Annotated in this window: 53 protein-coding genes and 1 pseudogene (2 of these 54 only partly in view); 21 read left to right on the forward strand and 33 right to left on the reverse strand. The window is 44.9% G+C overall.

Features of this window, described 5'->3' with window-relative positions:
• From WJM94_RS05020 to WJM94_RS05045, 6 genes are all read left to right on the forward strand, one after another.
• Nucleotides 1-403: the 3' portion of an isovaleryl-CoA dehydrogenase gene (locus WJM94_RS05020; RefSeq protein WP_444493136.1), read on the forward strand. It extends 767 nt beyond the left edge of the window; only the last 403 of its 1170 coding nucleotides appear in the window; its start codon lies off the left edge, out of view; its stop codon occupies nucleotides 401-403.
• A 99-nt stretch (nucleotides 404-502) separates the two neighbouring features.
• Nucleotides 503-2110: a carboxyl transferase domain-containing protein gene (locus tag WJM94_RS05025; RefSeq protein WP_444493137.1), complete on the forward strand. Its 1608-nt coding sequence runs from the start codon at nucleotides 503-505 to the stop codon at nucleotides 2108-2110.
• Nucleotides 2111-2200: 90 nt separating this feature from the next.
• Nucleotides 2201-2983: an enoyl-CoA hydratase-related protein gene (locus WJM94_RS05030; protein WP_444493138.1), complete on the forward strand. Its 783-nt coding sequence runs from the start codon at nucleotides 2201-2203 to the stop codon at nucleotides 2981-2983.
• Nucleotides 2976-5054, forward strand: coding sequence for an acetyl/propionyl/methylcrotonyl-CoA carboxylase subunit alpha (locus WJM94_RS05035; RefSeq protein ID WP_444493139.1), 2079 nt, complete (start codon nucleotides 2976-2978; stop codon nucleotides 5052-5054). The genes WJM94_RS05030 and WJM94_RS05035 overlap by 8 nt, the downstream gene beginning before the upstream one ends.
• The gene (locus WJM94_RS05040) at nucleotides 5035-5937 is read left to right on the forward strand and encodes a hydroxymethylglutaryl-CoA lyase (RefSeq protein ID WP_444493140.1); all 903 of its coding nucleotides are present in this window, start codon (nucleotides 5035-5037) and stop codon (nucleotides 5935-5937) included. Before WJM94_RS05035 ends, WJM94_RS05040 begins: the two co-directional genes overlap by 20 nt.
• Before the next feature lie 476 nt (nucleotides 5938-6413).
• Nucleotides 6414-7055 (forward strand): hypothetical protein, encoded by a 642-nt coding sequence (locus WJM94_RS05045; protein WP_444493141.1) that lies wholly within the window; start codon nucleotides 6414-6416, stop codon nucleotides 7053-7055.
• 243 nt (nucleotides 7056-7298) lie between these two features.
• Here the strand turns inward: WJM94_RS05045 and dgcA are convergent, their stop codons facing one another.
• The 5 genes from dgcA to WJM94_RS05070 all read right to left on the reverse strand — a co-directional run bounded on the left by dgcA (nucleotide 7299) and on the right by WJM94_RS05070 (nucleotide 11671).
• The gene (gene dgcA / locus WJM94_RS05050) at nucleotides 7299-8285 is read right to left on the reverse strand and encodes an N-acetyl-D-Glu racemase DgcA (protein ID WP_444493142.1); all 987 of its coding nucleotides are present in this window, start codon (nucleotides 8283-8285) and stop codon (nucleotides 7299-7301) included.
• Nucleotides 8278-9300 carry an N-acetyltransferase DgcN gene (gene dgcN / locus WJM94_RS05055; protein ID WP_444493143.1) on the reverse strand — a complete coding sequence of 341 codons (1023 nt, stop codon included), beginning with the start codon at nucleotides 9298-9300 and terminating at the stop codon, nucleotides 8278-8280. Before dgcN ends, dgcA begins: the two co-directional genes overlap by 8 nt.
• Nucleotides 9301-9382: 82 nt before the next feature.
• On the reverse strand, nucleotides 9383-10102 hold the full coding sequence (locus tag WJM94_RS05060; protein ID WP_444493144.1) for an ABC transporter permease: 720 nt from the start codon (nucleotides 10100-10102) through the stop codon (nucleotides 9383-9385).
• Nucleotides 10103-10112: 10 nt separating this feature from the next.
• Nucleotides 10113-10829 (reverse strand): ABC transporter permease, encoded by a 717-nt coding sequence (locus WJM94_RS05065; protein ID WP_444493145.1) that lies wholly within the window; start codon nucleotides 10827-10829, stop codon nucleotides 10113-10115.
• Between the two features lie 62 nt (nucleotides 10830-10891).
• Nucleotides 10892-11671, reverse strand: coding sequence for a transporter substrate-binding domain-containing protein (locus WJM94_RS05070; protein ID WP_444493146.1), 780 nt, complete (start codon nucleotides 11669-11671; stop codon nucleotides 10892-10894).
• Nucleotides 11672-11882: 211 nt separating this feature from the next.
• Here WJM94_RS05070 and WJM94_RS05075 point away from each other — a divergent pair, with 211 nt between their 5' ends.
• A complete protein-coding gene (locus tag WJM94_RS05075; RefSeq protein WP_444493147.1) occupies nucleotides 11883-12866 on the forward strand; it encodes a LysR family transcriptional regulator in 984 nt (327 codons plus the stop codon).
• Between the two features lie 105 nt (nucleotides 12867-12971).
• On the opposite strand, the gene WJM94_RS05080 is transcribed toward WJM94_RS05075, so the two are convergent.
• From WJM94_RS05080 to WJM94_RS05100, 5 genes are all read right to left on the reverse strand, one after another.
• The gene (locus WJM94_RS05080; RefSeq protein WP_444493148.1) at nucleotides 12972-13235 is read right to left on the reverse strand and encodes a hypothetical protein; all 264 of its coding nucleotides are present in this window, start codon (nucleotides 13233-13235) and stop codon (nucleotides 12972-12974) included.
• A 106-nt stretch (nucleotides 13236-13341) separates the two neighbouring features.
• Nucleotides 13342-14385: an NAD(P)H-dependent flavin oxidoreductase gene (locus tag WJM94_RS05085; protein WP_444493149.1), complete on the reverse strand. Its 1044-nt coding sequence runs from the start codon at nucleotides 14383-14385 to the stop codon at nucleotides 13342-13344.
• Nucleotides 14386-14459: 74 nt separating this feature from the next.
• Nucleotides 14460-14984, reverse strand: coding sequence for a hypothetical protein (locus tag WJM94_RS05090; protein WP_444493150.1), 525 nt, complete (start codon nucleotides 14982-14984; stop codon nucleotides 14460-14462).
• Nucleotides 14985-15170: 186 nt separating this feature from the next.
• The gene (locus WJM94_RS05095) at nucleotides 15171-16763 is read right to left on the reverse strand and encodes an EAL domain-containing protein (protein ID WP_444493151.1); all 1593 of its coding nucleotides are present in this window, start codon (nucleotides 16761-16763) and stop codon (nucleotides 15171-15173) included.
• A gap of 213 nt (nucleotides 16764-16976) precedes the next feature.
• The gene (locus WJM94_RS05100) at nucleotides 16977-17837 is read right to left on the reverse strand and encodes a mechanosensitive ion channel family protein (RefSeq protein ID WP_444493152.1); all 861 of its coding nucleotides are present in this window, start codon (nucleotides 17835-17837) and stop codon (nucleotides 16977-16979) included.
• 315 nt (nucleotides 17838-18152) lie between these two features.
• On the opposite strand from WJM94_RS05100, the gene WJM94_RS05105 reads away from it, so the two are divergent.
• From WJM94_RS05105 to WJM94_RS05115, 3 genes are all read left to right on the forward strand, one after another.
• Entirely contained in the window at nucleotides 18153-19466 is a 1314-nt protein-coding gene (locus WJM94_RS05105) for a molybdopterin-dependent oxidoreductase (RefSeq protein WP_444493153.1), read from the forward strand.
• A gap of 5 nt (nucleotides 19467-19471) precedes the next feature.
• Nucleotides 19472-20131 (forward strand): c-type cytochrome, encoded by a 660-nt coding sequence (locus tag WJM94_RS05110; RefSeq protein ID WP_444493154.1) that lies wholly within the window; start codon nucleotides 19472-19474, stop codon nucleotides 20129-20131.
• 620 nt (nucleotides 20132-20751) lie between these two features.
• On the forward strand, nucleotides 20752-21573 hold the full coding sequence (locus WJM94_RS05115) for a hypothetical protein (protein ID WP_444493155.1): 822 nt from the start codon (nucleotides 20752-20754) through the stop codon (nucleotides 21571-21573).
• 121 nt (nucleotides 21574-21694) lie between these two features.
• Here the strand turns inward: WJM94_RS05115 and WJM94_RS05120 are convergent, their stop codons facing one another.
• From WJM94_RS05120 to WJM94_RS05160, 9 genes are all read right to left on the reverse strand, one after another.
• A complete protein-coding gene (locus WJM94_RS05120) occupies nucleotides 21695-22297 on the reverse strand; it encodes a methyltransferase domain-containing protein (protein ID WP_444493156.1) in 603 nt (200 codons plus the stop codon).
• A 107-nt stretch (nucleotides 22298-22404) separates the two neighbouring features.
• Nucleotides 22405-23634: a phenylacetate--CoA ligase family protein gene (locus tag WJM94_RS05125; protein WP_444493157.1), complete on the reverse strand. Its 1230-nt coding sequence runs from the start codon at nucleotides 23632-23634 to the stop codon at nucleotides 22405-22407.
• A gap of 9 nt (nucleotides 23635-23643) precedes the next feature.
• The gene (locus WJM94_RS05130) at nucleotides 23644-24465 is read right to left on the reverse strand and encodes an ABC transporter ATP-binding protein (RefSeq protein WP_176292865.1); all 822 of its coding nucleotides are present in this window, start codon (nucleotides 24463-24465) and stop codon (nucleotides 23644-23646) included.
• Nucleotides 24466-24518: 53 nt separating this feature from the next.
• Nucleotides 24519-25763 carry an ABC transporter substrate-binding protein gene (locus tag WJM94_RS05135; protein WP_444493158.1) on the reverse strand — a complete coding sequence of 415 codons (1245 nt, stop codon included), beginning with the start codon at nucleotides 25761-25763 and terminating at the stop codon, nucleotides 24519-24521.
• Nucleotides 25764-25817: 54 nt separating this feature from the next.
• Nucleotides 25818-26885, reverse strand: coding sequence for a branched-chain amino acid ABC transporter permease (locus tag WJM94_RS05140; protein WP_444493159.1), 1068 nt, complete (start codon nucleotides 26883-26885; stop codon nucleotides 25818-25820).
• An 11-nt stretch (nucleotides 26886-26896) separates the two neighbouring features.
• Nucleotides 26897-27790 (reverse strand): branched-chain amino acid ABC transporter permease, encoded by an 894-nt coding sequence (locus WJM94_RS05145; protein ID WP_444493160.1) that lies wholly within the window; start codon nucleotides 27788-27790, stop codon nucleotides 26897-26899.
• Entirely contained in the window at nucleotides 27790-29742 is a 1953-nt protein-coding gene (locus tag WJM94_RS05150) for a long-chain fatty acid--CoA ligase (protein WP_444493161.1), read from the reverse strand. The genes WJM94_RS05145 and WJM94_RS05150 overlap by 1 nt, the downstream gene beginning before the upstream one ends.
• A complete protein-coding gene (locus tag WJM94_RS05155; protein WP_444493162.1) occupies nucleotides 29742-30542 on the reverse strand; it encodes an ABC transporter ATP-binding protein in 801 nt (266 codons plus the stop codon). Before WJM94_RS05155 ends, WJM94_RS05150 begins: the two co-directional genes overlap by 1 nt.
• Nucleotides 30543-30783: 241 nt before the next feature.
• Nucleotides 30784-32421: an electron transfer flavoprotein-ubiquinone oxidoreductase gene (locus WJM94_RS05160; protein ID WP_444493163.1), complete on the reverse strand. Its 1638-nt coding sequence runs from the start codon at nucleotides 32419-32421 to the stop codon at nucleotides 30784-30786.
• Nucleotides 32422-32559: 138 nt separating this feature from the next.
• Here WJM94_RS05160 and WJM94_RS05165 point away from each other — a divergent pair, with 138 nt between their 5' ends.
• The 3 genes from WJM94_RS05165 (at nucleotide 32560) to WJM94_RS05175 (ending at nucleotide 36350) form a co-directional block, all read left to right on the forward strand.
• Entirely contained in the window at nucleotides 32560-33312 is a 753-nt protein-coding gene (locus WJM94_RS05165; protein WP_444493164.1) for an electron transfer flavoprotein subunit beta/FixA family protein, read from the forward strand.
• Nucleotides 33309-34235, forward strand: a complete 927-nt coding sequence (locus tag WJM94_RS05170) for an electron transfer flavoprotein subunit alpha/FixB family protein (RefSeq protein ID WP_444493165.1) — start codon at nucleotides 33309-33311, stop codon at nucleotides 34233-34235. Before WJM94_RS05165 ends, WJM94_RS05170 begins: the two co-directional genes overlap by 4 nt.
• Before the next feature lie 81 nt (nucleotides 34236-34316).
• On the forward strand, nucleotides 34317-36350 hold the full coding sequence (locus tag WJM94_RS05175) for an acetoacetate--CoA ligase (RefSeq protein ID WP_444493166.1): 2034 nt from the start codon (nucleotides 34317-34319) through the stop codon (nucleotides 36348-36350).
• Between the two features lie 82 nt (nucleotides 36351-36432).
• On the opposite strand, the gene WJM94_RS05180 is transcribed toward WJM94_RS05175, so the two are convergent.
• From WJM94_RS05180 to WJM94_RS05195, 4 genes are all read right to left on the reverse strand, one after another.
• Nucleotides 36433-39582 (reverse strand): HD domain-containing phosphohydrolase, encoded by a 3150-nt coding sequence (locus WJM94_RS05180; protein WP_444493167.1) that lies wholly within the window; start codon nucleotides 39580-39582, stop codon nucleotides 36433-36435.
• Between the two features lie 200 nt (nucleotides 39583-39782).
• Complete coding sequence (locus tag WJM94_RS05185; RefSeq protein ID WP_444493168.1) at nucleotides 39783-40145, reverse strand: DOPA 4,5-dioxygenase family protein; 363 nt, start codon at nucleotides 40143-40145, stop codon at nucleotides 39783-39785.
• Between the two features lie 158 nt (nucleotides 40146-40303).
• A complete protein-coding gene (locus WJM94_RS05190; RefSeq protein WP_444493169.1) occupies nucleotides 40304-41218 on the reverse strand; it encodes an EamA family transporter in 915 nt (304 codons plus the stop codon).
• 211 nt (nucleotides 41219-41429) lie between these two features.
• Entirely contained in the window at nucleotides 41430-42632 is a 1203-nt protein-coding gene (locus WJM94_RS05195) for an MFS transporter (protein WP_444493170.1), read from the reverse strand.
• Nucleotides 42633-42794: 162 nt separating this feature from the next.
• Between WJM94_RS05195 and WJM94_RS05200 the strand changes: the two genes are divergently transcribed.
• The 3 genes from WJM94_RS05200 (at nucleotide 42795) to WJM94_RS05210 (ending at nucleotide 45267) form a co-directional block, all read left to right on the forward strand.
• Nucleotides 42795-43673, forward strand: coding sequence for a LysR family transcriptional regulator (locus WJM94_RS05200; RefSeq protein ID WP_444493171.1), 879 nt, complete (start codon nucleotides 42795-42797; stop codon nucleotides 43671-43673).
• Nucleotides 43674-43771: 98 nt separating this feature from the next.
• The gene (locus WJM94_RS05205) at nucleotides 43772-44530 is read left to right on the forward strand and encodes a metallophosphoesterase (RefSeq protein ID WP_444493172.1); all 759 of its coding nucleotides are present in this window, start codon (nucleotides 43772-43774) and stop codon (nucleotides 44528-44530) included.
• Nucleotides 44531-44679: 149 nt separating this feature from the next.
• On the forward strand, nucleotides 44680-45267 hold the full coding sequence (locus tag WJM94_RS05210) for an AAA family ATPase (protein WP_444493173.1): 588 nt from the start codon (nucleotides 44680-44682) through the stop codon (nucleotides 45265-45267).
• A gap of 39 nt (nucleotides 45268-45306) precedes the next feature.
• On the opposite strand, the gene amrA is transcribed toward WJM94_RS05210, so the two are convergent.
• On the reverse strand, nucleotides 45307-45885 hold the full coding sequence (gene amrA, locus WJM94_RS05215) for an AmmeMemoRadiSam system protein A (protein WP_444493174.1): 579 nt from the start codon (nucleotides 45883-45885) through the stop codon (nucleotides 45307-45309).
• Nucleotides 45863-46666: an AmmeMemoRadiSam system protein B gene (amrB, locus tag WJM94_RS05220; RefSeq protein ID WP_444493175.1), complete on the reverse strand. Its 804-nt coding sequence runs from the start codon at nucleotides 46664-46666 to the stop codon at nucleotides 45863-45865. The genes amrA and amrB overlap by 23 nt, the downstream gene beginning before the upstream one ends.
• 64 nt (nucleotides 46667-46730) lie before the next feature.
• Here amrB and amrS point away from each other — a divergent pair, with 64 nt between their 5' ends.
• From amrS to WJM94_RS05240, 4 genes are all read left to right on the forward strand, one after another.
• Entirely contained in the window at nucleotides 46731-47819 is a 1089-nt protein-coding gene (amrS, locus tag WJM94_RS05225; protein ID WP_444493176.1) for an AmmeMemoRadiSam system radical SAM enzyme, read from the forward strand.
• A 134-nt stretch (nucleotides 47820-47953) separates the two neighbouring features.
• Entirely contained in the window at nucleotides 47954-48394 is a 441-nt protein-coding gene (locus tag WJM94_RS05230) for an Rrf2 family transcriptional regulator (RefSeq protein ID WP_444493177.1), read from the forward strand.
• Between the two features lie 101 nt (nucleotides 48395-48495).
• A complete protein-coding gene (locus WJM94_RS05235) occupies nucleotides 48496-48879 on the forward strand; it encodes a DUF1360 domain-containing protein (protein ID WP_444493178.1) in 384 nt (127 codons plus the stop codon).
• A gap of 322 nt (nucleotides 48880-49201) precedes the next feature.
• Nucleotides 49202-49384, forward strand: coding sequence for a hypothetical protein (locus WJM94_RS05240; RefSeq protein ID WP_444493179.1), 183 nt, complete (start codon nucleotides 49202-49204; stop codon nucleotides 49382-49384).
• Nucleotides 49385-49483: 99 nt separating this feature from the next.
• Here the strand turns inward: WJM94_RS05240 and nadE are convergent, their stop codons facing one another.
• Together nadE and WJM94_RS05250 are read right to left on the reverse strand one after the other, a co-directional pair.
• Complete coding sequence (gene nadE, locus WJM94_RS05245; protein WP_444493180.1) at nucleotides 49484-51517, reverse strand: NAD(+) synthase; 2034 nt, start codon at nucleotides 51515-51517, stop codon at nucleotides 49484-49486.
• Between the two features lie 149 nt (nucleotides 51518-51666).
• Nucleotides 51667-52506: an aldo/keto reductase gene (locus WJM94_RS05250; protein ID WP_444493181.1), complete on the reverse strand. Its 840-nt coding sequence runs from the start codon at nucleotides 52504-52506 to the stop codon at nucleotides 51667-51669.
• Between the two features lie 481 nt (nucleotides 52507-52987).
• Here WJM94_RS05250 and guaD point away from each other — a divergent pair, with 481 nt between their 5' ends.
• Nucleotides 52988-54313, forward strand: coding sequence for a guanine deaminase (gene guaD / locus WJM94_RS05255; RefSeq protein ID WP_444493526.1), 1326 nt, complete (start codon nucleotides 52988-52990; stop codon nucleotides 54311-54313).
• A 44-nt stretch (nucleotides 54314-54357) separates the two neighbouring features.
• Here the strand turns inward: guaD and WJM94_RS05260 are convergent, their stop codons facing one another.
• The 6 genes and pseudogenes from WJM94_RS05260 to WJM94_RS05285 all read right to left on the reverse strand — a co-directional run.
• Nucleotides 54358-54633, reverse strand: a complete 276-nt coding sequence (locus WJM94_RS05260) for a putative quinol monooxygenase (protein WP_444493182.1) — start codon at nucleotides 54631-54633, stop codon at nucleotides 54358-54360.
• A gap of 16 nt (nucleotides 54634-54649) precedes the next feature.
• Complete coding sequence (locus tag WJM94_RS05265) at nucleotides 54650-55156, reverse strand: GNAT family N-acetyltransferase (RefSeq protein ID WP_444493183.1); 507 nt, start codon at nucleotides 55154-55156, stop codon at nucleotides 54650-54652.
• A gap of 63 nt (nucleotides 55157-55219) precedes the next feature.
• Nucleotides 55220-55450, reverse strand: a complete 231-nt coding sequence (locus WJM94_RS05270) for a cysteine-rich CWC family protein (RefSeq protein ID WP_444493184.1) — start codon at nucleotides 55448-55450, stop codon at nucleotides 55220-55222.
• An 85-nt stretch (nucleotides 55451-55535) separates the two neighbouring features.
• A complete protein-coding gene (locus tag WJM94_RS05275) occupies nucleotides 55536-56288 on the reverse strand; it encodes an SDR family oxidoreductase (RefSeq protein WP_444493185.1) in 753 nt (250 codons plus the stop codon).
• Between the two features lie 180 nt (nucleotides 56289-56468).
• A pseudogene (catB, locus tag WJM94_RS05280) lies at nucleotides 56469-57097 on the reverse strand (type B chloramphenicol O-acetyltransferase).
• A 230-nt stretch (nucleotides 57098-57327) separates the two neighbouring features.
• A protein-coding gene (locus WJM94_RS05285; RefSeq protein WP_444493186.1) for a c-type cytochrome crosses the window boundary here: on the reverse strand, nucleotides 57328-57671 show its 3' portion. The gene runs 136 nt beyond the window's last position; 344 of the gene's 480 nt are visible here — the last part of the coding sequence; the start codon falls outside the window, past its right edge; the stop codon is at nucleotides 57328-57330.

Consider the following 57671-nt stretch of genomic DNA (forward strand, 5'->3'; position numbering starts at 1 on the left):
CCCGCTTGGCATCATGCAGGCATGTATGGATATCGTTGTACCTTATATCCACGATCGTAAACAGTTTGGTAAATCAATCGGTGAATTCCAGCTTGTTCAGGCAAAAATCGCTGATATGTACACGCAAATGAATGCCGCTAAAGCGTATGTATACGCAGTTGCCGCCGCTTGTGATCGCGGTGAAACCACACGTAAAGATTCTGCTGGCGCAATTCTATACAGTGCTGAACTGGCAACTAAGATGGCTTTAGATTCTATTCAGCTGCTAGGCGGAAATGGCTACATCAACGAGTTTGACACCGGCCGTTTGCTTCGTGATGCCAAGCTGTATGAAATCGGTGCGGGCACCTCAGAAATTCGACGCATGCTTATCGGTCGCGAATTGTTTAACGAAAGCGCCTAGTCATCACCCCAGGCGTTCTTACTCAAAATAATTTCATAATCAACCTAAATTGGCGACAGGCACTCTATGCCCGTCGCCCCGAATGGAGATCGGCTATTTATGGCTTGTTTAACGACCAATATTAATACCCATTCAGAGCAGTATCAGGAAAAATACCGCTCTATGGCATCGCTCGTGGATCAGCTTTATACCGTAACCGCCCAAATAGAAGATGGCGGAGGTGAAAAAGCGCGAGAACATCAACAGAAGAAAGGAAAGCTTCCGGTTCGAGAACGTATTCTTGCTCTACTTGATCCAGGATCATCCTTTCTAGAAATCGGTCAGTTTGCTGGCTGGGATGTTTATCCTGATTACGTTCCATGCGCAGGGGTGGTTGCAGGGGTGGGCGTGATTGACGGCACCGAGTGTATGATCGTGGCCAACGACGTGACGGTAAAAGGCGGCAGTTACTACCCTCTTACGGTTAAAAAGCATTTACGCGCGCAGGAAATTGCTGAGAAATGCCAGTTACCTTGTGTTTATCTGGTCGACTCTGGTGGTGCTAACCTGCCTCGCCAAGACGAAGTCTTCCCGGACAGAGACCACTTCGGTCGTATATTCTATAACCAAGCGCGTATGTCGGCCAAAGGTATTCCACAAATTGCTGTAGTTATGGGGCTGTGTACCGCAGGTGGTGCGTATGTTCCTGCTATGTGTGACGTATCCATCATCGTAAAAGAACAAGGCACTATTTTCTTAGCTGGCCCACCTCTTGTAAAAGCGGCGACAGGTGAAGAAGTCAGCGCTGAAGATCTTGGTGGTGCAGACGTTCACTGCCGCACTTCTGGTGTAGCCGATTATTATGCAGAAAACGATCACCATGCATTAGAACTGGCAAGACAGGCTGTATCCCAAATCAACCACTTAAAGCCGATTCAGCTCAAGCAAAAAACGCCACAAGAACCACGTTTCCCAGCACAAGAGCTATACGGCATCGTCGGTACCGATCTTAAAAAACCGTTTGATGTAAAAGAAGTGATTGCTCGACTTGTCGATGATTCGCAATTTGATGAATTTAAAGCGCTGTTTGGTGAAACCTTGGTATGTGGATTTGCCCATATTCACGGAATGCCAATTGGCATCGTCGCTAACAACGGCATTCTGTTTTCAGAATCCGCACAAAAAGGTGCGCATTTTATTGAGCTATGTGCCCAACGCAAAATTCCACTGCTGTTTTTGCAGAACATCACTGGCTTTATGGTCGGCCAAAAGTATGAAGCAGAAGGCATCGCCAAACATGGCGCAAAAATGGTAACCGCCGTTGCGTGTGCAGACGTGCCGAAATTTACCGTCGTCATAGGTGGCTCTTATGGCGCGGGTAACTACGGTATGTGCGGTCGTGCTTATGACCCAACCATGATGTGGATGTGGCCAAACGCGCGTATCTCCGTAATGGGCGGTGAGCAAGCGGCTGGAGTTATGGCGCAGGTTACCCGCGATATCAAATCCCGTAAAGGTGAAAGTTGGAGAACAGAGGAAGAGGAAGCGTTCAAACGCCCAATCGCAGATCAATACCAGACCCAAAGTCATGCTTACTATGCCAGTGCTCGTCTGTGGGATGATGGGATTATTGACCCAGCGAAGACCCGCGATGTTGTGGGTATTGCTCTGTCTGCTGCACTCAATGCCCCAATACCAGACAGCAAATTTGGCATCTTCCGCATGTAGTCAGATGCAAGGCAAACCTTAACTCCTCGCTATCACTAGGGTTAACAAGTATTGGAAAATCAGACTGAAATGTCAGACAAAGGAAGTCAAATGACCGGACTACTGCTTGAAAAAGACAGCAATGGCGTTGCCTGGTTGAGCTTAAATCGACCAGAAAAACACAACGCGTTTAATGACGAGTTGATTGCATCACTAATAGAAACGCTGGATCAACTCGAAAAGGACGATTCTCTCCGTGCATTGGTATTAACCGCACAAGGGAAACACTTTTCTGCAGGTGCAGATCTTGTCTGGATGCAGTCAATGGCAACAAAGAGCGCAAGTGAAAATCTACAAGATGCGCAACAATTGGCAATGCTCCTGCATAAACTGGATACCTTCAGCAAACCAACGATTGCCATGGTGCATGGCGCGGCATTTGGTGGTGCGCTTGGGCTTATCTGTTGCTGCGATATCGCCATCGGCACACCTGAAAGCCGCTTCTGTTTGAGTGAAGTGAAACTCGGTTTGCTCCCAGCAACTATTGGCCCCTACGTTATTCGAGCGATTGGACAACGACAAAGTAGACGCTATTTTTTAACCGCGGAACTGATTGATGCCGAGGCAGCGCTGTCTATGAACATTCTTCATCTAATCGATACTCAACCACAAGAAGCAGTCGACCGTATCGTGGATCACCTGCTTCATAATGGTCCACAAGCCATGCGGGCAGCCAAAGCACTCTGCTTACGTTGTGACAACCAACCAATCGATCGCTCGTTGATCGACTATACCAGCCAAGCCATTGCAACCGCCCGAGTGTCCACTGAAGGGCAAGAAGGACTGACTGCGTTTTTTGAAAAGCGCGCCGCCAATTGGAGGAATCATGTTTAAAAGAATACTGATCGCAAACCGCGGTGAAATTGCATGCCGAATCATTAAAACCGCCAAAAGCATGGCTATCGAAACCGTTGCCGTTTATTCCGAAGCAGATCGCAGCAGTTTACATGTTAAACAAGCTGATTTTGTCGAATATATCGGCCCCGCTCCGGCGAGTGAGTCCTATCTGGATATCGATACGATTATCCGCGCTGCAATAAAATGGCAGGCCGATGCAATCCACCCTGGTTATGGTTTTCTTTCTGAGAACCCGAAACTTGCAAAAGCGTGTAGTGAAAACGGTATTGTGTTTATTGGTCCTTCCACCAGCGCTATTGAGGCCATGGGCTCGAAATCTCAAGCCAAAGCAATCATGTCTGACGCCAACGTGCCTCTTGTTCCTGGTTATCACGGTACGAACAACAGCGTTGAACATTTATTGGCTGAAGCGGAAAAAATCGGTTACCCAGTGATGCTCAAAGCAACACAAGGTGGTGGCGGTAAGGGCATGCGTGTAGTCAACAGTGCTGCAGAAATGCCGTTAGCCATTGATGGCGCGCAGCGCGAAGCGCTTTCTAGCTTCGGTGATAAACAGCTTCTAATTGAAAAATGCATTTTGCAGCCTCGTCACGTTGAAGTTCAGGTATTCGCCGATCACCATGGTCACTGCGTCTATCTTTCTGATCGTGACTGCTCAATTCAGCGTCGTCATCAAAAGGTTGTCGAAGAAGCGCCCGCTCCCGGCCTGAGTGATGAACTGCGTAAACAGATGGGTGAAGCTGCGGTTCAGGCGGCTCAGGCAATCGATTATGTTGGCGCAGGGACGGTTGAATTCTTGCTGGATAGCCGAGGCCAGTTCTACTTCATGGAGATGAATACCCGTCTGCAAGTTGAACACCCGGTTACTGAACTGATTACTGGCGTTGATCTTGTTGAATGGCAGTTCAAAGTTGCGGCTGGCGAGCATTTACCTATCTCGCAATCTGAAATCGCACATAGCGGCCATTCAATCGAGCTACGAATTTACGCAGAAGACGCAGAAAATGACTTTATGCCGTCAACTGGTCAAATTGATTACTTGCAAGAACCCGTCTCAGACAGCAATGTCCGTTTAGCATGTGTGCGCGTTGATAGTGGCGTTACACAAGGTGACACCATCAGTGAATACTACGATCCGATGATCAGTAAACTGATTGTCTGGGGCCAAACTCGCGATATCGCACTGAAGCAGCTTAAACAGGCTTTAACTCACTACCATGTGCGTGGCGTAACGACAAACATTGGTTATCTGCACAGCATTATTTCTCAGCCAGCCTTTGCCGAGATTGAGCTTGATACGGGGTTCCTCATCAAACATCAGCAAGGGATTATCGAGCAACAAAACGTATCAGATTCTATCTGGCTAACCTTGGCGGCCATCGCTCGCTGGAACGCTCTTACGTCGAAAACTGTGAATGCATCAAAAGCTAACGATACAGCACTACCAACTCCTGCCATGCAAGGGTTTAGGCTGTCGGTTGATGATGTCTATCGCTTTAACTTCACAGATGTGAATGCTAATCATCAGGTGCGATTACTACGTTCATCTCTTCACGTGGAAGCTCAACATCCTGACAACTTCATTGTCCAATACAGTGACCAAAAGCATCAGGTTTGCCTGCTTGAAAAAGATGGCCAGTTCATCGTTGATATTGATGAAGTGCGTTACATCTTTAATGCTATCAACGATGATCAGAAAACGACGGTATTCTATCTTGGTCAGCAACGTACATTTGCGCACCAACCAAGTTTTGAACCCGCAAAAGGAAAAGAGGATGAGCTTAGCCCAACCGCACCATTGAACGGTGTAATATCGGCTGTAATGGTGACTAAGGGCGACGAAGTGGCTGCTGGCGATCCACTGATCGTTCTCGAAGCGATGAAGATGGAATACACCATCACTGCTCCGGTAGCAGCAACTGTCGACGAAGTATTTTATCAGCACGGTGATCAAGTACAGCATGGTTCCATACTTCTGCATTTGGCTTCGGCGTCAGAGAGCGTCTTCGAAGATAAGGAGCGAGAGTATGCTGCCAGCGAAGGTTAATATCGTCGAAGTCGGTGCACGCGACGGACTGCAAAATGAAACGGCGGTGACACTGGTCGATAAAATTCGTTTGATCAATCAGTTAAGCAACAGTGGTTTAAAGCACATTGAAGCGGGTTCTTTCGTCTCCCCGAAATGGGTACCACAGATGGCTGATTCCGATCAGGTATTTGCGGGGATCACTCAGAAGCCGGACGTGGTGTACAGCGCACTCACACCGAATCTGGCAGGGCTAGAACGAGCATTAGAAAGCGGCGTCAAACAAATTGCGGTATTTGGTTCGGCTTCTGAAGCTTTCAGCCAGAAGAACATCAACTGCAGTATTGCAGAAAGCCTAGCCCGATTTGAGCCCGTTATTGCATTGGCGAAACAGCACCATATTCCTGTTCGCGGGTACTTATCCTGTACTATGGTTTGCCCATATGAGGGAGAAATCAAGCCAGAGCAAACCACCGCAGTGGCAAATACACTGTTTGATATGGGATGCTATGAGATTTCACTCGGTGACACCGTCGGTAAAGCGACACCAAATCGCGTTATTGCCATGCTTGACTCATTACTGACGCAACTGCCAACCGATGCCCTCGCAGTACACTTTCATGATACTTACGGGCAGGCGTTGGCAAACATCTACCAAGCCTTGCTGATGGGAATCAATACCATTGATAGTGCCGTTGCAGGTTTGGGTGGTTGCCCTTACGCAAAAGGTGCAAGTGGTAATGTCGCAACGGAAGACGTGCTTTATCTGTGCGAGCAGCTTGGTATAGAAACGGGGGTCGATCTCGACATCATCAATGAAGCGGGTTGGCAAATTTGCCGCGCATTAGGCAAGCCACCCGCCTCAAAAGTAGCGCTTGCGCTTGGAGATCCTAATAGCCTGTAACGAGACCATGCAGTAACTCATCAATAACGGGCTTTAAAGCCAGTTAGCGTGACTTACTGCATTATTACCATTCTAAAAATCACCCTACCCATCGATTCCAAAGTGGCTTGGTATGCTCCAGTTCTTCGGCCACACTCAAAGCTTGAGCACTAAACTGTGGTGCTTGATGTTACTCCATCTCGGCGTAGCGATGTAATACCGCCATTGTTTCTTGTGGTGACTGACGTAATGCCTGTTGCATACGTCTACACCAGACCTTATGACGCTAGAAACTCTCACTTGTGTGTGTTGCGCTGGAGCACGATTAATTTTGCTTAACGTTGTAAACGGTAGTAACAATCAGACGGACTATAAAAGTTATTGAGCTACTATTACACATAGATATAGTCAGTGTTCAGACTAGACTGTGGCAGGGTTCTACAGATAAGTGAGAACGCTAACAACGTCCACATATGAAAATTAATAGGATTTGAGATATGTATACTCAGGTAAAAAAACCAAATAAAAGTCACAATATTTTCAATCCAAATTATCAGAATAAAAACCATGATAAACAACGCATTGCGTTGATTGACAATCGACCTGAGAAAGCCAAAAAGAACTCTCTACCAGTTGTACAGCGGGCAGTTGATGTGGAATTAGTAAATGACTCACCGAACAAAAAGACATTAAGGGCAATCGGAACCCCAGATCAATTTGAGGGAGGTAGTAGTGCCGGGAAAGTGGGTTGGATAGGAGTATCAAAATACAGGTCTGAATACTACCGATTTACTGAACAAGGCGGTGATTTTGATATAAAACTTGCTAGTGAAAACTTTCAAAATCCTTTTACAACACCAGAAGCTGGTCATGTACTAGGACAGCAAAACGGTGGAAACGGGAGAGATCCAAATAACATTTTCGCGCAATGTGGAGGAACAAATAATGGTCCATATAAAACGTTTGAAAACGCAATGAATAAAGACCTGAGAGAAAAAGCAAGTTTTTATGATCATGTATGGTTCATAAGCTATTTAGTAGGCAATGATGCGCAGGGGATTAAACAAGGCAATATTAAGGATGCAGCTATAGAAGAAGCTAGCAGTATTTCTGAAGATGATTGGGGAACTTGGAGTTAGTTAATGATTTTACTCTAAAAATACAGAGTAAAGCTTCAACCGTAAGGAGAATCACATATTCTGTATATCTGAATATGTAATCTATTAATAGTGTCTTTGAACTCCCAACATAGTCCAATTACTCACAACTAACAGTACAGTAGTGAAAACATATCAAAATATATGGTGTTATTTCGAGGAATCGACTTAAAAAGCCATGGATATACCATGGCTTTGAGTTAGATAGATTTCAGGTGGAGGTAGCTAACCCCATACGCCTTCTGTTGGCTCAACCACACTCTCGCGATAATTGAGTGCTGGAGATCTGTCTTCAGATAATAGCAGTGGCCCATCGATATCGACCCAACGAGCTTGTTGAGAGAGCAGCAATGCCGGAGCCATTGCGAGAGAGGTTCCAATCATGCAACCTACCATCACTTCAAAGCCCATATCCTGTGCCTCTTTAAGCAGAGCCAGTGCTTCGGTCATGCCACCGGTTTTGTCCAGCTTGATATTCACCGCCTGATAACGCCCTTTCAAAGCGGCTAACGAGGTGCGGTCAATACAGGATTCATCGGCGGTAATCGGCAATGCAGGAGTGATGGTTTCCAATAAGTGCTCTTCTTCGAACGACAGTGGTTGTTCGACCATTTCTACGCCAAGCTCAGCTAATACCGGTAAGTAATCACACAGTTGAGCGAAACTCCAACCCGTGTTGGCATCAATGACTAATCGCGTATCAGGTGCAGCGTCACGGACAGCACGAACACGATCCAAGTCGCCATCACGACCCAGCTTGAGCTTCAGGATAGGACGATGTTTTTGCGCGGCCGCTGCTTTCCCCATGTTCTCTGCACTGTCGAGCGATAACGTGAATACCGTCGTCACTGGCTGAGGTGCTTCACTAAAGCCAGCCATTTGCCATGCTGGTTGCTGTTTTAGTTTGGCTTCCAATTCAAATAAAGCGCAGTCGATAGCGTTGCGTGGCGCTGCAGATGGCAACAGTTCACGCAACTCATCGCGGCTAATACCCGACTCCACCGCTTTAACAGCCGACTGAACATCCGCCAGCACATCAAAAGGGTAATCTGGTTCGAAGATGTCCATTCTTTCGCATTCCCCGCGCCCAACGCAACCATCTTGCTCAATCTCAACCACAACTACTTCGCCGTGAAGCATCGGTGCCATGCGAGAAATGACGAACGGCTCATGCAAAGGCCATTTCTCGACGCGCACACTCATCTTACGCATAGCAGACCTCGGTAATGCCATCGACAATTTTCGCCACACCAGTACGTACTGGATCAACAACCGGTACGCCAAATTTCTTCTCGATACGCGCAATTTCAGCCAACGCTTCTTCTTCGCTCAAGTTCACGGTATTCAACGCAATACCGCCCAGACGAATATTCGGGTTCGTCACACGGCCCATGGTAAGGTTAATATCGATCACCGTTTGCAGATCCGGCACGCTAAAACCTTCCATTTCATCCATTTGAGTACGTCCAGCCTCATGACAAACGATGATCACATCCGCTTGAGCACCGTGCAATAGACCCAGACTCACACCCGCATAGGCTGGATGCAGCAATGACCCCTGACCTTCGATGATATCCCAGTGCTCCGGAGCATTGTCCGGAGATAATGTCTCAACCATCCCAGAGATAAAATCTGATACCACAGCATCCACTGGAACGCCGCTACCTTCAATGAGAATCCCGGTTTGGCCAGTTGCGCGGAACGTTGCCGGAATGCCACGTTGCTCCATCTCACGGTGGATCGCCAACGTCGTAAACATTTTGCCAACGCAACAGTCTGTGCCAACACTTAGCAAACGTTTGCCACTACGAGGCAGACCTGTACCACAGACCATTGGACCTTGTGGCACTCGGACATCCAGTAGCTTTTGACCAGTACGTTCAGCAGCAGCAACAAGCTCAGGGATGTCATTCAGGCGCATGTGCAAACCACTTGCTATGTCCATTCCCGATTCCATAGCGTCGATTAAAATTTCGATCCAATCCATCGGCAGCGTGCCACCTACCGGAGCAAGACCAAGAATAAAAGTTTTTGCCCCGCATGCAGCCGCTTCACGTGGTGACATTTCAGCCAATCCAAGGTCGGCTTTCGCGCCTGGCAATCGATATTGCGCCAGACATTTCTCTGGTCGCCAGTGAGCCACACCTTTGGCTACTTTCGCCATCAGAAGATCATTTGCATCGCCCAGAAAAACCAAATATGGTGTTTTCAATTCAATCTTGTTCATAAGGTTGATCCTTTTTTAAAGTCAAACGAGCCCACAAGAGTCATTGCTCCTGTTGCCATCAGGTTGTGGTTGGGTTGAAAAATCAGGTCGTCGCGACAGTGGCGGGTTTCGCACCCGGTGTTCGCTGGATCTGATGACGATAGAGGTAACGTTCGGCCTGTCGCCAAGCCATCACAAATAGCGTTGCGATAACCAAATACATCGCTGCCGCCAGAAAATACGTCGAGATATCGAAAGTCTGAGAAAATGCGCGTCGGGTTTGCCCCATCAAATCCATCACGGTAATCACACTTGCCACCGCACCGCCTTTTAGCATTAAAATGCACTCATTACCCAATGCTGGGAAAGCAATACGATACGCAAGAGGTAAAATAATGTGTCGGTACAACAGGCTATTGTTCATACCCATCGATTTGGCCGCTTCTATCTCTCCCGCATCTACGGATTGAATCGCACCGCGTAAAATCTCGGTCTGATACGCCAGCGAGTTAAGGGTAAACACCAATAGCGCGCAGTTAACCGGGTCGCGGAAGAATTGCCACATCCCCATTTCCATAAGCCAAGGGCGAAACTGACCAGAGCCGTAATACAACAAAAATAACTGGGCAATCAGTGGCGTTCCACGAAAGAAAGAGATAAAGAGCTGCGCTGGCCAACGGTAGATACGTGCAGACTGAATACGCAATAACGACATAGGTAGCGCCAACAGCGCTGCCAATGATACCGATATAAAGGTAATTTTAAGCGTCATCCATGCACCGTCGAGCAACATCGGAGCCACCTTAGCGATAAAATCTGTCATAGCTTTCTCCTTACCGACTTACGCGAATGCCGCGCTTCGAATGTTGTTCCATGACGGCTAATAACCTTTCACAGCATACGCATACTGCCCAGTAGGCAAGACAAACCGTCAGATAGAACAAAAATGGCTTTTTGGTCGCGCCCACAGCAATGTTCGCTGCACGCATCAAATCATCGAGTGCAATGACCGAAACCAAAGCAGTATCTTTAAGCAAATTAATCCAAAGATTCCCTAATCCCGGCAGAGCCAAACGCAAAAGTTGCGGGCGCTCGATAAGCCAGAAGATTTGTAATCTGGACATGGCAAGTGCATAGCCTGCTTCGCGTTGACCCTTGTTCATCGCTTTCCAGGCTCCACGCAAGACTTCCGCCGCGTAGCCACTAAACACTAAACCTAGCGCGATCACACCAGCACCAAATGGGTTCAATTCGAAGAAGCCATTGCTCGGGTCGATCCATTTCAGCATTTTGTTAATCAGAAGACCAACGCCATGGTAGATGATAAACAGAGTTAGCAGTTCCGGAAGACCGCGCAGTACGGTGGTATAAACATTGGCAAACCAACGATGGCTTTTACGCGAACTTATCGACAGTGCCGCCACGCCAGTTCCCAAAAATAAGCCAACCGGTAGCGCACATATCGCTAGACCAAGGGTCACGACTAAACCTTTAAGCAGCTCGTCCCCCCAGCCCGTATCACCCAGACTCAAATACATCAGATAATCCATCGCGTCGCTCTCTTTAACATTTACAACTCAGTGGCAACCGAAGCTGCCACGTATCATATGACTTATTTCAGAGTCAGTAGGTTAATTGAGAAGAACTCATCGTTGATTTTCTGGTACGTACCATTTTTAATGATGCTTGCCAGCGCCTGATCTAAACGCAGACGAAGATCCTGATCCTCTTTACGGAATGCGATACCCACACCATCACCAACGTACTTGCGATCGGTGATCAGATCGCCGACTTTCTGGCAACACGCACCGTCTTCGGAGTTAAGCCAATCCGTCATGGGCATAATGTCACCGGCTTGAGCATCAATACGGCCGCTGATCAAGTCTAGGTTCACCGCATCCTGCGTTGGGTATAAGCGCACTTCAGAATCTGGGTATTTCGCTAGCAGATACTCAGCCTGTGTCGTTGAGCCTTGCGCACCAATGATCATGCCTTTCATCGCCTCTGGAGACACATCTTTGATACCAGACTGTTTATCGACAACAAACGTCATCGCTGACGCCTGATACGGCGCACTGAATGCCACTTGCTGTTTACGTTCATCGGTAATGAACATGGAAGCCAGAATCATGTCGTATTTACCCGCCAAAAGCGCCGGAATAATGCCATCCCAATCCTGAGCAACAAACTCACATTCGACCTTCATCTCCGTGCACAGTGCTTTGCCGATTTCGATATCAAACCCAGCTAACTGACCATCAGCGGTGTAGTAGTTAAACGGAGGGTACGCGCCTTCTGTACCAATTTTGATTGTTTCTGCATTAACAATCGCTGACGCAGCGACAGCGACTGAGGTAGCAAGCAAAGCACCTAAAAATTTCCCTTTTGACATCATGGATTCCCTTCTACTTTTGTTATCGTTTCATTCCAGATCCTCGCTTGCTAAGAAGACAGTTCCCTTCCACTTCAGCAAACGGTCACAAAGACAATATTGAGTATGTGAAAAAAGTGGTTAAAAGCCATAATGATGAATTAGTATGATATACATAGCCTGTCGCTATGGGTGTTTATTCAAAGAAATAGTAATAAAAGGAAAGAAGCAAATGCTCAACCCGAAAGACCGCCTGCTGCGTAATCTCGACTGGAACTTACTGTATACGTTTTTAACCATCGTTAATGAAGGCGGTATCAGTGCTGCTGCGCGTAAATTGTCTCTCAGCCAGCCCAGCGTAAGTAATGCATTGAAGCGACTCGAAGAACACGTAGATAAGAGGCTCATACTACGTAAAAAAGGGGTGTTTTCTCTTACTCTGCACGGAATGCGAGTCTATGAATATGCCTCTTCAGTGAGCCGCATTATCGGCAATATGGCAGACCAATTCGTCGACCAGGCAGATAATATTCAGGGCGAACTGACGATTGAGATTGCCAGTCACCTGCAATGTCCTGCGTTCGATGCAACACTGGCAAACTATCATGCCCTGTATCCAAACGTCATTTTTAACGTGAATACCCATCCAAGCGCTGACATCGTTAGCCACGTTGCGGACGGTTTATTACGTATAGGATTGAGTAACAAGAAAATTGCCAAAACTGGAATTCGCTGTGACTTTCTCGGCTACGAGCAAATGGGTTTTTATTGCGGGCGAATGCACCCCTGTTTCGGACGCGAGGACCTGACGCTCGAAGAAATCAAAGGCCTGTCATACATTTCATTTGAAAGTGATCAGCCCGGAGAAGGATTGGATGCGATTGCTCACTTTCGTGAACAACAGCAGTTTTGGGGTAAGTTGGTCGCCGTTTCGTCCAATGTTGAGGAAGTTCGCCGCATGATCATGGCAGGTATTGGCTTCGGCGCACTTACCGTCGAAAGTGCCAAACCGTACGTTGCACAAGGTCTACTTTGGCCCCTCCCACCTTACGAATCATTACCCGTGACTGAGATGTATCTCGTCACACCAGAAACCGTCGCACTGAGCGATATTGAAGTGCAGTTTGTTAAATTACTCAAACAACAAACTCAGGAACTGGTGCGCGATACGCTCAATGCGATTCAGAGTGCTCATCACCAGCCCAATGGGGAATAAGCGGCGCTTGCATTGCGGATTTCGTTGAGGCTCACTTACGCCAAACTGCCGCGCATATTGAATCAATCCTAAATGCTTGGTTGCTGGTTGTGTAAACAGAACGGGCTAGAACTCAATTTTAATTTCATGGCGAACAAACGTAGGAATGGATAATTTCTCATCCAGATCTCTGAATTGCGCCTTTGGATTAGATTCTATTATTTCATTAAGCTCATCATAACTGATGCCTACGACTCTCGATGCGGTCATCAACCCTTTGATAAAGAGCTTTTTATCCCGCTTTTGTTGATGTTCTCGCTCTGGGATCAAACAATAATCCTGATACTCTTGTTTCAGTAAAGTCAGTAACTCTATTTTTTGCGCTTCCATAATTCCTTCCGTTGTTTCGAAATTAGTCTTATTGTCGAACTGCTATACGTGATTACCAGAATTCGTTCAAACTATAGCGATGTTACCCGCAGGTTTTGAGCGCTTTTTAGCACAGTCCAGCTAACTGGAGTGTCATCTCTTTTGCGGATATTTCTCGGCACCCTTGCGTATTTTGACCACACCACAAAGGCGAGAAGTCATCCATTCCAAGACTCTCAGCTTGCTTACGTAGTTCCGTCATTTCGATAGAAGCAAATGGAAACTCTGGCACGGACGAACTCATATAACCCAGTTCCCTCATCGCTCGATTTACGATACCTCGTGCTGGTTTACCAGAAAAAATATTGGTTAATGCGGTATGTTGCGATTTCTCTTGTTTTAGCGCCTGCCTATGAAGCGCCGATGTTTGAGCTTCTTTGCACAATAAATAAGCAGTCCCTATTTGTGCTGCCGTCGCACCTAACTGCAAACAAGATTGTACTGAGCGACTGTCCGCGATGCCACCTGCAGCAATTACGGGAACATTGACTCGATTTACAATTTGAGGCAGAAGTGCAACCAAACCCATTTGCGTCGAGATATCTTTGGATAAGAACATCCCTCGGTGACCACCAGCCTCTATTCCTTGCGCAATTATGCCATCCACTCCGCGAGATTCTAACCAAAGCGCTTCTTCCACAGTCGTCGCAGATGACACAACCTTTGCACCCCAACCTTTAACTCGCTGCAGTAATTCATTGTCTGGTAATCCAAAATGAAAGCTAATAAATTGCGGAGAAAATGGTTCAATCGCATCAGCTATTTCATGGCTGAATGGCACTCTTTTAGCACTACCTGATAAACAATCCATGTCTAAACCGAGTTCATCAAAAAACGGCTTCAGCTCATTTTGCCAAATGCTCTGGCGCTGTTCATCGAAAGGGTGAGCCTCATGACAGAAGAAGTTAAGGTTAAATGGCTTACTGGTAGCTGTTTTGATCAACTCAATTTCACTGACAATTTGTTCAATGCTCAACATGCCGCAAGGTAAAGATCCTAGCCCACCAGCTTCACTCACAGCAATCGCCAGATTGCTTCCTTGGACACCAGCCATCGGCGACTGAATGATGCAATGTTCTGTGCCTAATAAATCCTTGTAGCTTCTGTTCATTGTTTTCCTAACTTATTCATTGTAAAGAAAATGCTCATACAATACCTTGTAAATAAAAGTCCATTTATAAGGCACTAAGAATCTTTCTTGAATGTATCACTAAACCACTTATTCAAAGGGGTGTTCGGCGGATTTAAAGCATCAAAATAGCCTACTGTTTCATTATTTATCACTTCATTAGTTGCCGTCATAAATCGCATTGTCGACTCTATTGCAATGTTTAATGCTTTATCTTCATCCTCTGGTTCTATCAGTCGTGCCCTAAGTAAAGCCTCATCATAGATATCTTTCAAAGCTATTAAGTTTTGCTCCGCTAAATAATAACCAGACCAAGAGCGTTTAAAAGAAAATAGTGAGGACATTGAAGCAATAAAGAGAAGCAATGTAGATATACTCTTTCCAAACTCTGGTGTACTAGCACCACTATATGTTACGAGCAAAGCAAACATAGACACGAAACCGGAAATGTAAAAATATCTACGATGCTTGGGATGACGAATCGCATACCAATGTAAGTGATATTTAAAACTTCCTTTTGTTTCGACATTTTGGAAAAGCACAAGATCATTTAAAGATTGCAGATAGTCGTTCAAAGTCATTTACCTTCTCCCTATCTATAAGCTCAACCTCACCACCACGACAATATCTTTCCCAAACATAGCCGCGCCAACCAGCATGTCTTGCAACCTATTGTATAGACATAAAATCAACGGACCGCCACGACGTTCAATAGTTGAGAGATCAAAAGGTGTTAAGTCATTTAATCCGGGCTTATCAGTCATGATTTACACAGAGACAGGCGTTATTTCCTGAGAAATGGGTATTTTCCTCTTGATACGAGACTCTATGAAATCATGTAGCGGCTCTGGTTTGACGAAGTAGTATCCTTGGAAGTTGGTTATCCCCCTAGCGCTTAAAAAGTCTACTTGAACCTTTTCTTCTACCCCTTCCGCCACCGACTCAATGCCCAATCGATGTACTAAATCAATAAGGTTCTCAATAACCGGAAGCTCGGTTTCTTTTTTAAGGATCAAATCAGTGAACTGTTTATCTATCTTTAGATAATCAAATTGAAGCATCCGTAGGTATGACAACGTGGAATGCTCGGTACCAAAGTCATCGGCGGCTATTTTTATTCCCATCGATTTCAATGAATCTATCGCTTCTAAGGTTAGGAGATCTAAGGGTATTTTTTGACGCTCAGTTAATTCAACGACCAACACTAAATTCTCACCAAATTCATTTAAGAACAGTTGGCAGTCTTCAAAAAAGTCTCGCCTTGTGATTTGTGCTGCACAAGCATTAATTCCGACGTGAAAACCATTATCAAGCCATTGACGGCAATCATGAAGCTCACGTCTTACCTTATCCATCAGCACATGGGTAATTTCTGAAATTTGTCCGCTGCGTTCTGCAGATTCAATAAAGTAGGCTGGTGATATGAGCCCTAACTTTGGGTGCAACCAACGAGCTAAAATCTCTATACCGAGGATATCTCCATATTGGTTTACGATAGGTTGTGCGTAAGGGACAAACTGTCGCTTTATAATCCCTTCCTTAATAGCCATCGTTTTCCAATCAAAACGCAAAGATGCATAATAAGTGACGCCAGCGACAGCATTAGAGACAAAAGTAAAGATCAAATAGACCGACAGCCATCTGTCCAAAATATATGCCCAATAATCGCTTGGCGTTATGTCGTAATATATGTCTAGAAACTGGTTAGACAGTTTGCTCTCTTCCTTGAGTTCAACTAAAGAACTGTCCGTCATAAGCATTGGAGGGGCATCAGCGCTAAAAAGGTAATCATCAATCACCGCAAGAAGACGATAATGGTCATGATTTAGATCGGTATACAGAAAATTGCTAAAGTGTTCCGGCAAGATCCCGTACAGCATCTGTACTCCTTTCTCATGGACATTAACAATCACATCACCACTGTGAATAGACGGTTTTAATAACGGGCTTTGAGGAAAATAAGACAGTCGATTGTGTGTCCAGGTGTCCGTAATATCAAGCCCGACTCGTTTGTCCTTAGTTATGGTACTGCAGTCTACATGACCATTTCTAGCCCTACTGATGGAGCGAATGTAAGGATTAATCAGTACCAATTCTTGCCCATGCTCTATCAAGTGTTGACAATCATCCCGCCACAACAAGACGTTAGATTCGTTAATGCTTTGGACGCTATTAAGCAAAGATAAAACGCGCAAAGAGATCATCTCACTATCATATCTAGCATTGCTATCTAAGGAACTTATCGCTGCACTGCTAATTACAGAGTAACCCACTAAATGCACCGCTATCATTACTATCGTTATAATGACTAAAGTGACTTGTCGGTTACTTAATTTAGTGCCGATAAAGCGTATCAACATTAACATTCACCATTTCAATTACTTACTACTTATAATCGTAGTTCATATGCTTTTTTATTGAAGCACTAAAGAATAATAAACTGAATCCAGGAGGTTTTTTAGTTCAGAACCGTGACATGTATCAGGGAGCCTAAATCAAGTTACTGAGCAAATAAATCATAGGGCCTTTAACATTTGGATACAGTCGATTTCTTATCTCAAATACACAGTATGCTAAGTACTGCGAGAGACCTTAATTTCACCATCAATATGCACGTCACGCTGAGGAAATGCGATTTCGATACCGTGCTGCGCAAACACCTCATAAATTTCAAAACGTATCGCACTTGAAACCACTCTGATCCCTCCTTCTACCGTTGAGTGTATCCAAAAATATGATTCGAAGATCAATGCGTTATCACCGAAATCTTGAAAGAACACATCTGGCGCGGGATTATCCAGTACTTGTTCTTGTCTTGAGGTAGCTTCTTTCATCAAAGAGGCGACCAGTTTGACGTCACTACCATACGCGACACCTACGACAACGGTTCCTCTCACCAATCTGTCGCATAATGTCCAGTTAATCACTGCATTTTCAATAAGTTGACTGTTCGGTATTAACATGTGCACGCCATCAGTACGTCGGATACGTGTGGAACGGGTGTTAATCTGTTCTACCGTCCCTTTAGCACCTTCTACTTCTAAAAAGTCACCGATTCTAATTGGCTTCTCACCAATCAAGATCCAACCACTAATAAAGTTGTTAATGATGTTCTGCGCCCCAAAACCGAAACCAATGGCGATAGCGCCAGATAAGAAAGCAAATGCGGTAATAGGCACATTAATCATCGAAAGCGTAGTTAAAAAGATAATCCCAAGAGCCATGACAAAGAGTATTCGTTTTACCAGATGAATCACATTGGGGTCTTTGCCGGCAGACGACATTCTGGATGTTACCGTTGTGATTAATATTTTTGCCACCCACAGGCTTACCACTATCCAAGTAGGTACCATCAATATCGCCCACAAAGTGATGGGTTGCTCGTTAAAGGTAAATAATGTTGTTTCCAAAACTGAAATTACTTTTTCGAACATAACAACTCACTTTTATTTCATTGATTCAGGTGAATACATAATGCGTTAACTAAATTGTAATCCACATAGTGATGAGTGAATGTTTTAAACGCCTCCTCTTACATTGCATTAGAACGATTGAGTTCAGAGAAGATATCTGAGTCTTCTCCTCGAGGTGCTTATTTCTTTTAAATATTGTTAAGGCTATTAATAGTCGACTACTGTTAGTGATGTAAAACTTATTTCGGACGTTATTTTGTAGAGCTCGGTGATACGACCTACAGAACTAAAAGTGAAAGAGAAGTTCTTGGGCGTCAGCCGATAAAGGAACACATCATGAGTGAGAACGAGAAAAACAAGCCGCAAGGGATTTATAAATATTACGAAAAAAACCCTGAGTCTGCGGATGAGAAAGTCTTTGGCCGAGTCAGTTTCCCTGACAGGCGAGGCTTTTTAAAAGGTGCAGGATTGGCCACCATGGCTGCGGTACTAGGAGGAGCAATTCCCTTCCACCGAAATATGCCTGCCGGGATTATTCCAGCCGCTTTTGCGGAAGGTCTTGATGACGTAGTGATTGAAGGTAAAGATGGCCTTACCGTGCTTAACGACAGGCCAATGAACGCCGAAACACCACCACATCTTCTTAATGATGATATCACCCCTACCCGCCACCATTTCATACGTAATAACGGGCTACCCCCAACAGAGGTAGATCCTGAGACTTGGTCGCTAACCATTGACGGCTTAGTGGATAAACCCATGACGCTTACGATTGCCGATTTGAAGAAAAACTTCGAAGTGATTGAACAACAACTGGTTGTGGAATGTGGCGGTAATGGCCGTGCTTTCTTCGATCCTAAAGCGTCTGGTAATCAATGGACCTACGGCGCGGTTGCTTGCTCTAGCTGGACAGGAGTCCGACTGGCAGATGTGCTAAAAGCTGCCGGAGTAAAAGACGGTGCTGTTTATACTGCGCATTACGGTGCCGATAAACATCTGTCCGGTCAAGAGGGTAAGAGCCCGATTTCCCGTGGTGTACCGATTGCCAAAGCCATGGGAGCAGAAAACCTTATCGCTTTCGCGCAAAATGGCGAGCCCTTGCACCCGATGAATGGTGCCCCTTTACGATTAGTCGTTCCCGGCTGGCCTGGGTCCTGTTCGCAAAAGTGGCTGACACGTATTCAAATCCGAGATCAGGTACATGACGGCGCTAAAATGACGGGAACATCGTATAAAGTTCCGAATCGACCTGTCGCTCCAGGTGAAGAGGTTCCGGATGAAGATTTCGTGATTATAGAAAGAATGCCAGTGAAATCGCTGATTACTTCTCCGCAGACTAACTCGCAAGTGGATGGAAATGAAGTCGCAGTTCGGGGACATGCCTGGTCTGGCGATCGTAATATCACCAAAGTACAGGTCTCAATTGATTTTGGCGCAACATGGATGGATGCCGAGCTTGCCAAACCTGCCAATGAAGGCGCATGGCAAACCTTTAATGCCAAAGTGAAGTTTCCTCAACCGGGTTACTACGAAGTTTGGGCAAAAGCGACTGACGATCAAAATGTTAGCCAACCTTTTGCCATCGCTTGGAACCCAAAAGGATACCTCAACAACACCTTCCATCGTATTGCTTTGGTTGTTAAAGGGTAGATGCCGTGAATCGTAATAAAATAAGAGGGCGGGTCTTCCCGCTCTCAGTAACACTAGTCAGTCTTTTTAGTGGGCTTGCAGCAGCAAACGAAGAATTAATTGCTGCTGGTGAACAACAAGCGATGGTGTGTAAAGCTTGTCACCAATTCGAACCTAATGGTGTTACGGTTGTTGGTCCACCATTATGGGGATTAGCAGAACGTGATATTGCGAGCTTTGAGGGCTTCAATTACAGCGAAGGCCTCAAACAGCATCGAGGAAAATGGGATGCTGAAAAGCTTGATACTTTTCTATCTTCACCCACAGATTTTGCCACAGGAACTAATATGGTGTTCCCAGGGGTAAAAGATCCGGGTGCCCGCGCCGCAATCATCGCATGGCTTGCAACAAATAACCCTACTCCACCTAACTGGGTTACCTCTTCCTCTGGCATGGAGATCAAGTCTCCAGGTGATGGGATATTAACGCCAGGGGAGAACATGGAACTTGTGGCAGCCATATGCTCCGCCTGTCACTCTTTACATATGGTATCTCAGCAGGGCTTAAGCCGATCGCGATGGGATAAAATGCTTGACTGGATGATTGAGGAGCAAGGGATGGAAGAGCTAGCTGGCGACGACCGGGAAGCTGTTCTTGATTATTTATCAATGTACTACGGAGAATAACAATAATAATTAGTACAATATTAACGTGGTACAACATATCCTCAATTATTTCAAATTTCTATTATCAATCGATTCTCTATTAGACCTTTAAAATAGAGTTAAAACTCTATTGTTGATTGCAATACTCCTGTAAGAATGTAACTATCTAAATTTAATAGTTAATTATTTAATGACATTTATAAACTTATAATTAAATTTTAAATACTGGATCAAACCATATGAAATCACGCACTTATGATTATATTTGAATTTATTTTAATTAGTTAAGGTTGAAATATATTTTCTTTAAATTCAATCACTAAAATACATGATACTTAATTATCTTCGTTCAGATATGATTGTACAGGCCCTCACCAAACAACATTTCTTGCAACAAACAACATGATATACACAACAAAGATATAAATATCCTACTAATAAGCAAAATGTTCCTGTGCAATATATTTTATTTCTACTAGTATCTTATTCAATGGTTTTTATATTCAGGACTAATTTAAAGACCATCCTAGCCATAACTTTAATTTAAACGTGGCTAGTCATTTTATTGTCATATACCCATTTCGTTATTGATTGTATTAAGAATCTGGGGAACTTATTGTTTCAATAATCAGGAGTTAGACATGCGTTTTAAAAATCTATTGTTATTAACAGCTATTGCAGGTGTCATTGGTTCAACTTCGGCACTGGCAGGTCCATCTGCAAAATTCGCGGCAGCGTGGGACGTAAAATCACCAAAGTACGTATCCGTTGCGGTAATTGAAAATGCTACGACAGATACACCAGTAGTACTGGATAGAAGTAAAGGCTACCTACTTACTACTATGAAAGTTCCGCAAGACAAAGAACTGCTGGTCGGTGTTTCTGCCGAAATTGGCATCGTGACTGACACTTCGGTTAAAGGGAAAGACGGAGGTTCAGCAAGAGCCATTGCCGGTGGCGTTGCTAAAGTTCTAGTGACCGCGACACCTGTAGGTGGTGGAGAGTCAGTGATTGCCGCTCCGGGAACAATAACTCTTTCTAAAAGAATTCAAGAGCTGAGTGCCACACTTGGTGGGGACGACGTCTGTACAGACACTACCGGCGGTACCGACTTAAATGACTTGAACCCAGGCGATGAAGGCTATACCGATACGCCAGATGGTACAATAGATGTGTTACTAGAATGTACAGTGACAGATGAAGAGATCGGCTTGATGCAAAAGACCCTCGCGTCGCAGCATTTCAACTTTGTTTTACCTAATATGGACGCTGGTGAGTACGAGATTAGAGCCCACTTTGTAACCAAAGCAACAGCGGAAGTTGATATAGATGAAATTTCAGTACAGGAAGGTGGAACCGTTTCAGGCAGTGCTTATGCAAAAGCCTTCGTAGGTAAAAATATGATAACAGTGCAGCAAGTGCGTGCGGCCCAATCCTTGTCTGACTTCGATATAGTTGAATAAAAATTTAACATGACAAAATAAGCCATCGTAATCCTCTTATTTTCCCAGTAGTAAAGATATGAACGATGGCTTTTCTTGTCTAGCCACCCAGCTAAGTCTCAAGTCTCTAAAATGATTACCGCTATTTTTTCTGCCACACCATCCAATGCTCTTTGCCTTTAAACACGTCAACGCTATCTGTGACAGGTGACGATTCGATCAAATTGAAAGATGGTTCTAACCATTCTGCTAACTCTCCACTACGCAAACAAAATGGAGGAAAGCGCGAACTGTACTCATCATCTACGACAAAATAACCAATCAACAAACCACCACGAGTTAATAGCCTGTCAATCATTGCAAAGTAGTCTTCCCACTTCTCTCTCGGTAAGGCGGCTAAAAAAGCACGTTCATAAATCACATCGAACGGCTGGGGTAATTCAGCACTAAACACATTCCCTAGCATGACTCTATCTGCATCTTTACCAAGCTTCGACTTTGCAAGGATTACCGCTTCTGCACTGTAATCCATTGCGACAACATCATGTCCATGTTCAAGAAAGTTCGATACCTCATGCGCTGCGCCGCATCCAGGAATAAACACTGATTGTACTTCACCAAAAGTGCGATTTAGATAATGTTTCAGCTCTTCAGGCGCTTGATTACAGTCCCAAGGCATGGTGCCTTTGACAAAAAGATCATCCCAAAACTGAACGTCTATATTTGGTGAATCTGTTGTCTTCATTGCATTTCCTCTAAAGCTTTGCCTTTTGATCTAAAAAAGGGATACACGACTTATCTCGGTATCCCTTATTACCTAGCTTTTATAGTTTAGTTTTATATTTAACGTTGCTAATTACGTAAATCATTAATCAAAGGTTGATCTGCGCTGTTTGTGACAAACGAAACATTACCTTTGAGCTTAGTGACAGACTGCAACGTCGCTTGAATCTCTTCAGCGGAGGCATGATTCCCTTGAGAAAGACTGTCTTGACAGCAAAACGTAATGGTATCGTTGAAACCATGACGCTCGATCTTCAGTGAACCTTTGATTTCATGGCGTCGACACACTTCCTGTATCTGATGTGGGTAGACAAACAAACCTTTAACTTTGACTGCAGAATCCGCACGCCCCAGCCAGCCTTTTATTCGCGAATTAGTACGCCTATTAGTACGTGGTGAGTCTGACTCTATTTCGAGGTAAGCAGATAAATCACCAGTCGCGTAACGAATCAGCGGGAACTTCTCATCAAGCGACGTCACCACCACTTCACCGACTTCACCAAGTTGGACTGCAATGCCATTTGGATCAACGATTTCGACAATGATATCTTCCGCAATCACTAAGCCTTGCTCACCGGGTACTTGGTAAGCTATCAGACCAAGTTCTGCGCTCGCATACGCTTGAGACACTGCAATACCTTTGTCTAAAAACGCCTTTTGCATGTCTGCGGTGACGGCTTCTCCAGAAACCAGAGCTTTCGTAATACTAGGCGGCTTACCGTATTGCTCTTCGTACTTCGCCAACAAAGTCAGCAGGTAAGATGGTGTCCCTGTGTAGCCCGTAGGTTGAAGCTGTTTGATCGCTTCTATCTGCGCTTCGGTATTCCCTACCCCAGCCGGAAATACCGCACAACCACAGGCTCTTGCACCGCCATCCATAATAAATCCACCCGGGGAGAAGTGATACGAGAGCGTATTGTGGACTAAATCGCCAGCTCGAAATCCTGCTGCATGGAATGCTCGCCCCATTCGCCAGAAGTCAGATTCATCCGTTTGCGCCTCATAAAGAGGCCCCGGTGATTGAAACACACGCGCCATTTGGCCGATAACTACGCTGTTTAAGCCACCAAACGGCGGATTTATTTTCTGCTGATTTGGGACGTTAAACTTACGTGTAATCGGAAACTGAGTGAGCCCTTCACGATTGCTTGCCACTGAAGAATCAATATCCGAAAAAATTTTAGCGTAATGCTCAGTGTGCGCTTTCGCGTTTTCAATCAGTGTTGGCAAACGCTGAAACAGGGCCTCTTCTCTGTCTGACGGAGACAGGGACTCTTTTGCATCGAATAATTCGTTCATCACTGCTCCTTACAACCAACGCTTACGACGTTTGTAAGACTTTAAGTTCTTAAAGCTCTTACGCTCTTCATCACCGCCACCAAGGTAGAACTCTTTCACGTCTTCGTTGTTGAGTAACTCATGCTTAGTACCATCGAGTACAATCTTGCCTGATTCCATGATGTAGCCATAATCGGCGGCATGAAGTGCAAAGTTCGCATTTTGTTCAACTAAAAGCATGGTGATACCCTGATCTTTATTGATCTTCTCAATGATGCTGAACACCTCTTTCACCAGCAGTGGCGACAGCCCCATTGAAGGCTCATCAAGCAAGATCATTTTCGGGCGAGCCATAAGTGCCCGGCCAATCGCTAACATCTGCTGCTCACCACCCGACAAATAGCCGGCAAGACCTGTGCGCTCTTTAAGTCGAGGGAAATAGTCAAACACCATCTCGATGTCTTTCTCGACCTCGTTGTCGTTGCGGGTAAACGCACCTAAACGAAGGTTCTCGATAACCGTCATATCTTCGACAATCCGACGTCCTTCCATAACCTGGAATATCCCTGAGCGGACAATTTCTTCCGGGCTCTTGTTGTCGATTCGCTCACCCATGAAGTTAATTTCACCACGGGTCACTTCGCCATCTTCGGTTTTCAACAAACCAGAAATCGCTTTTAGTGTGGTCGATTTACCTGCACCGTTCGCACCTAATAGCGTTACGATTTGGCCTTTTGGTACTTCAAGGCTCACGCCACGCAGTACCAGGATTACTTCGTCGTAGACCACTTCGATATTGTTAACCGAAAGCAGGATTTCTGCTGGTTCGATATTCGTTGCTAATTCACTCATCAAGCCACTCCTTGTGCAGGTGAGAGTTTCCTCTCACCTGTTCTCGTTTGAAATTAGTAACCTAGCCAATCATCACGACGTGACAATGTAACCTGAGACACTTTCTTGATGTCTACTGCACCACCCTGGTTGTTACCCATAAACACGTTTACGGTTGTTGTGCCACGGTGATCTTCTGGCTGCCAGTTAGCAGGAATACATACACCCTCCAGACCTTTTGGTACCCAATTTTTGTGTACGTACATGCCTTTCTTGATGTTTTCACCGGTAATACCGCCGTTTTCCTTCGCCCACTCCATCGCTTCTTTCATGTAGAACGCAGAGCATACGCCGCGGATGTAGTGGTGAGTTCGGAACTCGCCCGGTTCCGTTTCTGACAGTTTGGAAATTTCCTGAACCAGTTTCATGCCTTCAGTATCGTCGCCCCAGAATGCAGTCATGCCTGGGAAAACGTAGTCTTTCAGGCCGTCACCAGCAGCTTCAATTACCGGCTTGTCGCCACCCCAGATGTTTGCCATGTACTGGAATTCAGTGCCAACCGTATTACATGATTTCACTAGCGAGATGACAGAGCCACCGAGGTTCGCGATATAACCATAGTTCGTACCGGATTCTTTAAGTGACAGACATTGCGCTTTGAAATCACCCGGCTTGAGTGAAACGACCACTGGGTTTTGTACTTCAAATCCCAGCTCTTTGGCGTACTCTGCACACGCTTCTTTCGGAGCATTTGGGAACGGATGGTTGTCACCAATGTGAGTAAATTTAGGTGCAGTTGTATTACCCTTCGATTCCCAATCTTCCTTCGCCCACTTCACCAATGCACGACAAGCATCTGAGTAAGAAGCACCATAGAAGAAGTTATAAGGCGCAGGTTTGGCCGTTTTCGGGTTTTTCCCCATCGGGTCAGTTAAATGGCCTGAGTAAGAGGCTGAGAAAACAGGCACTTTGTCTTTGGTTACGAAAGAGATCAAAGCTTCAGTATCCGCCGTGCCCCAACCTTGCATTGCCACCATATGCTTACGCGCAACCCAACGTTTGTAGTTAGAAATCGCAACAGGTACTTTGTATGCCATATCAACCGTTTCAAACTCCAGCTCGGTGCCGTTGATACCACCGTTTTGGTTAATCCACTGCAGTGCGTCTCGAACGCCAGAGCCGTAAGGCTTACTCACATAGGCAGTTGGACCAGAGAAATCCACCAGATGTCCGACAAACACAGAATCTTTTGCCCAAGATGCGGTAGTAAACAGCGCTGAAGATAGCACCAACGTTGTCGCTAAATGTCCTTTGTTCATAACTCGTTGTCCTTGTTATTGATGTGTATTCCACTTAAGTACACGACGTACCGATTAGTATGAGAACGGATAATGTTTCCAATATGCTCGAATCTGTTGCCAGCGATGCGACAACCCTTGAGGTTCGAAAATCAGGAACAGCATGATGACCAGACCAATTGCCATTTCTTTGAAGTAAGCAAGACCATCAGTGAACGCGGTGGTATCACCAAACACTGACAAACCCGTCACTCCAAACTCTAAAACTTCAGGCAGCAATACGATGAATATCGTACCCATCAATGTGCCTTTCACCGAACCCAGACCACCGATGATGATCATCGCGAGGAACTGGATAGACATCATGATGGTGAAGCCCTCTGCTGAAACAAACCCTAAGTAATGCCCGTATAGTGCGCCACCGATGCCCGCGTAGAACGCACACACACCGAAAGAGAGCAGACGATACTTAGTCAGGTTAATACCCATGATTTCAGCCGACAGATAATGGTCTCGTACTGAGACAAACGCACGGCCATCACGCGAACGTATTAGGTTTGATGCCCAAAGATACATAAAGATCAGAGCAAAAAGAGCAATGTAGAAGAAACTTTCATCGGTTGAAAACTCGAACCCAAACAGATTAATCGGGCTTGCACTAGCACCGTATGAGCCACCACTGAACCACTCAGCGCGAGCAAAGAAATCTTCTAGAATGAACTGCGCCGCCAAGGTTGCGATGGCAAGGTACAACCCTTTAATTCGTGCGGCTGGCAGACCAAAAATCATCCCAACAATCATGGTCAGGTAACCTGCTAACGGAATAGCGAGCACCACGGGAATGTTGAATTGGTTATTCAGCCAGGCCGATGCAAATGCACCAAAGCCAAAGAACGCACCGTGACCTAACGAGATTTGCCCGGTAAAGCCGACCAGAATGTTCAAGCCAAGTGCTGCGATACCAAGATACGCAATCTGAATAAACAAGTTGAGGAAATAAATATCCAGTACCAACGGAGCAGCCAGCATGGCAATCACACCCGCTATCGCAAGGCTTCTTATGGTTTTGGTTTCAAAAATCGGCGTATCACTTTTGTATGTGGTTCGAAAATCCCCACATGGGCGCATGCTAAGTTGAGCCATGTTATTTCTCCTTAAATACGCTCAATATCTTTGGTACCAAACAGGCCGTATGGCTTGAAGGCAAGAATGATTAACAGCACATAGAAAGGTGCGATGTTGTAAAGGTTACCCACTTGCAGGTATTGGCTATCAAAGAACTCAGCCAGATTCTCTAGCACCCCGATGGTGATACCACCAACAATCGCGCCAACAACCGAATCCAAACCACCCAAAATAACCGCTGGGAAAACTTTAATACCGATGATGGATAACGCGTCAGATACGCCATTTACGATCCCGATAACAATCCCTGCTGTCGCGGATACCATCGCTGAAATGGCCCAACTAATAGCGAACACTTTCTTGATGGAAATGCCAAGACTCTGGGCTACTTGCTGGTTGAATGCCGTAGCTCGCATCGCCAAACCCATTTTGCTGAATTTGAAAAACCAGTAGAACGCACCCATGATCATGACAGAGAAAATCAAGCTAAGGATGTAAGCAAACTCAACGTTTAGCCCGCCAATGTTCACGACGTTGGTCTCAAACACTTGTGGGTAAGACACCGCTGATACGCCAAACATCCATTTCATCAGTGCCTGGAAGAACATCGACAAACCGATGGTTACCATGATCACCGATATAATCGGCTCTCCAATAAGCGGTCTCAAAACTATGGTTTGCACGGCAATGCCGAACACCATCATAAAGGCGAGTGTGAGTAAGAAACCGACGAAGAACGGCAGTTGCAGATGAACCAGTGCTGCCCAGCACACCCAAGCGCCGATCAGTAGAAACTCACCCTGAGCGAAGTTCACCACCTGAGTCGATTTGTAAATCAATACAAAGCACATGGCTACCACGCCATACAACATGCCAACGATCACGCCATTAATGACGAGTTGCAGTAATAAATCCGTATTCATTATGCGATCCTCCGTTGTTCGCTATCCACCAGTGAGAGCTCATGTTTGATAAGCGTTTCAATCACCAGCGACGTTTGAATGCGCGTCTTGGTTCCATCCTGATAAGTGATCACCGTATCGACGTCTACCTTCGGTGCCGCACTGTAGATGGTTTCGATGATGTCACCGTATTTCTCCGCCACCACACCACGACGAACTTTACGCGTGCGGGTTAGCTCGCCGTCATCAGCATCCAGCTCTTTATAAAGCAGAATGAACTTGCTGATTTTCTGTGCATCCGGAAGCGATTCATTCACTTTCAGTACTTCTTCGCGAATCGCTTTGTACACTTCAGGCTGTGCAGAAAGGTTGGTGTAGTTGGTGAACGCAATACCCTTTTGCTCCGCCCACTTGGCGACAATCGCATAACGGATACATATAATGGCAGATAGCCAAGGTCGGCCTTTGCCCACCACAACCGCTTCCGCAATAAATGGTGAGAACTTAAGTTTGTTTTCAATAAACTGCGGAGAATAACGGTCGCCGTGGCTGGTTTCCGACATATCTTTCAGACGGTCAATCACCACTAAGTGACCAGAGTCTTTAAAGTAGCCCGCATCGCCAGTGTGCATCCAACCATCCAGGACATCTTCATCGTAAGCCGCTTGGTTATTGAGATAACCGGTAAACATACCAGTGCTTTTGGCAATAATTTCACCCACACCATTGCTGTCTGGGTTGATGACTTTCACTTCCGCATTATCAAACGCGACCCCTACTGAGTCGTAGTCGACATCGCCCGCTTTATGTACGGTGTAAGCACCACACATTTCGGTTTGACCATAAAGCTGTTTAAGTGGCACACCGATCGCTTGCAAATAACGGAAGGTATCTGGCCCCATCGCCGCACCACCGGTAGCCGCAGAAGTCAGGTTTGAGAAACCTAAACGGTCACGAAGTGCACGCAGTAGAATCCAGTCAGCTAACTTAGAACGTTTGCCCTGATCTAACGCGTTGTTCGCCAACTTCATGCCTAGCTTGTACATCTTTTGCTTGAACGGCGTGGAATCCATCATTCGCGCAGAGACATCTGCCACAATGTTTTCCCATACTCTAGGTGCAAGTAAAACGAAGTTCGGACCAATCTCGCGCAAGTCAGACATCATGGTTTCTTGCTCTTCAACAAAATTGACAATTTGACGCGAAATCAACGCCTGACCAACCACATACACCTGCTCCATGATCCAAGGAAGAGGCAGTACCGAAACGTAGTTGTCTTCTGGCGAACGTGGGTCAGCACGTAAATATGCCGCACAGTGATCCAAGAAAGAGCCACTATGTAGCTGAGCCAGTTTCGGTTTTGAAGTCGTACCCGAAGTGGTACAAAGAATCGAAAGATCGCTGCCTTTGGTTGCCGCAACCATGTTCGGGTACTTGTTTGGATCGGCTTTGTCTATAAGCTGACCTTTTTTGTACACTTGCTCGACGTCAATCAGTCGCGGATCATCGTACTTACGCATCCCACGGGGGTCACAGTAAATGATGTATTCAACGCTTGGGATCTCATCACCGAGTTCAAGCAATTTGTCACATTGCTCTTCGTCTTCCGCAATTACCACTTTCGCTTTGGCGTAGTTGATTAAGTACGCCACTTCTTCGTGCATGGAATCCTGATAGATACCAAGTGAGTAACCTTTGATCGCATGGGCAGCTAATTCACCCCATACCCATTCAGGTCGGTTATCACCTAACAGGCCAACAACGTCTTGCTCACCTATGCCTAAATCTTGCAGTGCTAATGCCATCCACTTGACTCGGTTCTCATAATCCTGCCAAGTGAACTCTCGCCAAATACCGAACTCCTTCTCACGCATTGCGACTTGCTTTGGCCAGTGCTTTGCATTGTGCTGCAACACTTTTGGAAAGGTATCTAAGCTGGTTATATCTGCCCAATCATTATGTTGCTGTGCCATTATGCACTCTCCTCTAATGTCGGTAGCTCTTCACCTAAGTAAGCTTGTTTCACGTGTGGGTTAGCCATTATTTCTTCTGGCACTCCCGTGGCAATATGTTTACCAAAGTCCAAAACTAACACGCGGTTGGATATGTCCATGACCACGCCCATATCGTGTTCGATCATAATGATGGTGATGTCCAGTTCTTCATTTAGATCCATGATGTAACGTGCCATGTCTTCCTTTTCTTCAAGGTTCATACCGGCCATTGGTTCATCAAGCAGCAGTAACTTAGGCTTCAACGCAATAGCGCGGGCAAGTTCAACACGCTTACGTAATCCGTAAGAAAGTGTTCCTGCAGTGGCTTTGCGGATGTGTTGGATTTCCAAAAAGTCGATGACGTCTTCCACATACTTGCGGTGCGCCATCTCTTCTTTTTGAGCGTTAGAGAACCAGTAAAGCGGGCCTGTCACAAAGTTGTTTTTCAGCAGGTGATGACGACCAACCATGATGTTGTCGAGTACTGACATATGCGAAAAGAGTGCTAAGTTCTGGAAGGTTCTACCCAGACCTAATTCAGCTCGTTGACTAGGTGTACGTTTGGTGACGTCGTTGCCAGCAAACACCACAGATCCTTTATTCGGGGTGTATCGCCCGGAGATGCAGTTGAGCATCGAGGTTTTGCCAGCACCATTTGGTCCAATGATTGAAAAGATTTCCTTTTCGTTCACATGGAAGCTCACATCGGTTAAAGCTTTAACCCCACCAAAGGCCAATGAAATATCGTTTACCTGCAAAAGAGGTGTTTCCGATACCATAGTTGATCTCCCTTTTATTTTGAGTACGTTCCGTAGCGCACTATTTCGATATCAAACCTTACTTTGATACTGGCAACTGCTTATACACCTATGCATCAACTTTAATTCAGTTTACGTAAACGTCAATGTAAGGTCAGAATAGTGCTTCAAAGTTAAAGTTGCAATCCAGTTCATCGATAAAGATTTGAACCAACGCAAACTTTAAGTAAATAAATTGTTAACAAAAATTATTCTCAGACGGCTACATATTTGGGTAGTTAGGACCACCACCACCCTCTGGAGGTGTCCAGGTGACATTTTGACTTGGGTCCTTGATGTCGCAGGTTTTACAGTGAATACAGTTCGCTGCATTAATCTGTAATTGGGCTTGATCTTCACCCTGCACAACCTCATACACCCCGGCTGGACAGTAGCGCTGTGCGGGTTCTGCGTAGAGTGCTAAGTTCTGCTCTATTGGAATTCGCTGACTCGTAAGGTGCAAGTGACAAGGCTGATCTTCTTCATGAAAAATATTGGACAGATAAACAGAAGAAAGACGGTCAAAACTCAGCACACCATCTGGCTTTGGATAGGCAATCTCATGGCTCTTTTCTGCCAAAAGTAACGACTGATGGTCAGGGCTCTCACAACGCACATTCCATTTTGCTTTGCCTTTTAACACATTGTGTTCCAGCATGGCTAAACCGCCACCCAACCAGGAACCAAAGCGGTGAATACCACTCGAAAAGTTGCGCGCTTGATAAAGCTCTTCATACAGCCACGACTGTTCGAAATGCTTTTGGTAATCAGCCGTAACTGATTGATTCGAAATCGCTTCAAATACCGCCTCGGCAGCAAGCATCCCCGATTTCATTGCGGTGTGAGTGCCCTTAATTTTGGCACTGTTGAGTGTTCCTGCATCACAGCCAATCAGTAATCCACCCGCAAATTGTTGAGTCGGAAGAGAATGAAATCCGCCCTTGGAAATGGCTCTCGCACCATAACTGATACGTTTACCATTTTTTAAATATTGCTCAATCAATGGGTGATGTTTAAAACGTTGGAATTCATCAAACGGACTGAGATGAGGGTTTTCGTAATTGAGGTCGACAATCACGCCAACAGCAACTTGATTACCCTCCAGGTGGTAGAGGTAACTTCCGCCTGTCGCTTCGCCCGCGAGTGGCCAACCTAAACCATGGATGACTAAGCCTTGCTGATGTTGCTCTTGTGGAATTTCCCATAGCTCTTTAAAGCCAATAGCATAATGTTGAGGCGTTTTGTCTACAGCGAGATTAAATCTATTCATCAACTGCTTACCGATATGACCACGAGAACCTTCGGAAAACAGCGTAAACTTAGCACGCAGTTCGATACCGGGCTCGAAATTGGCTTTTTGCTCACCGTTTTTATCTAAACCCATGTCTCCGGTGAGCACACCACAAACTCGGTTTTGCGCATCAAAGATTGCCTGACTGGCGCTAAAGCCTGGATAGATTTCTACTCCTAAGCTTTCCGCTTGGGACGCCATCCAACGACACAAATTACCTAGACTTATGATGTAGTTACCATCGTTATGTAACGTATTGGGTACTGCCCATGCAGGCAGTTCATAACCATTGAGTTCGTTACTTAAATAGTAGGTTTTATCTTGGTTTACTTTGGTATTAAGCGGCGCACCTTTTGCTTCCCAATCCGGAAACAGCTCATCCAAACTGCGCGTTTCAAACACTGCTCCAGAGAGAATATGTGCTCCGACTTCTGAACCTTTCTCTACAACACAAACTGAGATTTCTTGGTCTTTTTCCATTGCCAACTGTTTAATTCGGCAGGCAGCAGACAAGCCCGCAGGTCCCGCGCCAACAATCAGAACATCAAACTCCATGCACTCTCTTTCCATGGTTGTATTCCCTTCTTCTATTTCTTGTTGCCAACTTGTTAAGCAACAATATATTTAAAGTTGACGCAAACGTAAAGGTAAATTAACATCATTTTAAAGACGTCATCACATAGTCTTCACTGTAAAAAGGAATCTAACGTGAAAATACTAGTGCCAATTAAAAGGGTCATCGATCCTTACATTAAGGTCCGTGTTAAACCGGACAACAGCGATGTTGAAACCAATAACGTCAAGATGACAATCAACCCTTTCTGTGAAATCGCCGTTGAAGAAGCAGTGCGACTTAAAGAGCAAGGGATTGCAGAAGAAGTTATCGTTGTAAGTGCTGGTGGCACACAATGTCAGGAACAACTGCGTACTGCCCTAGCGCTAGGCGCAGATCGAGCCATTCATATTGAAACTGCAGATAAAATTGAGCCGTTGGTGGTTTCAAAGCTGCTAAAAGCATTGGTAGAACAAGAGCAGGCTCACCTGGTGATCACGGGCAAACAGTCTATCGACACTGACAACAACCAGGTCGCGCAGATGCTGGCAGCCTTACTTGACTGGCCTCAGGCGACCTTCGCTTCCAATGTGAAAATTGAAGATCAAAAAGTTCAGGTAGTGAGAGAAGTTGACGGCGGTTTAATGACCGTAGCGATGAATTTACCAGTGGTGATCAGCACCGACTTGCGCTTGAATGAGCCTCGCTTTGCTTCACTGCCAAACATCATGAAAGCCAAACGTAAACCGTTAGACACCATCACACCTGAGAGTCTGGGTGTCGAAGTCGTGTTTAGCCAAACCATCACTGAAGTGACACCACCAGCGCAGAGAAAAGCAGGCATCAAAGTGGCGTCTGTCTCGGAACTGATCGATAAGCTACGTAACGAAGCGAAGGTGATTTCATGAAAAATCTAATTATTGCAGAACATGACAACCGCCAGTTGCATGCGGATACGTTAAAAGTGGTAAAAGCTGCAGCTCAGGCGAGCCAGGACAATACCTTGCTCGTGGTTGGCTATCAGTGTGAAAACGTAGCGCAACAAGCAAGCCGAGTAGACGGTATTTCGCAAGTCATTTGTATTGATGACGAGTCGTTAGTGCATCAATTCGCTGAAAATATCGCGCCTGTCGTGACAAGTCTTGCGGAAAATTTCGACGGTATCTGGGCAAACTCATCATCAAAAGGCAAAGATCTTGCGCCACGTATTGCAGCAAAATGCGGTGTGGGACAAATTTCAGATATCGTTCAAGTCGTTGATGAAAAGACGTTTATTCGCCCGATTTATGCTGGTAACGCCTTCGCCAAAGTAACTTCAAATGACAATTTGCGGGTAGTAACAGTACGCGCTTCTGCCTTTGATCCTGTTGGTTGTCATAACCAAGTCGACATTGAACATCAACAAGTCACGGCTCATTCGCCTGTGGTTGAATTGATCGCTATCGATAAGACCGTTTCTGAACGACCAGAATTGACTGCGGCAGAAATCGTAATTTCTGGTGGCCGTGGTGTGGGTAGCAAAGAGAATTTCGCACTGATTGAAAAAGTCGCGGACAAACTTGGTGCGGCTATTGGCGCTTCTCGTGCTGCGGTTGATGCTGGCTTTGTTGCGAACGACTTACAAGTTGGTCAAACCGGTAAAATCGTAGCTCCTAAGCTTTACATTGCGGTTGGGATCTCTGGCGCAATCCAGCACCTTGCAGGCATGAAAGAGTCAAAGGTGATCGTTGCAATCAACAAAGATCCGGACTCCCCTATCTTTGAAATTGCTGACTACGGATTAGTAGGCGATCTGTTCGAAATATTGCCTCAACTTGCTGAACAACTGTAAATAAACCCGACTCAGGGCGAGCATATTTAATAATTGTGCTCGCCCTTTTTTGATCAATTTAAGTTGAATATAGAGGGAACTATGCCAAGCCAAGCACCTATCTGGTCACCATCTGCGGAGCGAGTCAGAGACAGTAACCTGCTTCGATTTATCGAAACCATTAATGAGAAAAATATCGAAGGTGACCCGATTTATGATTACCCGTCACTTCACCACTGGTCCGTTGAACATAATGACATTTTTTGGCAATACACCTGGCAGTTTTGTAATGTGGTGGGCAATTTAGGCTCTCAAGTAAAAAGCGTTGGTGAAGCGAAATATCCCAATTCGGATTCCAATTCATCAAATATCAACAGGGATACCGTTTGGTTCAACGATACAACACTTAACTACGCTCAGAACTTACTCACCCACGCAGAGCAATCGCCAGAGCGACAATTTATCGTTTTTAGTAATGAAATTGGTGAACAAAAACATCTCACTGGTAAGCAAATTATCGAGCAAGTATCCGTTGTTCAGCAATGGTTGACTGTCAGTGGCGTAGGTAAAGGTGATGTGGTTGCCGGTTACCTGCCGTACCTTCCTGAAACTGTGATCGCGATGCTAGCCACCACCAGCCTCGGTGCTATTTGGACATCGACCTCGCCAGATTTTGGTATCGATAGTGTTCTGGAGCGTTTTGGTCAGGTTGAACCCAAAGTGCTGTTTTGCTGCAACGGCTACCGATTTGGTGGCAAGACTTTCGACATGACGGATAAAAACCGCTCTATTAGCAGCAAGCTAAGTAACACGATCAGCGTTTGCCAAATTAAGTACTTAACGGAAAGCACCGAACCATCAAACTCTGATTTCATTCCATGGAATGAGCTTTCTGAGCGCTTTTCACCGCAATCCATTCACTACCAACAAGTGCTGTTTAACGACCCATTATTCATCTTGTATTCGTCTGGTACAACGGGACAGCCAAAGTGTATCGTCCATTCAGTGGGCGGAACTTTACTCAATCACCTTAAAGAGCACCAACTGCATTGCGACATCAAGCCCGAAGATAACGTTTTCTACTACACCACTTGTGGGTGGATGATGTGGAACTGGCATGTGTCGACCCTCGCAAGTGGTGCCACGTTGGTGATATACGACGGTAGCCCGGTTTACCCAGATCTTTCGGTGTTGTGGCAACTGGCTGAACAACACTCGGTGTCACTATTTGGCACCTCTGCAAAGTATCTCGAGGCGCTTGAACAAGCCAATTATAATCCTCGGTCACTGCATAATTTAGACTCGCTTAAGACCTTATGCTCAACGGGATCAGTGCTTTATCCGGAACAATTCAGCTACGTTTACCAGCATATTAAACAGGATTTGCATTTAGCGTCCATCGCTGGCGGAACCGATATTTGTGGATGCTTTGTACTTGGTAATCCTATATCCCCCGTTTATAAGGGCGAGTGCCAAGGTGCCGGACTCGGAAACGACGTAAGGGTACTCAATGACGAAGGTAACGCAATAGCCTTGCAACGTGGAGAGCTAACCTGCAACAATTCACTGCCTAATTTTCCAATTGGCTTCTGGCAGGACGACGGCGAGCGTTATCACAACGCTTACTGGAGTAAGCTTGCAGACGTCTGGCATCACGGTGACGATGTGATGCAAACGGAGCACCGCGGTTTTATTTTTTATGGCCGGAGCGACGCAACACTGAATCCGGGCGGAGTGCGAATTGGCACAGCGGAGATCTACCAACAGGTAAATTCGCTGGATGGTATTGAGGATTCCATTGCTGTCGGTAAGTTGAACCAGCAATCCGAAGAGATCTGGCTAATGGTGAAGCTAAGCCGCAATATCGAATTAACTCAGCAACTTGCCGATTTGATTCGCCAAACGCTTAAAGCCAACTGCTCACCAAGACACGTTCCTCGTAAAATTTTTGCGATTAGCGATATTCCAAGAACTCGCTCAGGTAAATCGGTAGAGCTGGCCGTAAAACAGGTCGTTAACGGTCAACCAGTCAAAAATATCGGTGCAATAGCAAACCCAGAAGTGCTGGATGAAATCGCCTGGCTGTGTGATACCAATTCGCTAGAACAAAAAACGCCTACTCTTGCGGTAAAGTAACCTAAGCTCGGGGTAGTCAAAGCTGAACATCAACAGCTCGCTTATTCGCTCATTAACGACAAGCGAGCTTCTACCCTGATATTCATGCGCCAATGGCTTTGTCGTAAGCTGGCGTTTCTTCAACATCCAATTGCTCATCGGGCAAGAACGTTTTTGCGTACTCAATGTGCAGATTTTTACTTAACATCAACTCAAACAAATCCTTATCTAAGTGCCCGTCTTGAACCATAAAATTGAGTATTTTTATCGCTTCACTTAATGGCTTCGCTTTTTTATAAGGTCGGTCTGATGCGGTGAGCGCTTCAAAGACATCTGCTATGGCCAAAATGCGCGTCGCTGTCGGTAACTGTTCTGCGCTAAGTTGTTTCGGATATCCGTCACCTCTGAGTGTTTCATGGTGTCCACCCGCATATTCTGGTACCCGCTTTAACTCTTCCGGTAATGGTAAGGCTTCGAGCATCCGTATAGTAGAAACAATATGTTCATTAATTCTGTAACGATCTTCTGCCGTTAAAGTACCTCGGCCAATACTTAAGTTATACAGTTCCCCTAGATTCGCCTGATATTCCGGAGCTCGCATTTTAATATCATCGCCAACTTTGTTATTCGGATCCTGCGGCCATTTAATCAAATGTTCTGGCTTGTCAGACAACAAGTTTTCTTCACAAGGTAAGTTCTGAGGTGCGATATCTTCAATACGTCGGCTTTCTTCAGGAGATAAACCCAATCGATCATCTAAGTTTCGAACCCATGTTTGCGCAGCAATTTTTTTCAGACGTTCAATGTGTTCCTCGGAAATGAACTCGCCACCCACATTACATTGGGCAACAAAGTCAAAGTCATCCCTAATCTGCTCTTGGCGCCGGTAGAGTGTGCGCTTCATTTCGTCTGTGTCTTTGCCTGCCTCAACGCCTTTCCAGTATTCTATCTCCGCGTCTCTTAACAGAACTTCAAATCGCATTCGTACTAAGTGGATCCGATTACAAATTGCCTCCAGCTTGCTTCCCTTATCCACGATGTGCTCAGGTGTGGTGACTTTACCGCAATCATGTAACCAAGCTGCAATTTCAAATTCTCGCCACTGATCTTCCGTTCCCAGTTTGAAGTCTTTAAATGCAGGCAAGTCGCTGTCACTTGCCGACTTGGCTAATTCAATAGCAAGAATCGGAACTCTTTCACAGTGGCCCGCCGTATAAGGGGATTTGTCATCAATCGCCTGCGCAATCAGTTTTACGAACGAGTCCATTAATTCTTGCTGATTTTTTTGATACTGCTCGATAGAACGAGACATCGAAAACATCGAATCTGAAAGTGCTGCAAGTTCGGCTATCCAACTCGGCACATTTTGTACGCTTTTGAACTCGCGTTTCTTGATTTTCTCACTCTCACTATATAGCGCGCGAACAGGACGCACGATGATGTTCGAAAAGAACAAGAGCACTGGCAGAAGCAATAACATGGCGCCAAATGTAATCATCGTGGATTTATTGACTTTGTCCATATACGGCCCTTGGATTAACTCTGTAGGGACAACAAATCCAACGTATTCAGCCGCTCCAAAGCTCGCTTCAACACGTTGGACATACAGGGTGAACAATTGCCCCTGACTCTTGATCGTTTGCAATGTCGAATTTTGGGTATCACTTTGCTTTGCCATCTCCAGGAGCTGACGAAAAGGTACAATCCCTGCTTTTAGAGAGCGCACGATATTGTTGTTTTGGTTGCTTTTGTCTCTATAGTTTTCCGTCCACTTACGTTCTAGTGACTGCTTTTCAGCATCCGAAACAGAAGCCATTGCCTTATTGAGTAACGAGATAAGAGGTCGTTTGTCTTCGTTAACCATGATCGACAACGACTGATTAAGGCCTTTAAGTTCTTGTTGTACTTCTAACCCGTCAAAGGAATAGGCGCTAACTAAATAGTTGGCCACTCTTTTAGCCTCTAGCGCCGCGTCAGCCCTGCCGCTCATCACTGCTTGCAATGCGCTCAAGCTGTCTTTTGCTTTAAGCACATCGATACCCGGGTAGTCGCGCTCAATCACTTCAATCAGTCCTGAGCCTATCTGAATGGCTAAAGACTTTCCTTCTAACTGTTTTAAGGTGCTGATATTTTGTGTATCTTTTTTTGTTACTACGACACTGGATAATTCTAAATATGGTGTAGTGAGTAAGCCGTTATTTTGGTTAGACTCCGTAGTTGTTGCAGATTGAAAAATATCAACGCTTTCTGACTTGAACAGGGTACCAAGTTCTTCCGAACTGTAGCCATTGACATACTCAACCTCCATCCCCAGCTTTTTAGCCAGAAGGTGAACCAAATCTGTCGAATACCCTTGAGGGAATCCGCTATAAGAGAAATCAAAAGGTGGAAAGTTAGACTTGTTGGCTATCCGTACGACACCTATTGAATCGATGTAACGCTTCTCTTCTTCCGACAAGCTGAGCGGTACTATAGCCAGAGAGGACTTTTCCTCCTCTACATCAAACGAATGAGCGTGAATCTGACCATTAATATCAAATATCATCGCTTCGCCATCCGGATTATTCTTAGCGAGAAAATCGGACAAGGAAGTTAAGGAAATATCGGCAGCTACGACACTGTCTGTATTATTGATTCGCTTGGCGTAAGTTACGCCCGGAGTTTGCAAGTTGTGGAAGAGATAAGGAGCGGTTTTGATGACATCCGTTGTGTTGATGGCTTTTCGATACCAAGGGCGCTTATTCGCGTAGTAAGTCGTTGACTCTATTTTCTGATGGGTCAAATTAAAGTTGCCGTCATAATATTCAGACTCTCTTTTTCTCCCATCTGGCGTTTCACGAATCTTAACGATCAGCCAATTATCATCGGCTGTTGCACCGTGTTTAGCTTTGAAATCCTCACTACTGCCTAAATTGATTAGCTCATAAAAATCGCCATTACCGTAACCAATATATATCCCGTATAAATTTGGATTTTTCAACATTGCTTGAGCAATGACTTCTGTGGCTGGGTGTCGCGATTGGACACTAACCTCTTCTGCTATTTGGGGGAAATGAGAGAGTACATTGATTAGATTACTGGTCTGAGTGTTAAGCGAATCGATTTTTTCACTGAAGCTATTCGCTGTACGGTTAAATGCAATGGATGAGGAATCTTTGGCAAGTCCCTGACTAAAGTAATACTGTAATGAAAGGGCTAAAATAACGATTAACGAAGATAAAAATAAAAAAACGGTAACGACCGTTACTTTCATACTGAAAGTATTTTTCCTGACCACATTGCCCATGCACTCTGGCCTCCCGGGATAACAGATCCTTTGCCAACGATATAATTATTAGTATCGCTAAAATATTAGGTTAGATCAGATACTTAAATAATCAAGATATAAAAAAGGAACCAGCACTGCGGTTCCTTTCTTAAATTTCAACTAGAGAGATCTCGTCATCTATTTAATTATTGTGCCTCATCACCGAATAGTGACAAATTAAGCTCCAGACTCTCACCGAGCCAATAGGCATTGACCGTATGATCGGCCAAATTATCACCCGTTAAACCATGCACGAGAACCGATAAGCCATTGCGGTTTTGTTCTAACCAAGGTACCAATGCATCAAAGTCTTTCGAAGAGAATGCGAGCTGGCAGCTCCATTTCGGGTGAGGGCCAACCAGTTTTTCATGAACCCGCCCCATTTTGACACCAAAGCGACGCTCAGCTTCTCTGCACAGCTCTGCTGCAAACGTTATGGTTTGTAGGTCAAAATAGACATGAGCATGGTAAGCACGGTACAAATTTACCGGAAACTGACTTTCATTCATCGTGTGGTCTTGAAATCCTTGGTTATTGATATTTTCTAAAGTTAAGGTTGATTCTTAAAAAGTGACAACATTTAAATGCGTCTCGGCTCACTTTGCTTGCTCAAATCTAAGCTTCTCTGACACTACCCATAATTAAGATAACGGAGCGCTACTACGGGTCATCGTTGTACTGGTGACACAGTATCGACTTTAGGACGAACCCAACGCTGACCGAACACGTTAATTACTAACCCCAATGCAATCACAAAAACTCCGATTACTTGGTACAGGCTGAGATTTTCGTCTAATAGTACCCATGCACTAAGTAAACCGAAGACTGGCACTAACAGAGACAAAGGCGCGACTAATGCGGTGGCATAGCGACTCAACAGATAGCTCCAACCACCATAGCCAACAATGGTAGCCAGAAGTGACAGGTAAACTATTGAGAACAAGTTGTGCCATTGCATGTTTGCCAACGAGCTCTGAATGACCTCTGGACCTTCAATAAAATATGACGTAATAGCAAATGCGGAAAAAGGAACTAAAGCACTCCAGACGATCAGAGACATGGTCGGAACAGCATAATTTTGCATGATCACTTTATTGGTTATATTACCGAGCGCCCAGCAAGTCGCCGCTCCGAGGATCAATATTAGAGTAAGGCCAGTAAGGGACGCAGCACCGTCATGCTGAGCGGCTGCAAGCAAGTAAATACCTCCTGCAGCTGTGACCACAGCGATAGCGTTATGGACACGTATTTTCTCCTTCAGCAGCAATACCCCAAACCCTAAAGTAATAAAAGCCTGAGCCTGTAAAAGTAGTGATGCTAACCCCGCCGCCAAACCAACATTTAACGCCCAGAAAAGTAGTGCGAACTGGCCAAAACTGATCGTTAGACCGTAAGCAACAATCCATTTTAAAGGCACTTTTGGACGCGGAATGAACAGTAATGCGGGAAATGCCACCAGCGCAAAACGTAATCCAGCCAACAGTAACGGTGGCATCCCTTGCAAGCCGACTTTAATGACTACAAAATTCACGCCCCACACCAATACGATGGTGAGAGCCAATAGCCTATCGCGTAATGACATTATTCTTCCTTTCAGACGTCCAATTTTGGTAAGTAATGCAGGTAAGAGATATACCAATTACCTTTGAGAGATTAATAACGGTATAAATCGAAAAGACCAGACTGCCTGAAACATAAGATCAAAACAAGCGCTGTCTATGCATTGCTTTGATTATCATTAAACATAAAAGAGCCCATTACAGGCTCTTTTTCTTGTTTAACGACACGGTCAGCTACGGCATCGCAGGAGAATGATTGTCTTTGTGGGTGCTGATCCACTGATAGATGATCACCAGAAGAATACATAACGCGAGTGCGATACGTGTTGCACCCAAAATTCCCTGCCATCCCCACGCTTGATAAAACGGCTCGAGGAAAAATACCCCTAAGCTTGCCCCAGAGTAATAAAAAAGACTGTATAAAGCTTGTGCGCTGCCTTTAGATCTAGTGGCTTTTCTGCCAATTAACGTGCTTGCTTGCGCATGACAGAAGAAGAAGCCAACCGAGACCATCACCATACCGATAACCATGGTATAGATATTCGACCAACTCATTAGAAAATTGGCCATTAACATAATGATAGCGCCGAACGCTACCCCGGCAATTTGGCTATGCCTTTTCGCAAACTTGCCCGCAAGAGATGAACTGGTTGTGCCACCAAGCAAGGTTAAAAACATTAAGCTGCGAATGTCGCTTGGTAGATTATATGGGAAGTCACTCAACACCATCATCAAATAGTTGGAAAGGTTCACAAAAGTGCCGAACGCCAGCCCTATCAGAAGGTACAGAACCACGAGCTGTGGATTTTTCAGATGATAGCCATAAGCTTTAAGGCATTTACCCACTTTGAGGGGAGCTGGCTTGAAATGACGCTGAGCAGGCAACAGATAGTAGATAATGGCATACAGTACCGCGCTGATGCCCGCAATGACGTAGCCTGCGTATGCCCAGTTTCCTAATAGTTCCGCGCTCAGTCCGCCCATTATACGGCTACAAATTCCGCCTAACGTATTGGAAGCCACATAAAAACCAACAGCGCCCGCTAACCAACTTTTTCTCAACTCTTCACCCATTAGCGGGACCGCTAACGCTGGACAAACCGCCAGGAACATTCCCTGCAGAAAGCGGAGAGATAAGAACACTTGATAGTTTTCAACTAAAGGCAGAGCGAGTGAAACCAGCAATCCAATCGCCGTCCCGACCAACATTACTTTACAGCGCCCAATGGCGTCTGACAGACTTGCGAAAACCAGTAACCCTAACCCCATACCAAACAAAGGTGCTGACATAGCGAGGTTGGCTGCCAGAGAAGTTACCTGAAACTCTTTCTGAATTACTGGTAGCAAAGGCTGCAACCAATAAATATTGGAAAAAGTGACGATGGAAAAGAGACAGACACAAATGACGACTCTACTGTAATGGGCTGATTTTTTCACTGCTTACTACTTTTGTTGCTATTGAAACTGGTTACAGGCATAGGGTATCGACCAATTGACAATAAAAAAAATATTTTGTATTTATCAGATCCATAAATAATATTTATATCGTTAAAAAGAGCAGTCGCATTAAAGTCCGACCGGAGTTAAGGATGGTTTGATATGGAGTTACGTCAGCTAAAGCATTTCGTGGAAGCCGCAGAGCACAGCTCTATTTCTGCTGCGGCCAGAGTATTAAATCTGGCACAGCCAGCAATCAGCAGCAGCATCAAGAAGCTGGAGCAAGAGCTAAAAGCACCTCTTTTTAATCGCCGTGATCGTGGGATCTCGCTGACGATAGCAGGAACCGAGTTTCTCTCTCACGCCAAACAAATATTAAAACAGGCAGAAGATGCAAAACTTGCAATGCAAGCGATGGAAGGATTGGATTTAGGACACGTCGATATCGCAGTACCCAGCATGCTTGGCTCCTACTATTTTCCTCCTCTCTTAATGGCGTTCAGGCATCAACATCCAAACATTGATATGAACATTCTAGACACTGGTACTCGTAATATCCGGCGATTACTGCTTGGCGGTGAAGTAGAGTTGGGTGTCATCGCCAGTAAAGATCTTACCCCAGAGTTAGACAGTGGCTTCCTGATCCGTGAAGAGATGGTGGTGTGTATGGCTGTCGATCATCCTTTAGCAGAAAAGGAAGTGATCGAATATGCGGATTTTCTCGCACACGATTTAATACTATTCCAAAAAGGCTATTACCATCACACGTTGCTGGATCGAATATCTCAACAGGTAAATATCAAACCTAAAGTCGCTTTTAGCAGCAATCTATTACCCTTAATCAAATCCGTAATTCGACAAGGCTACGCGATTTCTCCAATGTGGAAAGTCGTAATCAGTGAAGACGAAGACATCGTAACCAGACCATTTGCAGATACATTCGAAATCGATTTGAGCCTTGCATGGCGCAAAGACAGTTATCTTTCACGTGCGAATCAGGCTTTTCGTGATTTCATTTTGTCTGAAGTAAGCGGAAACTAATTATATTCAATCGAGTCATTCAGAGCCTTAGAGAAAATCGTCTCTTATGCCTGTGCTATGCTTGGATTAGATGTCGCTGATTAGGCAAGAACATTGATATGAGTACCCCTTCAGACATACCGCTACATACCCACTTCAGCCAAAATAAACGAGGCAGAGATTTGTTTGTCGGCGATATTCATGGCGATTTTCCACTGCTTATTCATGCGTTAAAGTCGCTTCATTTCGACAAATACAAAGACCGTGTCTTTTCGGTTGGTGATTTAACTGATCGCGGCGTAGACTCGTTACACTGCTTAAATCTCGCCAGAGAAAAGTGGTTCTTCCCCGTTTTAGGCAACCATGAATGCTTCATTCTCGAAAGATACGATCAAGACCTGTACACAAGCGCTACGTGGATAATGAACGGTGGTGAATGGTGGTTATCGCTTAATAGTGCCGAGCGAGAGGCTGCAAGAGAAACCATCGCTTCATTTTATAGCCTGACGATTAGTGTTGAAGTTGAAGATTTACTTATCGGTGTTTTACATGCCGAATATCCCTTTGCCCATTGGCCACCCGATCCAGCACTCGTCGATAAAGAATCGCGCAAAACGATGCTTTGGGGTCGAGACGATATACTCAGGAGCACAGGTAAACATATCGATAACGTTGACTTTGTTGTGTCCGGACACACCCCATTAAACATCCCGAAAATGAAGAGAAATAAGTTATTCATTGATACTGGAGCTGGCTATAGTGCCAATAACTTTATTCCGGATCCACGTATTAGCCTGTGCGAGTTTCACGCCGGTACCATTGAAGTGCACTCAATTAATATGCAGGATGAAAAACGCGTTCAATTCGAAATTATTTAATTGCCTCTTTTGCTCAGTTTCCCGTCAAATATTCAAACTCTCGAAAGCCAGATAGAGGCAATGTATTTTTAAAACCTAACATTACCGAACTTTGAAAATTTTTTGACTACGCTTTAAATATCAAGGCACTACTTAGTTTAGAGGTCATCATGAGAAGGCAGCTTAAAGTTGTGGTAACTGGCGGTCCAGGCGGAGGTAAAACCACTGCATTGGATCTATTTCGCAGAGAATTAAATGAACAAATCGTGGTTGTCCCTGAATCGGCGACTTTGCTTTTCTCCGGCGGTATTACCCGTTCTGATAATGAGCAATGTATAAAGATGGTGCAAAAGACCATTTTTCAGCTGCAAAAAAATATAGAAGAAATCCACAAAATACAGTATCCGGATCGGTTATTAGTGTGTGACCGCGGCTCGCTTGATGGTCTCGCATATTGGCCCAATTCAGAGAGTGATTTTTTCAAACAAGTAAACTCGACGTTCGAGAAAGAGCTTGCACGATATGATGCAGTGATCTTTTTTGAGTCAGCCGCAGCCTCTGGGCAAGATATCAGCAGTAACAATCCGACCAGACATGAATCCTTAGAGCAAGCGGCAAAATTAGACAAAAAGTTACAACGGATCTGGTCCAAACATCCCCATTTTTACTTTGTGGGCAGTTCGGAGTCTTTTGTCAGAAAGATCATGTTTGGGATTATGACGTTAGAAAATGTCATTAATCGCTACCCAACTTCTTAGCGCACATATACTTGGTGGTAGCAATCGAACTCGACAACTCTAGTTGTCAGCAACCACAACCGTCGTAAAGCGATGGAGGATGATGTTTTCGTTCCAATAATGCTCCGGCCATCCTCCTTTACGCTTTAATGCGCGAACAAATTGCTCGGGGGTTGGCAAGACCTCCCATACCGATGGAAGAAACACTGCACGATGCCAATCATCTTCCAATAGCAGTCCGTCAATACCGGGTCGTAACGTTGTCAATAAGATTGATTCACCTTCATTCTCTAATGGAATGAGGTCCGACAAAACAGAAATCTCCAGGCTCAGACCATCACGGTCATCTGGTGTAAGTGGCAAAAATCGCGTGTCTTGAAAACCGCTGGAATAAGCGTTTTTACAGGCATTGCGCCATAGAGGCTCATGCGCCTGTAGAGAACCAATGCAACCGCGCAACTCTCCGTTATAGTGTAACGTAACAAAACAAGCGGCGGGCAAAAGCAATTCTTCGGTACTGGGCTCAGAAGGTAATTGAAAACCTTTACCTTTAAGCGCTTCATCAAGAACTTGCCAAACCATTTTGAGCAAACAAACGCGCGCATCCTTGCTTAACTCAAAACAAGACGAAGCTTGCATAACCAACTACCCCCTCTGAAGGCTCCGGGGCGCGATTTTCATGATCAGCCATCACATCTCCGGAATTAGTATAATTCACGCACTTGATTTCCCAGTGCTGCTCCCTGGCATAATCGAGCAACCCATTAATCGCGTTGCAGCCACATGCCCGTTCCGGATGAATATTATTACCAAATGACAAAACTCGCTGAATGGTATCCGCATCAATCTCATTCGCTTCACTGTATGGATGGTAGTGGCTGAGATCGCTACTAACAACAATCAGAGTTTCGGGTGATTGCGCGACGGATGCCAATATACGCTTAACGTACCCATGGAGATCACGTCCGACAACTACTGGCAGAAGCGTAAAATCTTCAAGGCAGTATTGCAGGAAAGGGAGCTGAACTTCTAACGAGTGCTCCCAGTGGTGGGCTTGGTCTGATTCTACAGCCAACCCTTGCGATAAAAGTAACTCTACACTTTCACGATCGATCGTCACTTCTCCCGCTGGGGTCAGAAAGACATCGCTGCTTGGTACCGCACACCCTTCAAGCGCTACATGATGGCTTGGCCCAAACAATACAACGCGAGAAAAGTGTTGTTTTCCATTACCAAGCAAGCGATACGCTTTAGCAGCGACCGCCCCAGAATAGAAATAACCAGCATGAGGCACAATCAGAGCCTTTGGAACCTCAGGCAAAATAGGTTGCTCAGAAAAGTAACCAGCCAGTTGGTTTCTGAGCTCTTTTGCAGCTGCAGGATAAAATCTTCCGGCAACCGCGGCTTCCCGATATTTCATAGTCGTCCTACTCGTATTGCATCAACTATACTTTCAGTGTAGGTCATCAGAGGGCTAATTCACTATGCAAACCTCTCCTCCTGATTATTTCCCAACACACTACTGGCATAAGCTCGAAGACGGTAGAGTTTGCTGCGACGTGTGTCCACGAAAATGCACGCTTAGAGAAGGCAAGCGTGGTGCTTGTTTCGTACGTATGCACAGGCAGGGAGAAATTGTGCTGACCAGCTATGGTCGCTCATCAGGGTTCTGCATCGATCCTATCGAGAAAAAACCCCTCAACCATTTTTATCCGGGATCAAGCGTGCTTAGTTTCGGTACCGCAGGCTGTAACCTAAGCTGTGAATTTTGCCAGAACTGGGATATTAGCAAATCACGAGAAGTAGACACCTTATGTGATGCAGCAATGCCGGAAGAGTTAGCAAACACAGCTTTAAAATACGGTTGTAAAAGTTTAGCGTTTACCTATAACGACCCTGTCGTATTTATGGAATATGCGATAGACGCAGCCTTAGCGGCTCGAGCGCTTGGTTTGCAAAGTGTTGCCGTGAGTGCTGGTTACATATGTGAAGAACCGAGAGAAGAGTTCTACCGCCACATGGATGCAGCCAATATCGATTTGAAAGGTTTTAGTGAGCGCTTCTACCACAAAATCTGCCACGGTCATTTGCAGCCTGTGCTGGATACCTTGTTGTATCTGAAAAATGAAACCGATGTTTGGTTTGAGCTGACCACCCTTCTCATTCCGGACGAAAATGACAGTGACGAAGAACTCAACGCCATGTGCCAATGGATCTTTGAAAATCTGGGACCCGATGTTCCACTGCATTTCAGTGCGTTCCATCCAGATTTCAAAATGTTAGATAAAGGCAGAACACCACTGAGTACTCTATTACGAGCCCGTAATATCGCTCTGTCACACGGTCTTCATTTTGTCTATTGCGGCAACGTTCACGATCCAGCGTCTGACGCTACCTATTGTCCGGCCTGTGGCAAACAAGTCATTGAAAGAGACTGGTATCAACTCGGTGAATACACATTAGATGACACCGGTCACTGCATTCATTGCGGACACAAAATACCAGGACGTTTTGCTGGACCAAGAGAAAATTTTGGCCCTCGACGCATTCCTGTCGCTATCCATCGACTTTGATTGAGTTCTATCGATTCCAATACAATAGAAGAACCTGTGTCACAGTCACACTCTCGTAGCAGAATTACGCGTGATGAACACTGACGATATTGCTATGATATCGGACCTTATTTAGCCAGATTTAATATAGTTTTATGAATTTAGACAGTCGGTTATCACGCGTACTTCACATCCTGCTTCACTTGGCACACGAGAAGAAGCCAATGAGTTCACAGCACTTCGCTACCATGCTAGGAACCCAGTCTGCAGTTATTCGTAGAACAATGGCTGGATTAAACAAAGCGGGATACATAACGTCTACAAAGGGTAAGAACGGTGGTTGGTCGATAAGTTGTGAGCTAGAGAAAGTCACATTACTTAATGTTTATCAAGCCATTGGCGAACCAAAAATTTTTTCTATCGGCTTTGATAATGAAAACCCCAATTGCATAGTAGAAAAGTCCGTTAATACCTCTCTAAACGAAGCACTTAAAGAAGCCGAAGCCCTTCTGCTCCAACGATTATCACAAGTAACGCTCGCCTCTTTGAGCAGTGAATTTGCCCGTCAATATACCGAGCATAGAGAAACAAAATAAGCTTATAAGGATCTGATGCCCTTCTTTATTTTGTGGTTGATATACTAACAAATTATAATGTATCTTTTAATGATACATATAAGCTATCGTTAAGGTATCCCATGATTGAGTTATTAAATACACCACAGGCAGAAGCTTTATGGATCTGTTTTGTACTAGCGGTCGCCGCCTCCAGCATCTCCATTACCATCACTCAAACTGAACTATTTATCCCCGTTCAGAACATTGCGAATAAGTGCGGTCATATGATTGGTTACTTGTTCAAATGCTTCTACTGCATGAAGCATTGGGTGGTAATTTTAGGGATGGCTGTCTATCACCCTAGAATCATTATGAGTGATTTCATCGTCATCGATTGGCTTGTTTCGACTTTCTTTACGATAACAGTGAGCAGCTTAATCAGTGGGTTTCTTTTTGACGTTTTTATCAAGGCCATGAATAAAAAGCTCAAGCAAAAAGATGTACAAGAAGCCCTCCAAAAGTAATATCAAATCGGGACCTTTCTATCGCTCGTGCTACATTCTTTAAACTGTTTTACCCAACAGACAGCAGCCGTGCCCGAGAATTAATTCAAATGTTAGACAAAAATAATTAGTATTTAATGAAGCGTGCGACATGAATACCCCAAACTGCAGCCACTTCCCATTATTTAAAATTAGCTAATTTTCAATACGATAACATCCTCTCAATTGATCTGTGAGCTTGTCAAATCCATTTGGTTAAACTTATGTTTCATTTTTAACTAGTGTGCAACCTAAGTAAACGGATTAGTTTATGTAACACGTCAGTAACAACGGAGAGACGACTATGAAAGTACTTATTCAATACACTCAAGCTGGTAAATACAGAGACCAAGCATGGGAAGCACTAACGCTTAAGTCTAAAGGTCAAATCCAGGCCGTTACCCCTGCATGTGCGGCGCAGTTGATTGAACAGAAGAAAGCCAGCTTGGTCACCTCTGATGATAACCAGATCATCTTCTACACTTAGTGACTTTAACTAACGCGCATTGTGCAACGATTCAGTCAGACGACACGTTTGAACTGTACAAAAACAGAAAGCTGTATAGAAACGACAACCGATAGACAACTACTCAGCTGTCTGACATCGATTGATTAGCTTTTCGATGCAGGCAAGCTCTTCTTGGTATCCAGAACTTAGAAGCGGAAAGCGCTTATAGGTTTTAGGATCCAGGCTATTTACTTCGATATGAAAACCAGGAGCCTGACGATCACGTTTCCACTGATTACGGAACAGTAGCCTAAAGAATTTAACGATGTAGCCGGCCATCGTTTTCTTATCTACCGAGTCAAACTCTTCCGTCATGGCATCAAAAATGTCCCTCGGAGGCATACCCGCTTCCAAAGTGAGAAAGACCATACGGTCAAGCACATCAAAGGGCATCAGATCATCTTCGTCACGCTGTTCTTCAGGCCGAAGCTCTGCAGTCGGACGTTGGTTGTTGATATAGGAGAGTGCCGTCAACTTCATGATTTGACCGTCTGAGACGTAAAAACCCTTTTGCTCTAACCACACTAATAGTTTTAGTATTCTGCTTTTGGTGACTCCAGAAACAGGTGCAAGCACACCAGAAGAATCACCATCCATAGTGCAGTATCCGACCGCACCTTCTGACATATTACTGGTTGTGAGTAACAGTTTGTTTTCCAGATTCGCAATAAACCAGATACTTGGTGAGCGTACGCGAGCCTGAATATTTTGAAGCGCGATATCGTGATCCTTCCAATTAAGAGATAGATGAGTTGCTTTTGATATCATGGTCTCGTAGTTCTCAACCACTTCAGAAATATTTAGGTTTATAAATTTGGCCCCATATGATTCGGCGACCTTTTGCGCGGCAACGCTGGTGATAGAACCACTATTGGCACTGGCTTGATACGCCGTGGTCAGCATGTTTGTCATGATAGATGAGGCGGTCTTTGTAACAAGATCGTACTGGTTTTCCGTTAGTACCGCTTTCTGAAATACAATCGTCTGATCTTGAGTCATAAATTTGCCCAGATGATCAGGCAATAAGCACTTGCTACTTTGCTTTGCTTTTGAAACCAGTTCCCATAGTTCGAGGATAACGGATGTATAAACGGCACTGGCGACTAAGGCTGAATCCGCACCACCACTCAGTGAAAGCGCGTAACCGCCAGTATGTGTTTTTTTAAGCCAGTCTCGCAGACCTATCGAAATGGCGCGTAAAGCTTCTTCATGCTCCAGAAACTCGCTCTCTTCCCATGCTTGGTAGAGTGGTTTGATTGGCAATTTGTGTGTTTTGATGGCTTTGCCAAGGTCTACTTTTATTACGGATCCAATATCAAAATCATGCTCTTCATAGTAGCGCTGACTGTTGTTTATTTGCCCAATCCTGCTGCGAGACAAGTTAATATCGGTAGTAATTACTTCGACATCACTCATGTGAAGCCTCTCACCTTTAGCAACTAAACTGCCATCAACAGCGATCATCACCCCCGCATCGTAGATAGCTCGACCCGATTCACAACCACAGAGATTAGAGTAGACATAGCAAGCAGAGTAAACGCGGCTGGATTCTTCTACGAGTCGCTTACGTGTGAGAAATTTACCAATCGCAAAGTGGCTTGCGCTCGGATTCGCAATCACTTCCACTCCCTGATTAAAGAAACGCTCAGAAGTACGATTCGCAACCCAGGCATCTTCACATATCTCAATACCCAGCTTGACGCCGTGAATACTGTACACAAGATTTCCGATCGGTACCGCTGAAACTACCCCATTAAGAAAAACCGTCGCATTTTTGTCTCTGGTCCATGGCGTAAACCACCGCTGCTCATAATGCAGGCCATTTGCCGCTAGGTTACGTTTAAGGGAAATGCCTTGAATGCCTTTACTCGTAAGAAGGACAACCCCGTTATAAATTCGGTTGTTTATCAAGACTGGTAGCCCCACAGTCACCGCCATGCTATCCGGGATGGAGTCAATAAGCTCACATACGCTTTGTAGCGCACGGTTGGCAACATGAGGGCTATGGAAAAAATCCTCGCATCCGTAACCTGAAATGCACAACTCTGGAGTGATAAGTAACTCTGAGCCTGATGCATGGGCGACATGAATCGCTTGCTGAATGTTTTTCATGTTTCCGCTCCAGTCCATAGGAGTCTGGTTTAAAGAGCAAGAGCTAATACGCAGTTTATTCACAATACATCCTTTTGTCAGGTGCTTATCTCAAGTCCATTCGTAAGTATTGGTGAATACAGCGAAAGTCGCAAAACCAGTTAACGGAACTATCGGAGCGCAATCCTTCCCTCATGTTCGTTAGCGGGCGCAGGAAAGGCTGTGTCTAAATCTCGAATGTCTTCATCAGTAAGAACGATTTTTTCTGAATCCAAATTCTCTTTCGTGCGTGCTATAGAACTGGATTTAGGTATAGCGATAACGCCGGTTTGTCGAGTCAGCCAGGCTAACGCGATTTGAGCCGCCGTCGCCTGATGACGCTCAGCGATGTGCTGTAATGCCGGATGATGTACCAAAGCACCCTGGTCAAGCGGACAGCAAGCCATCATCGACATTTTGTGTTTGTCGCAAAATGGTTTCACAGCCCATTCAGATTCACGATGCGACAGGTTATAGAGCACTTGGTTTGTCGCACAAAATCCAACGGTGTCAGCTTTACAGAAATCTTCCAGCTCATCAATATCAAGATTACTCACGCCATAGTCACGGATTTTTCCTTGCATTTTCAACTGATAAAGCGCTTCCAGTGTTTCTGAAAACGGTACTGCACCAGACCAATGAAGTAGATAGAGATCCAAATGATCCGTATTAAGACGGGTCAAACTTCTTTCACAAGCCGCGACAACACCTTCTCTTGAAGCGTTGTGTGGATAGAACTTACTAACCACATACAATCTGTCACGATAACCAGCCATCGCCTCACCAGCAATACGTTCCGCTTCACCTTCGCCATACATCTCCGCACAATCGATCAATTTAGCGCCATATTCAATACCAAACCGTAGAGCATCGATTTCTTGCTTGCGTGTACGAGGATCCTCGCCCATGTACCAGCTTCCCATACCCAGCTGCGGTATTACATTGCCACTGGGCAAAATAAATTCAGCCATCTTCCTTTCCTTTAGCTCGCTTCGTGTTCACGTCACTACCTGATCCAAACTTCCCACAGGCAGCTTCAGTTGGGCACCATATAAAGAAATGTAGGCTCCTTCTCTCGACTCGTAAATACACGATTAGGTAAGAAATATATTAATCTGCGTAAAGGTATTTACATCAAATTCTAGCGCACTACTTCAGGTCAAATATTCGTTTTTTCTCACCAGTTTGGTGAGAACTAAACCCTAAAAACGGTGGATACACATACTCGGTCATTGAGCTATCTCCGAACAAATGCCATTTCAAAGCTGGCATACTTCTGGCAGTAATACTTTGCTTTTAATGGTTTTCGGTTGTTACATACACTACTCTATTGACAAGGACTTACGAAGATAAGTCAAAAACCATGGGTATCAAACATATTCAATGGAGTGACTTATGGGCAACAAATCTATCGTTCTTTCTTTAAAGAATACGGCACAGATTTCTTCTGGTATCACGTCGAAAGCAACGGCTATACGCGCGAGTGTGCTTCATTTTTACAATGACCCGGCCAAGGTCGACTACCTCAAAGAATCTTTTCAATATATTGAAGATGGTCTGTTGGTCATTGAAGATGGCTTTATTAAAGCCGTCGGAGAATTTAGTGATGTAGAAGCAGCAAAATACAGTGACATTGTAGATTACCGGGGAAAACTTATTGTTCCTGGATTTATTGATACGCACATCCACTACCCTCAGACTGAGATGATCGCATCTTATGGCAAACAGTTACTTGAGTGGTTAGAGAACTACACCTTCCCAACAGAAAAACAGTTTGAAGACAAAGCACATGCGAAAGCTGTTTCTCAGTTTTTTATCAATGAGCTATTAAAAAACGGCACCACCAGCGCGTTGGTTTTTGGCACTGTACATCCACAATCCGTGGATGCGCTGTTTGAAGAAGCGCAAGAGAAAAACATGCGCATTATTGCCGGAAAAGTGATGATGGACCGCAACGCGCCGGACTATTTACTCGACACGCCAGAGTCCGCTTACCGGGATAGCAAAGCGCTGATCCAAAAATGGCACAATCACAAACGCCTGCAATATGCTATCACCCCTCGGTTTGCTCCTACTTCATCAAGAGAGCAATTAGCCGCCGCTGGCAAGCTCAAAGCTGAATTTCCTGATGTATACGTGCAAACACATCTTTCTGAAAGTAAGAATGAAGTTGAATGGGTGAAATCTCTTTTTCCTGAACATGAGGATTACTTCAAGGTGTATGAACATTATGGATTGACCGGCAATCGCTCCGTATTCGCCCATGCGATTCATCTTACCGACAGAGAATGGGAGGCTTTTGAGCACTCCAATTCAGTCATCTCATTCTGTCCGACTTCAAACTTGTTTCTTGGCAGTGGACTGTTCAATTTAGAGAAAGCCGAACAGAAGAACGTTCGCGTTGGATTAGGCACCGACGTTGGCGCAGGCACCAGCTTTAGTCAATTACAAACGTTAAATGAGGCCTATAAAGTCATGCAGTTACAAGATAAAAAGCTATCCGCATTCAAAGGCTTATATCTTGCGACACTTGGTGGAGCGAAAGCACTCAGCATCGACGACAAAGTTGGTAACTTTGAAATAGGTAAAGAGGCCGATTTCGTGGTCTTGAACTGGGCCGCAACGGACTTACAAAAACTACGACATCAACATGCGAAGAGTTTAGAAGACAAGCTGTTCGCCTTGATGATTTTAGGCGATGAGAGAAACGTGGACGCCACTTATGTTGATGGCAAGCTGGTGTATTCTGTCAAAACGACTTCTGCAGTTTCGGTATAAGCCAAAACAACTAACGCCGGATTTTTACCAATCCGGCTTCTATTTTACTCAAAAACCTCGTAAAAACGCTCAACGTTTACCGTGACCTTCCCCCAATAGGATGCTTTCACCCTTTTCTGGTGCGCCTCAAATGCAACTTTGTCAGAGAACTCTTCATACACATCAAATCGTAGTGGGTTTTCTGCACTTTCAGTAACGCGAAACACCATACAGCCTGGTTCTTGTAACGTCAGGCGGGTATGGTTTTCTAGCTCCTTCCTTACTGGCTTTAAATCCGATTCAGGAACCAATATATACCCCTTCAATATGACCTTCGACATTCCTAACCTTATGTACTTACAATAACTTAAAGAAATATACAGTGGCTTCTAATTGGCCACTGGAACTACGAGCAAACTGAGGGATCTGCCCTGCTTCTGCGTAGCCAATAGAGCGATATAATGAGGAGGCAATATCACCGAGTCGAGTATCTAATACCAGTAACAACAAACCGATTTCTGAAGCCGTACTTTCCATCAAAGACATTAACTTTTTACTTACGCCACGCCCTCTAGCACTGGTTTTGACCATCAGTTTTTCGACTTCGCCTCGGTGTGAACCATTGGCTTTTGAGCAAAGTGAAAGCTGGACAGCACCAATGACCTCATCGTTGTCGTAAGCTAAAAAGATCTTTCTGGAGCTGGCCTCAAGATCAGACTCTACCGACTGCCAATAGGACTCGACTTCCTGAGCATCTACCGGAGTTAAAAAGCCAACCGAGGCTCCACTTTCAATGCAATTGGTAAGAAGTTCATTCAATTGAACAACCACACCTGAGATTGAATTTACTTCTTTTATTTCCACTTAACTTTCCTTGTTTAGACAAGCATGCTCTGTCCGCCTAACGAACCGATCTGTCAACGTGCATTAACTCTCTTTGTTACTGTCCTGATACTTTAACGCGCATGCCTTGCAAATACATGCTTTTCTTCTTTTTTCTTCAGGGACTTGGGAAAGAAGTCCTTCCGGGAATTTTATAGAAGGGTCATTACACCAACACGATTTAGTGATGTCTTTATCACCTAAATTTACACATGAATTCGCTTGCCCACACAAAGGGCAAGCAAGTGGGTCCGGAGTGACAGATTTGATTTTCAAATGATATCCTTCAATTTTTAACGTCTATATAAACAGAATCAGACTAACAACTAGCAGGGGCACTGACTAAAATATTGAATGTCGGTTACAACCCACCAGCTAAATCTAAATAATTACCTGTAGAAAATGAAGACTTCTCTGAGGCTAACCAATAAATGGCCTCAGCCACTTCTTCAGGCTTCCCTCCTCTTTGCAATGGAATGACACTTTTCAGCCTTTCAATTCGCTCAGGCTCTCCGCCATCCGCATGCATTTCGGTATGAATAAGGCCAGGCCTAACGCAATTGACGCGAATACCCTCAGAGGCAACTTCTAAGGATAAACCTTTCGTTAATGTATCAATCGCGCCTTTTGACGCGGCATAATCGATATATTCGTTCGGTGACCCAGAACGAGATGCTCCGGAAGAAACATTCACAATAACGCCACCAACCCCGCCATGACGCTTAGACATACGCTTGACGGCTTCGCGACAACACAAAAAGTAACTGGTGACATTATTGACGAGTATCGCGTTAATTCTGTCTGCAGTCATTTCCTCTAAACGCATCTGTTTCTTTAAGATACCAGCGTTGTTCACGAGTACGGATAATGGACCTAACTCTCTGTCGACCGTAGCAAACAGTCGAGTGACATCCTCTTCTTGAGACACATCAGCTTGGACAGTAATGCATTTGCCACCATTACGGGTGATCATTTCAGCTAGCTGGGCTGCCGATTCCGAGTTGGACTTATAGTTAATACATACCGCATATCCATTAGTTGCAAAAAGATGCGCAGTCGCAGCGCCAATCCCTCGGCCACCACCAGTAATGATTGCCACTTTTTGTGTATTCATGAATCCATCCTTTTATAAATGATTTTATTGAGTGTTTAGAGTCGCATTAAAGAAAATTTTTGCCTTCCGAAAACAAGAAGAACCACTAGTCACTTTCCTTATTTTTCAATTTCACTCTTAATAGGTATTTCGTAACGATAAAGCGTACAAGCCTACACTTCCATAATTTAAGCTGCGTTTCTATATGCGTATTTCATCGATCCAATACTGATAAAGACCTTCAATATCAGCTGAACACAGCAACTTGATACAACCTTTTAATTGGCTATCTGACCAGTTCCACCACTCCATTTCTAGTAGCATCGCGATTTGCTCAGGAGAGAAGCGATATTTGATATGTTTTGCAGGGATTGACCCAACAACTTCATAGGGTGCGACGTCTTTGGTCACAACTGCGCGGCTGGCAATGATTGCACCATGACCGATGGTAATACCTGACATGATCATTGCTTCCGAGCCTATCCATACGTCATTTCCCACCACGGTATTTCCCGCTCGTTGAAAACCATCCGCCGCATCGGCAAAATATTCCTTGTCTTGGTAGAAAAATGGAAAAGTACTTATCCAGTCGTTTCTGTGTCCCTGATTACCCGCCATCATAAAGACAGCGCCTGAGCCGATGGAACAAAGTTCCCAATAATTAACTTATCAACGTCGTCTCTTTCAGGGTTCAAATAACGTACGCAGTCGTCGAAACTATGACCATGGTAGTAACCCGAATAGTAACTGTGACGTCCAGCGATAATATTCGGGTTAGTAATTTGATCTTTTAAGGGGATGCCAGAAAATGGAGATTCAAAATAGTTCATGTTTATAATTAACACTCAAAATACACGACGCCAGATTAGTGACACACACTTACTGCAAAACTCTGAAATTACATTGATGCAAAAAGCGTATCTGCTTATCTATTGTGTCATTTAGTTTGAGACTAATTAAAACCAAAAATGCCAAACGCTGCAATTCCTCCTAATTTTATTTTTCGAAGGCGACAACATCTGGCACTTTACAATCATCCTATAGTTTAAAAAAATAATGTCTACTTTGGCGGTTGCGGCCATTGAATATACGGCGTTTTCGGCTCTACTTCTGGAGGTACAAATGCAGGGACAGTATTCTCAGCACTACCCAAACTCTTTATGTATTGGTATACCGCACTTAAATCTTCTTCTGTCATTTCATTGAGAATCCACCAAGGCATAGGCGGCCGGGTTTTAATCTCTCTGGCTTTGGCTATCCATTCGACTTCGGACAAATTGCCAATATACTCACGCAAGTTAGAAGGGTAAGTGGTACCCCACGGGCCACGAAAACCAACCTGATCGCCTAATAGCCATTGGGGCTCTGGTGTTGTTCCACCGCTAGGAGCGTAACCTGATGTAT

The organism is Vibrio sp. YIC-376 (assembly GCF_052353105.1).
GTDB lineage: Bacteria > Pseudomonadota > Gammaproteobacteria > Enterobacterales > Vibrionaceae > Vibrio.

Coding starts and splice junctions, on each gene's coding strand:
- WJM94_RS05025 (WP_444493137.1), top strand. CDS start 503: ATGGCTTGTTTAACGACCAATATTAATACCCATTCAGAGCAGTATCAG.
- WJM94_RS05030 (WP_444493138.1), top strand. CDS start 2,201: ATGACCGGACTACTGCTTGAAAAAGACAGCAATGGCGTTGCCTGGTTG.
- WJM94_RS05035 (WP_444493139.1), top strand. CDS start 2,976: ATGTTTAAAAGAATACTGATCGCAAACCGCGGTGAAATTGCATGCCGA.
- WJM94_RS05040 (WP_444493140.1), top strand. CDS start 5,035: ATGCTGCCAGCGAAGGTTAATATCGTCGAAGTCGGTGCACGCGACGGA.
- WJM94_RS05045 (WP_444493141.1), top strand. CDS start 6,414: ATGTATACTCAGGTAAAAAAACCAAATAAAAGTCACAATATTTTCAAT.
- dgcA (WP_444493142.1), bottom strand. CDS start 8,285: ATGCGTAAGATGAGTGTGCGCGTCGAGAAATGGCCTTTGCATGAGCCG.
- dgcN (WP_444493143.1), bottom strand. CDS start 9,300: ATGAACAAGATTGAATTGAAAACACCATATTTGGTTTTTCTGGGCGAT.
- WJM94_RS05060 (WP_444493144.1), bottom strand. CDS start 10,102: ATGACAGATTTTATCGCTAAGGTGGCTCCGATGTTGCTCGACGGTGCA.
- WJM94_RS05065 (WP_444493145.1), bottom strand. CDS start 10,829: ATGGATTATCTGATGTATTTGAGTCTGGGTGATACGGGCTGGGGGGAC.
- WJM94_RS05070 (WP_444493146.1), bottom strand. CDS start 11,671: ATGTCAAAAGGGAAATTTTTAGGTGCTTTGCTTGCTACCTCAGTCGCT.
- WJM94_RS05075 (WP_444493147.1), top strand. CDS start 11,883: ATGCTCAACCCGAAAGACCGCCTGCTGCGTAATCTCGACTGGAACTTA.
- WJM94_RS05080 (WP_444493148.1), bottom strand. CDS start 13,235: ATGGAAGCGCAAAAAATAGAGTTACTGACTTTACTGAAACAAGAGTAT.
- WJM94_RS05085 (WP_444493149.1), bottom strand. CDS start 14,385: ATGAACAGAAGCTACAAGGATTTATTAGGCACAGAACATTGCATCATT.
- WJM94_RS05090 (WP_444493150.1), bottom strand. CDS start 14,984: ATGACTTTGAACGACTATCTGCAATCTTTAAATGATCTTGTGCTTTTC.
- WJM94_RS05095 (WP_444493151.1), bottom strand. CDS start 16,763: ATGTTGATACGCTTTATCGGCACTAAATTAAGTAACCGACAAGTCACT.
- WJM94_RS05100 (WP_444493152.1), bottom strand. CDS start 17,837: ATGTTCGAAAAAGTAATTTCAGTTTTGGAAACAACATTATTTACCTTT.
- WJM94_RS05105 (WP_444493153.1), top strand. CDS start 18,153: ATGAGTGAGAACGAGAAAAACAAGCCGCAAGGGATTTATAAATATTAC.
- WJM94_RS05115 (WP_444493155.1), top strand. CDS start 20,752: ATGCGTTTTAAAAATCTATTGTTATTAACAGCTATTGCAGGTGTCATT.
- WJM94_RS05120 (WP_444493156.1), bottom strand. CDS start 22,297: ATGAAGACAACAGATTCACCAAATATAGACGTTCAGTTTTGGGATGAT.
- WJM94_RS05125 (WP_444493157.1), bottom strand. CDS start 23,634: ATGAACGAATTATTCGATGCAAAAGAGTCCCTGTCTCCGTCAGACAGA.
- WJM94_RS05130 (WP_176292865.1), bottom strand. CDS start 24,465: ATGAGTGAATTAGCAACGAATATCGAACCAGCAGAAATCCTGCTTTCG.
- WJM94_RS05135 (WP_444493158.1), bottom strand. CDS start 25,763: ATGAACAAAGGACATTTAGCGACAACGTTGGTGCTATCTTCAGCGCTG.
- WJM94_RS05140 (WP_444493159.1), bottom strand. CDS start 26,885: ATGGCTCAACTTAGCATGCGCCCATGTGGGGATTTTCGAACCACATAC.
- WJM94_RS05145 (WP_444493160.1), bottom strand. CDS start 27,790: ATGAATACGGATTTATTACTGCAACTCGTCATTAATGGCGTGATCGTT.
- WJM94_RS05150 (WP_444493161.1), bottom strand. CDS start 29,742: ATGGCACAGCAACATAATGATTGGGCAGATATAACCAGCTTAGATACC.
- WJM94_RS05155 (WP_444493162.1), bottom strand. CDS start 30,542: ATGGTATCGGAAACACCTCTTTTGCAGGTAAACGATATTTCATTGGCC.
- WJM94_RS05160 (WP_444493163.1), bottom strand. CDS start 32,421: ATGGAAAGAGAGTGCATGGAGTTTGATGTTCTGATTGTTGGCGCGGGA.
- WJM94_RS05170 (WP_444493165.1), top strand. CDS start 33,309: ATGAAAAATCTAATTATTGCAGAACATGACAACCGCCAGTTGCATGCG.
- WJM94_RS05175 (WP_444493166.1), top strand. CDS start 34,317: ATGCCAAGCCAAGCACCTATCTGGTCACCATCTGCGGAGCGAGTCAGA.
- WJM94_RS05180 (WP_444493167.1), bottom strand. CDS start 39,582: ATGAAAGTAACGGTCGTTACCGTTTTTTTATTTTTATCTTCGTTAATC.
- WJM94_RS05185 (WP_444493168.1), bottom strand. CDS start 40,145: ATGAATGAAAGTCAGTTTCCGGTAAATTTGTACCGTGCTTACCATGCT.
- WJM94_RS05190 (WP_444493169.1), bottom strand. CDS start 41,218: ATGTCATTACGCGATAGGCTATTGGCTCTCACCATCGTATTGGTGTGG.
- WJM94_RS05200 (WP_444493171.1), top strand. CDS start 42,795: ATGGAGTTACGTCAGCTAAAGCATTTCGTGGAAGCCGCAGAGCACAGC.
- WJM94_RS05205 (WP_444493172.1), top strand. CDS start 43,772: ATGAGTACCCCTTCAGACATACCGCTACATACCCACTTCAGCCAAAAT.
- WJM94_RS05210 (WP_444493173.1), top strand. CDS start 44,680: ATGAGAAGGCAGCTTAAAGTTGTGGTAACTGGCGGTCCAGGCGGAGGT.
- amrA (WP_444493174.1), bottom strand. CDS start 45,885: ATGCAAGCTTCGTCTTGTTTTGAGTTAAGCAAGGATGCGCGCGTTTGT.
- amrB (WP_444493175.1), bottom strand. CDS start 46,666: ATGAAATATCGGGAAGCCGCGGTTGCCGGAAGATTTTATCCTGCAGCT.
- amrS (WP_444493176.1), top strand. CDS start 46,731: ATGCAAACCTCTCCTCCTGATTATTTCCCAACACACTACTGGCATAAG.
- WJM94_RS05230 (WP_444493177.1), top strand. CDS start 47,954: ATGAATTTAGACAGTCGGTTATCACGCGTACTTCACATCCTGCTTCAC.
- WJM94_RS05235 (WP_444493178.1), top strand. CDS start 48,496: ATGATTGAGTTATTAAATACACCACAGGCAGAAGCTTTATGGATCTGT.
- WJM94_RS05240 (WP_444493179.1), top strand. CDS start 49,202: ATGAAAGTACTTATTCAATACACTCAAGCTGGTAAATACAGAGACCAA.
- nadE (WP_444493180.1), bottom strand. CDS start 51,517: ATGAAAAACATTCAGCAAGCGATTCATGTCGCCCATGCATCAGGCTCA.
- WJM94_RS05250 (WP_444493181.1), bottom strand. CDS start 52,506: ATGGCTGAATTTATTTTGCCCAGTGGCAATGTAATACCGCAGCTGGGT.
- WJM94_RS05260 (WP_444493182.1), bottom strand. CDS start 54,633: ATGTCGAAGGTCATATTGAAGGGGTATATATTGGTTCCTGAATCGGAT.
- WJM94_RS05275 (WP_444493185.1), bottom strand. CDS start 56,288: ATGAATACACAAAAAGTGGCAATCATTACTGGTGGTGGCCGAGGGATT.